The sequence below is a fragment of the Aquiflexum sp. TKW24L genome, from assembly GCF_023502205.1.
Classification (GTDB): Bacteria; Bacteroidota; Bacteroidia; order Cytophagales; family Cyclobacteriaceae; genus Cognataquiflexum.
On the sequence record NZ_JAMFLG010000033.1, the window covers coordinates 1 to 50,059 of the forward strand.

Consider the following 50,059-nt stretch of genomic DNA (forward strand, 5'->3'; position numbering starts at 1 on the left):
TGGGTCAATAACTTTACCTAAATTTTCTCAATAATTCATGAAGCCATGATCCAATCATGGCTTTTATTTTTAACTATATCTAAAAAAAAATGCGATTACGTTAACCCTCCAAGGGTTTCAATCCGCAAATTGCAACCTCACTAGATTAGCATAAAACCCATCTTCCTGCAATGCCAATTGTTCATGAGTTCCTTCCTCGACAATTTCACCTTCCTTGAGTACATAAATCCTGTCCACCTTGCGGATCGTCGATAGCCGGTGGGCGATGATGATGGTCGTCCTATTTTTCATAAGTTCATCCAGAGCCTCCTGAACCAAAGACTCAGATTCAGCATCCAAAGAGGATGTCGCTTCGTCCAAAATCAAAATAGCAGGATCTTTCAGGATTGCCCGGGCGATAGCAACACGCTGACGCTGTCCACCGGAAAGCTTGATCCCGCGCTCACCGACTTTGGTTTCCATTCCTTCTGGAAATTTGCTGATAAACTGCCAGGCATTTGCTTTTTTGGCGGCTTCTATGATTTCTTCTTCTGAAGCATCAGGTTTGGCATAGGCAATATTTTCTTTGATACTTCCGCCAAATAAAAGCACTTCCTGCGGGACGATTCCGATGTTGGAACGGAGTTGCTTCAGATTCCAGGTGTCGATCGATTTGCCGTCAATCAAAATCTGACCTTTGTCAATTGGGTAAAACTTCAGTAAAAGCTGGATAATGGTGGATTTTCCGGCTCCGCTTTGACCTGCCAAAGCTACTTTTTCTCCGGCAGGGATTTCAAAGTCAATGCTTTTCAGCACTTCCATTTCGGGACGGGTAGGATAAGAAAACCGTACACCTCGGAAGCTTACTTTTCCTTCCATCGGGACTTTTTGGAAATCTGCTGTGGAGACTTCCGGTGTTTCGCCCAAGATCTCCAAAACCCGCTCAGACGAACCTATGGCTTTTTGGAGTTGGCCATAGATGTCTCCCAAGCCGGCAATCGAACCTCCGATAAATGTGGTATAGAGTACAAAAGAAACCAAATCACCCACGCTCATATCTCCGGAAGCCACCAAAGTCGCTCCGTACCACATCACCGCCACGATACCGCCAAACAAAGCAAAAATGATAAATGAGATAAAAGCGCCTCTGAATCCCGCTGCTTTCAGGGCTACTGCCACGACTTTATTCAATCCTTTTCTATACCTGTTGGATTCGTATTCCTCACCTGCAAATGATTTGACAGTCATGATGGACTGCAACGTTTCCTCCACTATCACATTGGCAGCGGCAAGTTCATCTTGAGTTTCTTTGGAGAGTTTGCGGATAAACTTTCCAAAGACCATCGCAATGATCACCAAAACCGGGAATGTCGCCAACATAAAAAGCGTCAATTTAGGCGTGGTCATCATCAGGAAAATCACACCTGCTACCAAAGTGATGATCTGCCTCAGGAGCTCAGCTAAAGTCGTCGAGAAGGTATCTTGTAACATGCTGACATCGGCTGTAATCCTGCTGATCAATTCACCTGTTCTTCTTTTGTCAAAAAAGGTCATTGGCAACTGCACCAATTGGCTGTACAATGAAATCCTGATGTCTCGCATACTGCGCTCGGATACTTTGGCAAAAAGCCAAACCCTAAAAAAAGAAAAAATGCTTTGTACCAATAATATTCCTAAAAGGATAAAGGCGATTCCATTGATGTCATCTACAAGCCATGATTTACCGGAAGCGGTATCGATGAGTTTTCCCGCTACATAGGGGAAAGTCAAAAGTGTTAGACTTGAAAATATGAGGAAAAGCATCCCCAAGAAAAAATTCAGCTTGTAGGGTAAGATAAACCTAAAAATTCCTCCAAGCTTTCCCAGATTTTTTTTATTCAGCTTGCGCTTTTCGTGCTCTTCAAGGGCGTTGCCTCTCTTTTTTGCCATGGATACTTTTAATTCTGAATTCCTAACCTGCAAATCTAAACAATATGCCCGTAGACCGAAGATAAAAGATCAGATTTTCAAGTAGAGAAGACTTTTCGGCTGATATTTATATTGGATATAGACTGGCAGCCCAGTTCCAAGTTGTGTATTTTTATGAAAAACAAATCGATATCAATTGAATTTTAACTCCTAACCGATCCAATACAGCGCAGCATTTTGAACTCCTAACTTATGAAAATAGCATACTTTTGCCCGCTTTGGGGCTCGGAAGCCATCCCTTTTGAAGATTTCTTAAACCGTGTTTTGGAGGCAGGATACGATGGTGTGGAAATGAGTTTTCCTTTGGATGAAAAGGAAAGAGATCAAAAAGCGAATGTGATTAATTCCTATGAATTAAAATTGATTGCCCAACATTGGGAAACTGTCGATGCTGATTTTTTGGTCCACAGCGAAAATTTTGAAAGCAGACTGCGAAATTTGGCTGCGACCAATCCCCTTTTTATCAATTCCCAGACAGGCAAGGATTACTATTCCTTCGACCAAAACAAAGCCTTATTTGACTTGGCAACCAAAATATCAATTGAAACAGGAATTCCTGTTCTTCATGAAACCCATCGGGGCAAATGGAGTTTTGCAGCCCATATTACCAAAGATTATCTTGATCGCCTTCCTGACCTGAAAATCGCCTTAGATATTTCCCATTGGTGTGTGACTGCAGAATCCTTTTTGGAAGACCAAGAGGAAGCCGTTCAGAAGGCTATAAGTGCGACGGCGCACCTTCATGCGAGAGTAGGATATACAGAAGGGCCTCAGGTACCTGATCCAAGAGTTCTTGAATGGAAATCCGCTGTAGATAGGCATTTTTCTTGGTGGGATCAGGTAATAGAAAAAGCTGCCAAAGAAGGAAAACCGGACTTCACGGTGACCCCGGAATTTGGTGCGCCGCCCTACATGGTCCTGCATCCCCAGACCGGTCAACCCATCGTCAATCAATGGGAAGTAAATGCGTGGATGATGGAAGCTTTCAAAAAAAGGTATCTTTAATCAAAAATGTAATTCCTGCAGATTGCGTAGATTTTCGCCGATAAATCCTCGGAAATTTAACATCAACATGGTGATTATAAAATTCTACGGCTTTCTTAGATATCTGTGGGATATTTTCAAAATGATAAATATACAATAAACCTAAAATACCAATAAATGAACAAATTCTTATTTGCAACACTGATAGTAAGCCTGCTTTTGGTAGGAGGAAATAGTGAAGCTCAATCCCAAAAAGCACTGTTTCCTGACACACCAGGGATGGTTTCTTATACTTACCGCGACAGTTTTCAAAAGGATGTAGCGGCCACTTTGGACACTTTGCAGGCTATGGGCATCAAGGACATGGAGTTTTCCAATCTCTTTGGAAAGACGGCAACGGACTTACGGGCAATGTTGGATGAGCGCGACATGTTCTGTTCGTCGTTTGGGGTGAGTTATTCCGATCTGATGGAAAAAACTGATCAGGTGGCAGAAAATGCCAAAACTCTTGGTGCAAAATATGTCAGGATTGCATCGATACCGTATTCTGCACCTTTTGACTTGGCAGAGGCAGAAAAAGCAATCGCTGATTTCAATGCCGTAGGGAAAGTATTGAAAGAAAAGTATGACCTGACTTTTTGCTACCATAACCATGGCTTTGAGTTTCAACCCCATGGAGACGGAACCCTTTTTGACCTGATGATTCAGAAGACTGATCCCAAGTATGTGAGTTATGAAATGGATATTTTATGGACGTTTTTTCCCGGAGCAGATCCTGTGGCTTATCTCGAAAAATATGGGGAAAGGTTTGCTTTGATGCACTTGAAAGACTTGCGAAAAGGAGTGGAAGGAAATATGTCAGGAGGAACACCTGTAGAAAATGATGTGGCCCTCGGTACCGGACAATTGGATATTCCTGCGATTCTGGTTGCCGCCAAAAAAGCCAAAGTGAAGCATTACTACATTGAGGATGAAAGTCCCGTGTACTATATTCAAGTCCCCCAAAGTATAGAGTACCTGAAGAACCTGAAAAAATGAAAATTTGAATGTCCACAGTCCACGGTCTATAATCCATAGCCACAGCAATCGACCTTCACTCCAAGTTCTAAATGGTCAGCCCCCAGAAGGGGTACCCATTCTATAAAAAGTTGGATTAAGTACAATATCAATTAATATCCAATATCCATAAATATCAGTCTGTAGAAACTAGGCCAACTCGTGTAATTAACTATTTCTTTCCAATTATCCTCCTAAAAAACTGTTTCTCCTTTTCCCAAAAGAAGGCAAACTGACCAAATACAAATCCCCACATCAGGAGAATAATCTGGTAAAGCGGCAATACCAAAAGCAAGTAGAGCACTGTTTTCCAAAATCCGCCACTTTCCATACTTACACCCAAAAAGTCAAAAATCGGCTTTTTGATAAATAAGACCGTAAAGCCAGTCAGTGCAAATACGATCAGTACCAACACAACCTGCATCAAACTATTCAGTTTCCATTTGGTCTGAAGCCTGGTCAGGAAATTCGGCTTGGGATCTTGAGGCATTTGGAATTTTTTATGGTAAAGGGAAATTCTAGAGTTTTCAGAAATGACTTTTTGGTAACTTCCTTCTGGTGAAAATGATTCAATTTTCGATCCTAAAGACAGGATAACGGTTGTGTTCTTTTTCTTTCCAGGGTGAGCGCTCGTGTACCCATCTCAGTTGTGCACCGGCATTTTTGGCAAATTCCTCGTTTTTCGCTTTTTCTTCTTCTAGCTGTTTTTTGAGTTCGGGGTTTTGCCTCAGGTATTCAGCAGCCAAGTCCTCAAAGACATACGCAGAAAAACCCTCTTTGGCTTGAAGGATGGTGTCAAAGAAATTCCAAGCAAAAAAGCTGTCTTCTCCCTGCGGTTCCAATACCTCCATGATATAGCGGTTGGTTTCCTGATTCGTTTCTATCAAAAAATCCCCTTTTCTGATAGTCAAAGCAGATTGAGATTTTTCAACTTGAATGCCGGTATGGAGATAATGTCCTTCAAAAGGACGCTGCCCGGTCTGGAAATCTTTGATATGATAAACCGTAACTTGCATCGTTGTATCGGCTTTCAGTTGTTCCGTTCTGATTCCGTTTCTTTGGAGGTTTTCAATCACCGGATACCAAGCTTGGGGAATGATATAGGCTTTTGGTTTTGTGATAACCAAGCCATCTGAATAGGTATCAAAGAATTTTACTTCTTTGGAAAATGGTTTTGCCCGGTCATAATAAAGCCTCGGAAGTCCTGAAATTTCGGAAGGTTTTTGACCCGATTCGTATCCGTTAAACGCAATCAGTGAATGTTGATTTTTGTCAAGTACGTGGTTGAAAGCAAACTCAGTTTGGGTTTTTCTCGCCATCCGATCTGCTTTTGCCATTTCAACGATTTTATCACCGTCTTTTTGGAAGATTTCAATAAAGGTTTCAAATAGCGCATAAGTGGAATTTACCCTTTGGTCATAGGGTTTGAGCATGTGGGTTTCTGGTATAAAACTCAGTGTACTGAAAAGTGCAGCGTAGCCACTACTGTACCTCCCGATGTCCTTGAATTGATTCCAACCGTCTTCGGGTTTTGAACCATAAGCATTGACATAAGGCACCATCGGAAATTCTTTGGCTTTCATTTTTTCATAAAGCATTGGATTCATTTCCTCATTGAGGTAGCTGCCCAATTTGCCACCAAGTCTATTGTGTTGGGTGGAGATCAAAGTCATCACATGCTGGTAATCGGCACCGTTGCTGACGTGGGTATCGATGAATACCTGCGGTCTCAGCCAATTGAAAATTTGCTGGAATGACTTGGCATTTTTGGTATCGGCTTTTATAAAATCCCTGTTGAGGTCAAAGTTTCTTGCATTTCCCCGGAAGCCGAATTCTTCGGGGCCGTTTTGGTTGACGCGGCTAAATGAGCCTCTGTTCAGGTGACCACCAATATTGTATACCGGAATGATGGCCATGGCGAGGTTATCAGGGACCTTGATTTTTTTGAGTAGAACATCTCGCAAAAACATCATCGAAGCGTCTATGCCATCGGGTTCACCGGGGTGAATGGCATTGTTAATGAAGAGCACGAGTCGGTTGGTATCATGCCATTCTTTTGGATCGAATGCGCCTTTTCGGTCAAATAGGACCACATGCAGCGGAAGTCCTGCATCCGTCATTCCCATTTCCACAATTTTTACTTCCTTGAAATCATCAGCCAGAATCTGAAAATAAGCGATCACATCATGGTAAAGTGGTGTTTCTTTTCCGCCGCTGGATTCGAATTGGGTCTGGTATTTTTTTTGGGCATTAGCCGAGAAACCAAGGCAAAATGCCAAAAACAGGAAGAGCGATTTTTTCATGCCCGAATTTGGATAAAATGGTCAAATAATGCTAAATGATTATCTGCAATTATATAAGGAAGGTAATTTTTTGCATTCTAGTAGCGGATTATTGTCCAAAGCTATTCAGACTATAGTCCACATATGCCTATCCTGAACTTCAAACTATGCAATGGGCAATTGTAGCGAATTGTTTACATCAATTCTGCTAAAAGTAGCTTTACTTTTGGTGAATGAATTTTTCATTTTATTACGCACAATGCGTAACGTAAAGTGCGTAACGTACTTTATGGAATTGCATTCCATAAAAATCAAATTTTGGATTGGTAAAATGCCAGTTGCGGACCGAAAGAAAAAATGCTACTTCTATTTTGTCAAATAGGAAAATGAAAAAACCCACCCGATCAAGTGATTGTGGGTGGGTTTTTCTATCGTATCGATGCCAGTTAATTGTTATTCGAATAAAAGTCATGCCAGGTGAGCAAAAGATCCGGTCCATCCGTCTTCCGACTTCGTTCCGATAGCTATCGGAATTCCTGCCCGCTTGAAGTAAAAAACCGGTCATTGGCAAAGAAGAGGATAACCATTGAAGGGGGGCTATATTACCATTCAAACAAGCCTTCATTCAGGCTTTTCAAGGCCTCATTTTTATATTTAGCCTCCAATAGTAAGGAGACATTGTGTCTGCTTCCTCCATAGGAAACCATCCTGATCGGATATTCCTTCAGGCAATTCATGATTTTGGCCATGGTGCCTTTGGACTCGGCTATCATATTCCCCACGATCGAGATGATGGTCTGATTGCTGTCCACTTCGACAGTGCCGTATATTTCAAGTTCTTTGACGATTTCTGCCAAGTGGGAAAGGTCATCAATAGTCACCGAAACCGCCACTTCAGAAGTGGTGATCATGTCAATGGAAGTTTTGTACTTCTCAAATACCTCAAAGACCTTTCGCAAAAATCCATAGGCCAACAGCATCCTGGTGGATTTGATTTTGATGGCAGTGATGCCATCTTTTGCTGCAAGAGCCTTCACTCCTGAGCCTTGCTCTTTGGCGGTGATGGTGGTACCATGGGCATCCGGTTCCATGGTATTCAGTAATTTGACTGGAATGTTATGTTGCTGTGCCGGCCAAATGGAGGCTGGATGGAGGATTTTGGCACCGAAATAGGCCAACTCTGCTGCTTCATCAAATGAAAGTTGGGCAATGGGACGGGTTTTGTCCACAATCCTCGGGTCATTGTTGTGCATCCCGTCGATATCGGTCCAGATTTCTATCACTTCAGAATTGATTGCCGCCCCGATCAGAGAAGCCGAATAATCAGAACCTCCTCTTTTGAGGTTATCGACTTCATTTCTGTGGTTTTTGCAGATATAACCCTGTGTCACAAAAATCCTGTCTTGGGGAAAGTTTGCGAGGATAGCTTTGAGTTTATCAGAAATTTTCTTGAGTTCCGGCTCGTGGTTTTCATCGATACTCATAAAATCCAACGCGGGTAAAAACACCGCACCTATCCCTAATTCCTGCAACAGTGTGAAAAACAGCTTGGTGGACAGGAGCTCTCCCTGCGCCAAAATATCCCTGTTGATGGCTTCATTGAAGGAGATTTTCAGGATGATATTCAAAAACTCAAAGTGTTCTTTGATGACTTTTTCTGCGTTCTTTTGCGCAGCATCGGATTTGAGCAGTTGCTTGTAGAAGGTAAGATAATGCTGGTGTAGGACATCTATTCTTTCTTTAGCCAAGGCTTTGTTGGCATCAGCCAAGGCTTCGCCAATAGACACGAGGGCATTGGTCGTTCCTGAAAGTGCTGAGAGGACAACGATTTTTTTATCGTTATCCCTAGTGATCAGGTCTTTGACTTGGTGCATTCTCTCGGGTTTGCCCACTGAGGTTCCCCCGAACTTCATTATTTTCATAATGGGATATGGTTTAAAAGGTTTGTTCTTTTTGATGTTGGTCAAAAACCCAACATTTTGACAGCAGTGATGGCAGCTTCATCACCTTTGTTTCCGTGTTTTCCTCCGGACCGGTCCAATGCCTGCTGAAGGGTATTGGGTGTCAAAACCCCAAAAATTACCGGTTTGTTAAATTTCAAAGCCACATTGGTAATGCCGTGGGCAACAGCATCGCAGATGAAGTCAAAGTGTCTGGTTTCTCCCTGAATCACACAACCCAAGCAAATGACAGCATCAATTTCTTCCAATTCAGCGAGCCATTGAGCCCCAAGGCTCAACTCAAAGGAACCCGGTACATTCTTTCGGAATATGTTTTCTTTTTTTGCTCCGTGCATCAACAATGTTTCTACCGCCCCTGAGAAAAGGGATTCCGTCACTTGCTCATTCCACTCAGAAACGACGATGCCGAATTTTTTGGCAGAAATATCCAGGATGTTTTTGTCAGAGTACCGGCTCAGACTTTTCAATGAAGATGACATAGAAGTTTGTTTTGGTATAAATAAAAAAGAGTAAGACCGCATGGCCTTACTCTTCCAAAATGCTTTAAATAAATCAAAGCATTACTTAGAGGCAAGGCCTTCCAAGCGCGCTTTGTGTTTTCGTGCATTAGTGTATTCAAATGACTCAAAATACTTGTCCTCGATTTCAGCATATGCTTTGATAGCGTTGTCAAGGTCGCCTGCTTCTTCATAAGCCACAGCTAATTTGCTCAGGTACCTTGGAGCAAAGAATTTGTTTTCTTTATGATCGATAGCCCTTTTGTAGGCAGCGATAGCATCTTTGGTGTTGTCCAATTCCATGTAAGCATCTCCCAATAAGGCATGAGCCCTTGCCTGAACAAAAAAGTCATCGGCAGAGAATTCTTTCAGGTGATCGACAGCTTTTTGGAATTCTCCTTGAGACAAATAGATCGAACCTACATAGAAATGCGCAAGGTTGGCTGCGTCAGTCCTACCGTAATCGTCAATGATCTTTAGGAAGCCGGCATTAGAACCGTCACCATTCAGCGCAAATCCAATGCTGTCCTGCTCAAAGTAGTATACAGCCTGAAACATTTCAGCCTGTGCTTTGATGTTCTTATTTTGGGTATCAATCTGAATATATAATATCCCTGCAATCAAAAGAATGACACCGATGAGAATGCCACCGAATATCTTAGAATTCTTTTTGATATAGGCTTCCCCTCTTTCCAATCTTCCTTTGATTTCATCTGGGTTTTCCAGAAGTTCATGCTGGTGTGCAGATTGGGATTTCTTTGTTTGTTTCGTAGCCATTCTTTAAAATTTTCCGCCGCAAATATAAGGCTTTTACTTAATTCACAAATAACAATAAAAAAAACCTGCCATGAAGATGTTTAAGTAATCTCATGGTAGGTTTTTCATTATGGATTATTTTACTCCATTACAAAAGGATAATCCTCCTGCATATACACATCTTCAAATGCCTTCTGACCATCAGGCCAAGGAGATTCTTCCGCAAATTTGACAGAATCATCAACTTGCTGCTTCACTCTTTTGTCGATTTCGGCCAACTTTTCTTCCGTCAATATTTTATTGTCTAGAATGGTTTTTTTAACCTGCTCGATCGGATCCCTCATTTTGTATTCTTCCACTTCCTCCCTTGTTCGGTATTTTTGGGGATCTGACATGGAGTGACCTTTGTATCGGTAAGTTCTGAATTCCAATAATGTCGGTCCATCACCTCTTCTTGCCCTGTCAGCTGCTTCGGCGACTGCTTCGTGGATAGCCTCCACATTCATTCCGTCAACCGGGAAGGAAGGCATATCGTAAGCTTCACCGATGGTGTATAATTCTGTGACATTGGAGGTTCTTTCTACAGAAGTACCCATAGCATAACCGTTATTTTCAATGACAAAAATCACCGGAGTTTTGTATAGCATCGCGAGGTTCAAAGCCTCATGCACGGCTCCTTGTCTTACTGCACCATCACCCATGTGGCAGATGCAAAGGTTTTTTGTTCCTCTATATTTTTCAGCAAAGCCGATTCCAAGGCCCATTGGAACCTGTGCACCCACGATTCCGTGTCCGCCCATAAATCCTCTTTCCTTGTCAAAAATGTGCATGGATCCACCTTTACCTTTTGTGGTACCGGTAGCTTTGCCATACAATTCAGCCATGACAGCTCCCGGATCAGTGCCCAATCCAAGTGGATGTGCGTGGTCACGGTAAGCAGTAATCCACTTATCGTCTTTGTCCAATGCAGTGATCGCACCGGCAGCACAAGCTTCCTGTCCGATATATAAATGACAAAAACCTCTGATTTTTTGTTGTCCGTATAATTGACCTGCTTTTTCCTCAAACTTCCTCATCAACACCATGCTCTCGTACCAGAATGCATAAGTTTCTTCGGAATATTTCGCTTTCGCTTTGGGAGCAGTACTCTTCTTTGCCATATCGTGTAATATAAAATATGCTAAATTGGGCCTCAAATATAATCAAACAGGCTGAAATTTAAGGCCAAGTGCGAAATTAGTCAAAAACCCAACAGATTCTAAGCATGCACCTCAAAAATATCCGCCTCAAGCAGTTTAAGAATTACCAAAAGGCGGAAGTGCAGTTTTCCCCCGAAATCAATTGCTTTGTCGGGATCAATGGTACCGGGAAGACCAATCTGTTGGATGCCATCCATTATCTCTGTCTGACCAAAGGGGCTATCAATGGCGTGGACCAACTCAATGTGCTTCATGACCGGGATTTTTTTACGGTTTTTGGAGACTTTGACCTTGAAGGAAAGGAAATCGAGGTAAAGTGTATTTTTGAAAGTGGGAAAAAAAAGCAGTTGCTGCAAAACGGCAAAGCCATAGATAAAATGAGTGACCACGTAGGGCTATTGCCGGTGGTCATGATTGCACCGGATGATACGATGCTGATCAAAGATGGAAGCGAAGAGAGAAGGAGATTTTTTGACAATATGCTTTGCCAAATGGACAAGCAGTACCTCGAAAAGTTGGTCAGGTACCAGCATTTTCTCAAACAAAGAAATGCCCTGATCAAGCAATTTTCCGATAGAGGAAGGTGGGAAAAAACACATGTTGAGCCTTATGACAGGGAGATCATTACGCTTTCACAATTTTTGGCAGCAGCGAGGAATGCCTTTTTGGAAGAATACCTTCCTCTGCTCCAAGAATATTATGCCATCATATCTGATAACCACGAGGCGGTGAGCATCACTTACGAAACCACGTGTCTGGATGGGAACTTCCCAAATGAATTTCTTCAGAATGCCCAAAGGGATTTCATCTTGAAGCGGACCAATATGGGAATCCATAAAGATGATTTTGTCTTTGAAATTGGAGGTTATCCTATCAAAAAATTCGGTTCGCAGGGTCAGCAGAAATCATTTGTCATCGCCCTAAAGCTGGCGCAGTTTCAGATTTTTTTGACCCATAAAAAAACAAAACCTGTCCTGTTGCTAGACGATATTTTTGACAAGCTCGACGACAATAGGATCGAAAAGCTGATGAAGTTGGTGGCTGACCATCGCTTTGGTCAGCTCTTTATCACCGATGCCCGGCCCGAAAGATCGAAAGTGATCCTAAGTGAAATTGACGCAGAAAGCAGGTTTTTCCTGATTGAAGAAGGAGAAATTACACCTTGGAATACGTAATGTTACTGATGACAAAAGAAGGGATACCTATTGGCATAAAAAACAAGGGTTGAGGTTTAAAAAGCAGTTGCTGTTGACTGTGGTCTGTGGTCAATTATACGCACGTCAGCTTTCAATCTAGGTTATTGATCCGGTTGCGGATAATTTTTTCACTTTTTGATCTGAGCGTCGACAGAATATTTCCCAGGTCCGGCAAAAAACAGGAATATGAAAATCAGGAGAAACAGCAATGGTTTTTCCTTAGATCCAAAAGGATCATCCGCATGGGCGATAAAGGCGGCGACAGACATCGTAATCATCAATGGGATCAATGAAAGTCTGGTAAGAAATCCAAAGGCCAACAAAATTGCGCAGAAAAATTCTGCAAAAATGGCAAGCTGAAGAGAAATAGCCGGACCCAAACCTATCGGATCGCTAAATTTAACAAGGTAGGTGCTGAAGTTCGCAATTTTCGGCCAACCATGCGTCAACATCATCAAAGCTGTTCCGATCCTTAAAATGGCCAATGAAAGGTCATGAAAATAAGAGGAAGTCGAGAAGATAAGTTTTTTCATTTTTTGGAATCCAAAAGTTGCAAAATGTGGTTTAATCAATCAAAGGTAACAAGAAATCTAAATCAGATTTCTAAATTGTACGCTCAATACCCCGAAGTAATCATCCAAACAATTGATATGAAATCATCTCGCAGTTTCATTTTGCAGGCTTTGTCCCTGTTTTTCGCCTTTTCGGCACACCTGACGGCATCAGCCCAAGCTCCGACGCAAGCATATTTGGACTATATGTCTGGCTTGGAAAGTTATGTCCAAAACGACCTCTATGCAAAAGTTTCGACCATCCTCTATGATGCTGAAGCTGCACCTTCTGCGGAAGAATACATCCAATTCTGTAAAGGAGTGAAAGCCGAAATCGGTCAATTTTACGAGCAAAATTCTAAAGGGCTTTTGGAACAGGAGAAAATCGGAGCTCAGACATTTTCCCATACCATGTTGCTTCAGCTTGGAGAACTGTATCTAGATAGGGTGCAGGACCTAGAATCTTCACAAAAACTGGGGTTCTTGGATAAATTTTTTGTGGGTATCGGATTGGATACCGGAATAGAGCGACTTTCAGAAGACCTGTCTAGGTCCATGATGATGACCTTACATGCTGCGATGGGGATCCCTTTTGGAATGCCAAACACGGAAGTTGAAGCTTATATCAATGGAATGGCTGAGCCTAAAAAGGAGCTTTTTCAGGCAGCCTTTATCTTGAATGACATGCTGATGCTGACAGGAGGCTACGAATCGAGCAGAAATCAAGTGGCAGATTTCAGGAATTCTTATCCCAATTCCATCTATTTGGCAGATGTAGATAAAAGTCTCTCGGCCATCGAAAAACTCAAGGAAGGGGCAGTTGTCGAAAATTTTTCTTTTGTCGATCTTGAAGGTAAGTCCGTCAGTCTGATGGATTACAAAGACAAGATTATATATCTAGACCTTTGGGCATCATGGTGTGGGCCATGCATCAATACTTTCCGGACCAAGACACCGTTTTTCGAAAAGAAGCTGGAAGGAAATCCTGACATAGTCCTGATGTATATCTCCATCGATGAGCAACCCGAACCATGGAAAAACTACCTCAGCAAAAACAAAATGGGCGGAGTACACCTCTTTGCCGGTAAAGGATTCGAAGCAGAGATAATGAAATACTTTAAAGTGTGGGGAATACCCCGCTACCTGATCATCGGCAAAGACAACAAGATCATCGATGTGAATGCACCGAGGCCAGGAGATGAGGCTTTTGAAGTATTGAAGGAAATTTCTGGGATGTGAATTACCTTGTCTATTTAGGGAAATAGAAGATTGTTAAGATTCTATTGGGATATAATTTTTGATTATTTCATCACCCTTCAATTTTTATAAACTATTTATATGGAAATCATAATGAATAATTATTATAAATTTTGATATCAAAATTTTGCAAAAAAAAATAGTTTTAAGTTTAAGCAACTTCTAGTTTGAAGCGACTTTTGGCCGAAAGTTAAACTCACATCAACAAATGCAAAGGAATATAGTTTTTGTTTTACTAGTTATTTTAATTTCTTGTCAAGGTGGTGAAGAGACAGAAAACCGTATCAAAATTGACCTAGACGAGTCCATTAATGGGAAATTTTCAGAAGTATTTGAAAGCATTGAATACATAATTTTAGAAAATCCCGATGAATCACCGCTTGTATGGCCATATACTCTAAAATACCACACTGGAAATTTTTGGTTGCGGGATATTACTACAAATAAGATTTTCAAATTTTCAGAAGAAGGAAACTTAAAAAGTGTTTTCAAGCCTTTGGGTAAGGGGCCTTTGGAATATTTTCAGGTTGATGATTTTCAGGTTTTTCAAGATTCTATAGTATTGAAAGACAGCTATCTAAAAAAATTCATTTCATTTGACCATTTTGGAACCCCAATCAAAGAACATAGATTCCCTCTTAATTCCTTGCATTTTCATAAGGGACCTGGATACACGCTTCATTTTTTGGGCTACACCTCAAGGAATGAAGGCTATTTATTTCAAAGGATTTCGGAATCAACCAACGATCAATTTGGCGTATTTCCAACAGACGGATCAAAGGAAAAACTGGGTATTATGGAAGATCCGCAAGGTTTTTTGCCTTTGCCTGATTCCGATAAATTAATTTACAAGCTTCCTTTAACAAGAGAAATTGCCATTTTTGACGGTGTCAATGGATCTCCGATTTCTATTTTAGAATTTGATTATGGTACCTATAATTTACCGGAGGAGCTTATCGGTCAGAGGATAGATAAAAATCAAGAACCAAATTCTTATGTTCAAGCCAACGGGGCATTTTTGCCTTTAAAGAACAAATTTTTTTTATTCGTCAAGCAAGGGCAGGAAAATTCCCATTATATCTTTTTGGACCATAGCTTTTCATTGTTAGCACAATATCAAAATTTAGAAAATGACATTGATGGTCTTCAAATCAAATCCTTTCCGTGGGCTTCAAATGAGCATGAGATTTTTTATTTGATAAGATCATTGACCTTTTATAATTCATACGTCGAAACCTTTGCAAATCAAAAAGTCAAAATTCTACCCAACACCGTTCACGAGTTCTTCCAACTGAACAAAGCAAAGCTTGTGGATGATAATTGGATCATTATAAGGTTGAAGCTCAAGGATTAGATACCACTTATAGCGCTTATTGATAAATTTCAATAATCATTATCTAATCCTTTTGGTACGTTTCTGTATAATCCTGCTCAATTTTTCAGGATTTCATTAATTTTAAAATATGGTTTACTGTAAAAAGCTATCAATCTTATTTTTAATAATCTTCTTAATTTCCTGTACCGGTGAATCTATAAAAGACTTATCTGAAATAGAAGTTGACTTAGATCGTTCGGAAGAAGGTAAATTATCCGATTTTGCAGAATCAATCGAATATATTCTACTTGATTACCCGGAGGAATTCCCAATGGTCTGGCCGCATAATGTGAAGTTTGATAAATACAATAATATCTATATCAGAGACCTTGAAACCAATCAGTTGTTTGTCTTTGATAGTAAAGGAAAATTCAAAAATATATTCTTACCAAAAGGGAAAGGACCAGGTGAATTTTTTCAAATTAGTGACTTTCAAATAGTGGATGGCATTGCCATTATTTTTGATACTTCGATCAATAAAATCATTGAATTTGATTCCTTGGGGAATTTTATTGAAGAATTTAGAATAGTGAATAAAAATTTAAATTTTTTCCAAGGGGATTCCTACATACTTAATTTCACAAGTTATAATCCTGAATACGACGGATTCAATTTTATAAAAATCGAAGATGGAAAGGATGGATTCACAGGATTTATACCCATTCCCAAAGAAAAAGAAAGCATCGGCAACTTTGATTCCCAAATAGGCTTTATGGAGGATTTCCATAGGGACAAGGTTTATTTTAATGTTCCAATGTCTTATGAAATTGTTTCGTTTGATAAAAAAAATGGAAACTTGGCAAAAAAGCAGACCTTAAATTTTCAAAGGTATACCATGCCCAATGAATACCTTAAGCTTCCAAGACAGGAAATGTATTCTTTACAGGAAGAGAGGAATTTGGTCCGTGATATTTCTTCATTTTTCCCTTTCAAAGGATTTTATTTTTATTCAATAAGGCAAGGTATGGGCAAAAAAAACCATGTACTGATTTTAAATGAAAAAGATGAAATCATTTATCAAAAATTCAACCATGTAAATGACATTGATGGTATGGGAATTTTAGGTTTCCCATGGTCTTTTACCAAGGATGAAGTGGTTCACTTGGTTTCTTCCGGGGATTTTTATAATGAGTATCTAAAATCTTTTAATGGTAAAAAAGTAAAAGGTTCAGCAAATAACATTCATGGTTTTTTCAAGGCAAATGAATCAAAACTTAAAGATGATTACAGAATCCTTGTGAAATATAAACTCAAGGATTTCTCATAAATTTTGCACAAAAAAGGCTGCCTAGATCACTCTAGGGAGCCTTTTTTATATTTAGAGAAACATTTACTTCCAAAGTTTCTCAGGATATTCTCCTGACTTATGCATTTTTTTAAGAGAATCGATTACGACAGGTTTGTCTTCGGTGTAGGTAACTCCAAACCAGGTTTTGCCACCTTCCAGGATTTCAAAGGCTGCTTCGCCAGCTTGAATGAGGTTGTTGGCCACAGTCGGAATATAAAATTCAGACTTGAGATTTTCTTTGTTGGCAGGCAAGAAATCATGCCACATTTTTTCGATATCAGAAAACACATTTTGGTGAAAACCCCAAAAATTCATGGATACGGGCGTTCCCTCTTCGATTTCAAGGACTTCTCCATCTCCTTTCGCTAAGATTTTATCTCCTTCCCGTGCGATGGAAGTTCTTTCGACCATGCCGATAAGTTGGTTGGCTTCATTCATGGAACATACGCCGCGGCTGACAGTGCCATGCTCGGAAAGTACATTCTGAATCGCATATCCCACCATGGCATGCAGGTCAGGTCTCACATTTTCCATGAGAAATTTACCCAAAACTTCAAAAGCTTCTTTGCCATAAAAGTCATCCGCATTGATTACGGCGAAAGGTTCTGAGATAGCGTCTTTGGCACAAAGCACCGCATGGGCCGTTCCGTAAGGTTTTACCCTTTCTGGATTTTGGAATTCAGCGGGAACAAAATGTTTGATCGACTGAAGTACAAAGTCAACTTCAATTTTACCCTCCAGTTTTGGTAAAAGTAGGTCTTTGGCAGTTTGAAGGATTTCCTCTCTGACGATCAGGACTACCTTGCCAAATCCTGCACGGATAGCATCGTAGATAGAATATTCCAAAATGGTCTCTCCATTGGGTCCAAATCCATCGATCTGTTTGTTTCCTCCGTATCTGCTGCCCATTCCGGCGGCAAGGACTAAAAGTGTCGGTTTTTTGATCATAAAATATTGCTCATGTTTTTTCAGGCCTCAAAGTTAGGTTTTTCAGCTTTCAGACAAAGATTTGGTTTAGATTATTTACGAAGGACCATTAATTCATCCATTTCATGGTCAATAAGGATCTCATGGTCTTAAAAAGAATTAAAAAATTATTTATATGATAAAAAAATAGAAACAGTAGTTAAAAAAATATGTCTAAAAGATAGATTATATGTTTTTTACAAAAATATCAATTGAAAAAATAACCAAATTATGTTTCTGCTCGATTTTTCAATTACATTAGCAATGTTTTTCCAATGAATCACCGTTAAAATTGAAGAAAATGAAAAAAATCGAAGCAATCATTAGAACATCCAAATTCGATGAGATACATCAATGCGTCGCCGGGCTTGGTGTTAAGTTCCTGACATTTTATGAAGTAAAGGGAATGGGGATGGAGCATGCAAAACTGCAGACCTACCGGGGAGTCGCTTATGAACCTACTTACATACACAGGACCAAACTGGAAATCGTCACCCAAGATGAATTGGTAGATGCTGTGGTGGACTGTATCCTGAAAATGGGTAAGACAGGTGAAGTAGGTGATGGCAAGATTTTCATTTACGATGCCATCGAAGCCTTCAGGATTAGAAACAGTGATACGGGGGAAGATGCCCTTTAATGAAAAAAAGATTCAAGAATAAGAAGATACATACATATTAACCTATCAAACCTATGACTCAAGAATTATTCACCATCAATAACCTTTGGATGATGGTAGCTACCATTTTGGTATTTATCATGCACCTAGGTTTTGCAAGTCTAGAAGCCGGCCTGACAAGAGCAAAAAACACAGTTAACATCCTATTTAAAAATACGCTCATTCCGGCAATTGGCCTACTTTCTTATGCCTTTGTAGGATTTAACCTTATGTATCCTGGAGGTGATTTTGCAGGGGGATTTATGGGATTTGCCGGTTTTGGGCTTTCTCTTCCTGAAGGATGGGACACAAGCAACTACAATGCAGGGTACACTTTTTATACTGATTTTATTTTTCAGGCAATGTTTGCAGCCACAGCAGCTACGATCGTATCAGGTGCTGTTGCTGAGCGGATGAAATTAGGCCCCTTTATTTTCTTCTCCATACTTTATGTGGGATTATGTTATCCGATCGTAGGAATGTGGAAATGGGGAGGTGGATTTTTGAATACCATGGCTACGCCGTTTTATGATTTTGCAGGATCTACGATTGTACATTCAGTGGGTGGATGGGCAGCTTTAGCCGGAGCATTTTTGCTTGGGCCAAGATTGGGAAAATATACGCCCACAGGCATGAAAGCCATTCCGGGTCATAACATCCCGATGGCGACAATCGGCGTATTTTTGCTTTGGTTTGGATGGTTTGGTTTTAACGGAGGTTCCGTATTGACAGCAGATCCCGGAACTGTTTCCTTGGTATTTGTGACTACTGCTATTGCAGGAGCAGCAGGAGCTTTTGGAGCTTTGATCGCATCCTATTTAAAATTCAAAACTTATGACATCACCATGGTGCTCAACGGGATACTTGCCGGATTGGTAGGAATTACAGCGGGAGCCGACCAAATGGGCGTAGGTGAAGCAGCGATCATTGGATTCATTGGCGGGAATTTGGTGGTATTTGCAGTGGTGTTTTTTGACAGGATCAAAATTGACGATCCCGTAGGAGCTATCTCTGTTCATTTGATCGGGGGAATCTGGGGAACTTTGGCTGTAGGCTTGTTGGGAAACCTGGCAAGTTTTCAGCAGGCAATGTCACAATTAATCGGAATCGGCATTGTCGGAGCGTTTTGTTTTGGAGCAAGCTGGCTGATCTTCTTTACGCTTAAGAAAACGGTTGGCATCAGGGTCGATGAACGAGAAGAACTCGAAGGTCTGGATATCAACGAGCATAGCATGCAGGCCTACCCTGATTTTGCTTCAAAAGACTAAGTTGATTACTTAAGAAGAATTAAAAATGCCCAAGAATTCATTTTCTTGGGCATTTTTTTTTGTATAAACTCGCTTTCTCCACAGTATGGGTTTACTTATAGAATGGTCTCGGCAGGCTCGACCACCGGAATTTATTGATATTGGAAAGGGTTGAGAGAAATGCGGCAAGGCCGCATTTCTCTCAACCCCCTGCTGATCGCTCAGTATTTGTTAAACCTATTTAAGTTTTATTCCGGGTTCAATATCCATGAATATCTTATATCAATTAATATCAATTTTTAATAAGCCTTAAGGCTGATATCCATACTTCTTACATGGTGTGTCAGTGCACCAACAGAAATATAATCAACACCACATTCGGCCACATCTTTGAGTGTTTCTTCGGTGATTCCTCCCGATGCCTCAAGGGGATATTTACCATTGACCAACCTGACTGCCATCCTCATGGTTTCATAGCCCATATTGTCAAGCATGATGTAATCAATTCCCCCAACGTCAAGCACTTCTTTGACTTCCTCCAGATTTCGTGTTTCCACTTCGATTTTGAGGTTAAGACCCTCTTTATCCAAATAGCTTTTGGCGTTTTTGATAGCCTTGGTAATCCCCCCTGCAAAATCAATATGGTTATCTTTAAGCATCACCATGTCATACAAGGCAAACCGATGGTTTACTCCTCCTCCAAGAACAACAGCCCATTTTTCGATCATCCGGAAATTTGGGGTGGTTTTGCGGGTATCCATCAGGCGGGTATTGGTATGAGCGATCATTTGGGAAAGCTGATGGGTTTTGGTGGCGATTCCACTCATGCGCTGCAGGCAGTTCAATACCAATCTTTCGGTAGTCAAAATCGAAGCTGCTGATCCCCTTACTCTTAAGCCAATATCTCCAGGATTAACGGAATCTCCATCTTCCAAAAGTAATTGTACTTCAAGACTAGGGTCGAATTGATGGAAGATCATTTCTGCAAGTGCTAGTCCTGCGATGATTCCGGATTCTTTGATGATAAGTTGTGCTTGCCCAAATTGGTCCTTGGGAATGGATCCCAAAGTAGAGTGATCTCCCGAACCGACATCTTCTATAAGTGCCAACCGGATAAATTCATGAATTTTTTCTGCTGTTAAATAAGGTAGGTTTTCCACACCCAAAATTAAAAAAAATAAAGCGGTGTGCTTTTACATTTTGGTTTTAATAATGTCAATGCTGAAAATTCTTAAAATCTCAGATTTGGAATTACCCTTAATCAATACCCTAAATTGTTCACTTTCGGTCTGATAAGAACCTACATAAAAAACTGTTGGTCCCGGTGACCCTGCCTGATGCAAAACGTTAAAATCAAGTGGCGGATATTTTAGAAAAAAATCCCTCAATATAAACTCAGCTTGATTTTTTGAATAGTCGCCATTTTTTCCATTAATGTTTAACAGAACCGTTTGATCAAAATACTTGGCGATTTCCTTACTCGAACCTGTTTTGAAATAAATGAATACATCATTTATTGTTAACTTATTTTCGAATACCGTTGCTTCGGAAAACCAAAATGTGGCAAGTAAAAAGAATATTATTAGGGGCATTTTTTTCATTGGAAAAAATAGTTCAAAAATTAAGCCAAATCAATCGGATTTTTTAGCCTTGCCAAAAAAAGTATCTCATGTCCGCAATACCAGTTTTGCTTTATGAAATAAAAGTCTTTACAAATTGGGACTTAAAAAAAATAAAGGATGGAATTTTGTCCGCTTGGCAAAGAATAGGCAACTTTACAAGCCGATTAAATTCAATTTTCAATATTCCAAATTCTCTTTCCATGAATAGTAAGAAAGTAGTATTAATGATTTTGGATGGATGGGGCATTGCGACCAATCCTGAAGTTTCTGCAATAGACAAAGCAAAAACACCTTTTATCGATGGGCTCTATACCAAATACCCTCATTCCAAACTTCAGGCTTCAGGTTTGGCGGTCGGATTGCCGGAAGGCCAAATGGGCAATTCTGAGGTAGGACATATGAATATCGGTGCAGGTCGTGTAGTATACCAGGATTTGGTCAGGATCAATCTAGCTGCCAAGGAAGGTGAACTTAACACCCACCCTGTCTTGGTGGATGCTTTTGGATATGCCAAAAAATCAAAAAAGAATGTACATTTTATCGGCCTTGTTTCTGATGGTGGAGTACATGCACATATTAATCATCTCAAAGCCCTATGTGATGCTGCCAAAGCCAATGGACTAAGCGAGGCTTATATCCATGCTTTCACAGATGGGCGGGATACTGACCCCAAGGGTGGTATCCATTATCTCAATGAACTGAAAGAACACCTTCAGCATTCTGTAGGCAGGATAGCTTCTGTCATTGGCAGGTATTATGCTATGGACAGGGACAAAAGGTGGGAAAGAGTTAAGCTTGCTTACGACGCCATGGTAAATGGCGAGGGAGAAAAATCCAAAGATATCATCTCCTCCATCACAAAATCTTACTCCAATGGTGTGACGGATGAATTTATCAGACCCATTATCCAAGTCAATGAAGCAGGAAAACCACTTGCAACGATCAAAGAAGGGGATGTGGTGATTTGCTTTAATTTCCGAACCGACCGCGGTAGAGAGATCACTGAAGTGTTGACCCAAAAGGATTTTGAGGATTTCAACATGAAAAAACTCAAATTGAATTATATCACTTTTACCAATTATGATGACACTTATAAAAATGTCAAAGTCTTATACGACAAAGACAACTTAAATAATACTTTGGGAGAAGTTTTATCTAAGCATGGAAAAAGACAGATCCGCATCGCAGAAACTGAAAAATATCCCCATGTGACTTTTTTCTTTTCAGGAGGAAGGGAGACTGAGTTTGAAGGCGAAAGCAGGATACTTTGTCCTTCCCCAAAAGTGGCCACTTATGATCTCAAGCCTGAGATGAGTGCATTCGAAATCGCAAGTAAAATCAAAACTGAGCTCAAAAGAAAAGAGGTTGACTTTGTGTGCCTCAATTTTGCCAATCCGGATATGGTGGGCCACACTGGAGTTTTTGATGCTGCCGTAAAAGCCTGTGAGACGGTAGATGAGTGCGCTAGACAAGTGATTACTGTAGGGCTTGAGAATGGGTATACTTTCATTGTCATCGCCGATCATGGAAACAGTGACATGATGATCAATGAAGATGGAACCCCCAATACTGCCCATACGACAAATTTGGTTCCATGTATATTGGTAGATGGAACAGAACAAATACCGATTCATGATGGAAAATTGGGCGATCTTGCACCTACCATCCTAACCTTGATTGGGGTGCCTATACCTTCAGAAATGACAGGAAACATTCTGATTAATTAACTAATGCATTTCCTATCAAAGAATTCATTCATGGATTTTGGATGAATTCTTTTTATACCATACTGAAAAATCAAAAAATTATGAAACACAGTTTTATTGGGGTATTGATTTTATTTATTGTGTTAGGATGTTCTGGGGAAAATAAAAGCGTCGAACAGCCTGAATCAGTTTATTTTCCTATCAAAGACTATGTTGAAGTGAAGACTTTGGAATTGGACGGAAAAGGAATCATCAAGGAACTGAATGTAAACGGAAACAAGGAGTTAATCCGGGACACCTTGAATACCGAAGAATGGTTAAAGGAACTTAATTTTTTTATCAAAGCAGATATCAGCAGACCAAGTTTGGCTGGATCTTATGAAACCCAAAGAAGTGCTGATTACTTAATTCACACTTTGAAAGAAGGTGAAAAAGGAGAGGTTCAAAAGATTGTGGTCAAATATGAAGGGGAAATCATTAAGGAAGTAACCTTTAAAATGAAAAACTCAAATCTTTTTTATGAATCCGAAACAAGGGGAGTTATTTTCAATCAAAGTTTAACCGGGAAACCTGACCATTACGCCGTAGAAACAGTCCAAAAGGTAATCTTTCTCAAACCAAATAAAATGATTGTAAATGCTTCAATCGTTTGGTAGAATTCAGCCCAGAATTTGCCTTAATTGCCATTTTTTCAGTTTATCATACAAAGGCAAAAAATACCAGCCAAATGATAAATAGAATTGGAAGCAATACTGGAAGCGAAAACCGAATGATGTATCCAAAGAAAGATGGCATTTTGATGCCGTTTTGTTCTGCGATGGATTTGACCATAAAATTGGGTCCATTGCCAATGTAAGTCATCGCTCCAAAGAATACCGAAGCAAGGGAAATGGCCATCAACTCAAAGGCTGAATCATCATAATTATTGAGTGCAAAGTTCCTGACATCCTCAATGATCCCGATCTCGGCTCCTTGGGAAGCCATAGCTGCAGCAAGGAAGTTCAGATAAGTAGGCGCATTATCCAACACTCCGGACAAAATTCCCGTACCCCAATATAGCGTATTGTGGGTGATGAGTGCTGCACCTTCAGGGGATTTGGCAAAATTGCCTACTAATTCCAAAGCGGGCATCATGGTTCCGAATATCCCAATAAAGATAAACGCTACCTCAAGAATTGGCTCAAAATTAAATTCATTTCCTTTAATGGCTTTTTGATCTGCAAATCTGAAACTCATATAGGCTACCGATAGCATGATGACTTCCCTGAGGAAGGAAAACTTTTGCCCATCATAATGGATAGCAGGAACCCAATCAATTACGTTTGGATCTAAGAAGACTGACCCAATGATTACCAATAGCCATAAAAAATTTCTAGAGCCTATCAGCGCAAATTTATTGGTGTAGGTAATTTCTCCATCAACCTCCGCATCTTCGATTGATTTGCCCAGCTTCCTATCAAGAAAATAAAATACCCCGGCCAATAAAATCAGAGCAAGAAGCCAAGCCGGCCAGTTGTATTCAATGGTCCAAAAGAACGGAACACCCTTTAGGAATCCTAAGAAAAGTGGAGGGTCTCCGATCGGTGTCAGGGAACCACCGACGTTGCTAACCATGAATATGAAAAAGATAATATGATAAGGTTGGATATTGCCCTTGTTCAATCTTATAAAAGGCCTAATGAGTAGCATAGAAGCTCCGGTGGTACCAATCAGGTTAGAGATTAAAGCTCCAACCAACAAGAGTGTCACGTTTGCCAAAGGGGTGGCTTTTTTGTCAACCTCAATCAAAATACCCCCTGAAGCGATATAAAGAGAAGATAAAAGGGCTATAAACTGTACGTATTCTGCCAATGCATGAACTGGTCCGTGAACATTATGTAGGACAAACAAGTAGTAAAAAACCACCAACATCGCCAATCCCACGGCTATTTTTGGGTAGTTATGGTGCCAAAAATGTTCATAAAATAAAGGTCCGGTCGCTATCATTAAAAGTAACGCCACAAATGGGATCACTAGCCACACAGGTGCGGAGCTATGGACCTCGTGGCCCTCTTGCTGTTCAGATCCTCCAACATGTTGGTGGTGGGAGACGTCCCCATCAGTCATTTCAGTTTGGGTCTCTGTCTGGGCTTTTGCCTCGGGGATCTGGGTTAAAAAAACCATCCCAAAAACAAGCATAAAAACGGCAAATAGGTTCTTCATTAATTTTAAAATTAAGCAGTCTTTTTCAACAGTTTTGGTTTCTGAGAACCCTGAAAATTACGTTATTCAATATACAAATTTGAATTTTATTTTCGCTAAACTACTTATTTTGAATGAAAAGGTTTGCATACTAAATAAGCTCCGAGAGGATTTAATTTAAAACTAACCCCTCTCGGCTGATGATTGGTAAAATGGTTATACCAACTGCTTTAATGCAATTTCTAAAGAGGTTTCAGCTATTTTGTTTTTTGCCATGCTTTTATCAAAGGTCAATCGCAGGGCAGCTTCAATTGTATGGCTGACATCGTTGAAAATGGCTTCGTCAGTGACTATTGCCCTATCGGACATCAGGTAGGCAAAAACCCTTGCCATCCCGCAGTTTGCGATAAAATCCGGGAGAAGAGATACTTTTTCATCAAGCCAAACTCCTATCGGACCAAAAAATATCTCAGTATCTGCAAAAGGAACATTCGCTCCGCAGCTGATTACTTCTAATCCGGTTTTGACCATCCGCTCTGCCTGATCCTTAGTCACTAACCTCGATGCTGCAGCGGGTATAAATACCTCACATCCAATATCCCATATTTTCTCATTCAACTCTGCAAAAGGTATCAAATTGTCCGCAACGAGTTTATTGCCCTCTCTTTTGATGAATAATTCCCTTATCTCATCCAATGAAAATCCCGAAGGATTGATCAGACCACCATCTCGGTCAATAATTCCGACTATTTTGACCCCATCCACTGCCAAAAAACAAGCTGCAGCAGCACCTACATTTCCCCAACCTTGGATAATGGCCCTTTTGCCTTTGATGTCACCTCCCCAGATCGAATAATAATGTCGGACAGCTTCAGCCACTCCAAAGCCCGTAATCATGTCGGCCACCTTGTATTTCTTAGATCCATTAGGCGTATAGTGCGGATCTTCCAAGACTTTGGATACTCCCTGTCTCAACCTTCCGATTTTTCTGATCTTTTCAGGTTCTGTGGCATGGAAATGGCCGTTTACAATTCCCTCTTGAGGATGCCAAAGTCCATAATTCTCTGTGATTGGGATGACTTCGTGGATTTCATCGACATTAAGGTCACCACCTGTTCCATAGTAACTTTTCAATAAGGGCATGACCGCCTTGTACCAGCGTCTTAGGACCTCTTCTTTTCTTGGGTCGTTTGGGTCGAAGTTGATTCCTGATTTTGCTCCACCGATGGCAGGACCTGAAACAGTAAATTTGACTTCCATTGTTTTGGCAAGGGATTCCACTTCCCTTCTGTCAAGTCCTTTGCGCATCCGGGTGCCCCCCCCGGCAGCACCTCCGCGTAAGGAATTGATCACAACCCATCCTTCTGCTTCAGATTCGCTGTCACTCCATTCAAAAATAATTTCGGGTTGCTGGTTCTCAAACTTTTTGAGTAGTTCTTTCATGGTAAATATTTGGGTTTATTTGGAGGCAAAAATAGAAATAATCTCCGGCCAAAAAGCTCCAAGACTTATTATCCGTAAACTAAACCTCCGCAATTGTCTCTCGAAGCCCCTGTTACCGATGCCAACGAGTTCATTTCGTCTCTTAATTTTAGAACTCCCAAAAAAGAAAACACGAGTGCTTCTTTGAAATTGATGAGTAAAGGATCTGCCTGGACCACTTCGATATCGGGACTAAGTAACGCTGCTAGTTTTTCCATAAAAAACATATTGTAAGCACCGCCACCGGTCACTAGAACTTTGGTTTTTTTCCCAAGAACAGGGATCAGAATCTTATTGATCTGCTCAGCATAATGAATTACAAGAGTGTGAAGGACGTTTTCAGGTTTGTGTTCCTCGCTCCCATCGAGGATTTTAAGGTAATCCTCAAGGTCTTCCCTTCCCAAGGATTTTGCTCCGTTGATTTGATAATAGGGGAGTTGATTAAGTTGCCTCAGTTCTTTTTTCAGCAGTGTTCCTTTTCGTGCCAATTTTCCATCTTTATCATATGGCTTTCCACAGGATTCTGCAAAATGGTTGAGCAAAAGATTAAATGGACAAATATCAAATGCTATCCTCTTACCTTCTGATTCCATGCTGATATTTGCTATACCTCCCAGATTGATACAATAATCAAAATCCGGGAAAAGCATTTTATCGCCTATGGGAACTAATGGTGCACCCTGACCGCCTAGCTGCACATCAAGCATTCTGAAATCATTGATCACTGGAATCCCACAAGCTGCATGCAATGCCCAACCGTTACCAATCTGAATACTGAGTTTTTTGGAAGGCTGATGAAATACCGTATGTCCATGCGAGGCAAGTACCTCTACTTCGAGTTGGTGCTTTTTGATAAAAATACTAACCTGTTCTCCCATCCACTGTCCAAAGTGTACGTCTAAAAGTGATAGCTTGTACCCATTCAACAGATGGGATTTCATTAGTTTTTTTCCGAGTTTTTTGGGAAAAGGAACGGTCTCACTTGCCTTGATATGATAAGTCCAAAGGTCATTTTTCTCAAATTCACAATAGGCGATATCCAGTCCATCACCTGAAGTACCAGACATCAGGCCAATGACTTTGTATGAAGATTGGGTTTTCATGGGTTAAATTTTGTTAAATAATTCTGCATAAAGTTAAATTTATTTTAATCAAAAAGTCGGGTGTCGGAATTTGACTACTTTCGCTAAGACCTGAAACCGCAAGAAAACTTGATGTCGAAACAGCTGATTGTAGATATAGGAAATACAAGAATCAAAACAGCTGTTTTTGAACAGGATAATCTTTTGGAAGAAAGGAGTTTTGAGGACTTCTCCCGGTTTTGGACTTACGCTCAAAAGCAGGAATTCAGGAATGCCATCATCAGTTCAGTAACTTACACTGAAGACCAGCTTAACGGTTTATTGGACTTTCCGTTTTTGTTTCTCAATTCAAAAACGCCTTTGCCATTCCAAAACCTATATGCCACTCCAGACACATTGGGGGTGGACCGAAAGGCCGCTGTGATTGGCGCTAGGACAGTTTTTCAAAATTGTCCTGTACTTGCCATCGATTTGGGGAGTTGTATAACCTATGATTTTATGGATGAATCTGACAGGTATTTTGGAGGGGCTATTTCCCCTGGATTAAAGATGAGATTCAATGCCATGAATCAGCTGACGGCAAGGTTACCCTTGGCCGAATTGGAGAAGGGACAGGAGCCAAAATTTATGGGAGACAGCACTGTTTCGGGTTTGAGGTCAGGGGTTTATTATGGTATCAAATTTGAAATGCGGGGATTCATTGTGTCATATCAGACCCAACATCCGGATTTGAAGGTCATTATTTGTGGAGGTGACTCAAAAATCTTTGAAAGCTTAACAAAAGACCACATATTTGTAATCCCAAATTTAGTCCTTCGAGGATTGAATAGAATATTAAGCTACAATGTCAATTACCAATAGTATTAGATTTCTGGGTGTTTTAGGCACCTTTTTCATTTTCACACAAGCCTTTCCACAGTCAAGTGCATCTACTTACAGTGCACTTGGTCTTGGCGAATTCAACTATTCCGGAGTTACTCAAAATCAAGGCATGGCTGGATTAGGAATCAGTTTTGGAACAGGATGGGGGGTAAATTATATGAACCCTGCCCTGTCTACCAGAAACACTATTTTTAATTTTCAGGCAGCACTTAACTATAAGAGAATCAATGTCACCAGCGGAACAGATAATGCCACCATCGATGGGGGTGGACTCTCCTATGTAGGTTTGTCTTTTCCGGTCAAATCCGGTAAAAGGACACTTGGAATGGGCGTGGGGCAGATTTCTAGTGTGAATTACAGTATTCTTGTCAAGGGAGAAGTCAATAATTCAGATTTCAATTCTATCAATAGAGTTGAGGGCGAAGGGGGAATTTCAGAAGCCTATTTGTCCTACGGTATAGTTGTCGCAAAAAACCTGAGTTTGGGAATCCATGGTTCTTATCTGTTCGGATCTACTATACGTACCAATCAATTGGTCTTATTGAATCCGGATGATGCAGAATTTGGTTTTCAGACAGAATATTATGAAAGATTGACCGTCAGCGACGCCACTTTTAAAGCAGGTGCACATTATTATTTCAAAACAGGTGCTAAAAGCAACATTCACATTGGTGCCACCTATCATGCATTTGGAAATATTAATGGAAAAGAATTTGCGAAGATAGCCGATTTTGGGCAAGCTAGCAGGCCCGATTCTGATGGTGATGTCTTGAGGAATAATGAAAAAGGAACAGTATTTATCCCAAGTAACCTTGGTTATGGAATATCTTACGAAAAAATAAATAAATTTGTGATTGGTCTAGAAGCCCAAATGCAGAATTTTAGCCAATACCGTTCTTTCTCAGGAGTCCAAGGCGAACTAGGTGATACTTACAGGGTTGCCCTTGGAGGTCAGCTTATTCCAAACTTCTCGACGGTAAGCAATATATTCAAAAGGTCGACAATCAGGTTTGGTATAGAATATCAACAAACACCCTTCATTTTGAACCAGACGCAGATCAATGACATTGGCATCAATTTTGGAGCTTCGGTTCCTATCAACAGTTTATCACTGATGAACTTTGCGATTAAGTTTGGTTCGAGAGGTACCCTCAACAATGGCTTGATCAAAGAAGATTACTTCGGAGTTACCTTAGGATTCTCATTAAACGATAACACCTGGTTTTACAAACGCGTATTCGAATAACACCTAAAAGATATGAAACTTAAAAACGCACTCATCGGGTTATTTACCCTTAGCCTTGCAAGCATGGCTCAAGCCCAGGAATTTAATTGGCCTGCGGATACTGAACAGGAAGCAAAAGCCCGTGAATACAACGCGGCTTATGTGGACTATATGAAGTCAGAGCAATTTGTTGAAGCTACCAAACCTCTAAATTGGTTGCTTGTCAATGTTCCAAAATTGAATGAATCCATCTATATCAACGGGGTAACCATTTTTAATGGCGCTGCCGTTGCCACGACCGACCCAGCCAAGAAAAGGATGTATCAGGATTCGGTTATGAAAGTGTATGACCTGAGAAAGGCAAATTTTGATAATGAAACAAAATGGATTGAAAACAAGGCTTATTATGGATATCAATTTTACAGAGACGATAAAACCAAATTGGCTGAAGCTATTAGTTACTATGACAGGGCCTATGAGGTAAATGGCACGATCAATCCTGCCTATACTGCTGCTTATTTTGATTTGGTGAGAAGGCATTATTTGTTGAATAAAGCTTACACGCCAGTTCAAGTATTAGAAATTCATGATAAGTTAACCAAACTTCTAGATGCAGCAGAAGCTGAGGGAAAGGATGTAACTACACCTAAATCCAACGTTGAATCTTTACTGGTAGCCATGGAATTGATCAATTGTGATTTTATAGAAAACACATTGGGTCCAAAGCTAAAAGCAGATCCTGCAAACATGGTATTGGCCCAACAGATATTCAATTATTCGGTAAAATACAAGTGTTTTAGTTCCGCTTCATTCCTTTCTGCATTGGAAATCATTGATAACCAAAACCCTACTTATGCTACCTCACAAGTACGAGCTATGAGGTATATGCAGAATAGAGAATATGACAAAGCACAGCCTGTTTTGGAAAAGGCTTTGACTTTGGCAGAAAACGATGTCCAAAAGGCTGAAATCCATTACGACTTAGCCAAGGTACACGCTCAGGCAGGAAGAAAAAATGCAGCAAGATCCGCAGCATTAGAGGCTGCCAAATTGGATGCTGAGAAAGCAAAAGATGCATGGCTTCTAATTGCCCAGATGTATATGAGTTCTTCTGCAGATTGTAGAAGAGGTGTAAGTAGAGTCGATGACCAAGCCATATACATAGCTGCTTATAATGCTTACTCAAGAGCCGGTGACAGCCAAGGAATGGCTGAGGCAAGGGCAAGGTTCCCATCTAAAGAGGAACTGTTTACCGAAAGCAGGAAGGTTGGAGAAACCATCACTGTAGGATGTTGGGTTGGAGAGACTGTTACGCTTGCGTCTAGAGATTAATCCCCTGATTAAATGAAATATAAAAGGCAGTCAAACATGACTGCCTTTTTTTGTGGACTCGTTCATTCACCAATCTTTTCTATCTTTGCAGGTATGAATATGATTGACAGAATTAAGATTCCTGTTATCGGCCTATTGATTTGTTTGTTTTCCTGTGGAGAGGAAGTTGACAGCAGTATTTTGGAGACATATAAGGGGCCAGTTGGATTGGCGCTTGACGTAGAACTTTACCATAGTGATTCCACCATTATCAGGACGCAGGTCAAAGCCAAAAAGCAAATGGAGTTTGGGACCGGGGATTTGGAATTTCCCGAAGGGATAGAAATTTTCTTTTTTGATGTAGAAGGCAATACAACCTCCACAATGCGGGCTAATAAAGGTTTCTTTGATAAGACAAAAAACCTATACCGTGGGGAAGGTGACGTACAGGTACACAATCTTGAAAAAGACCAGAAGCTCTCTTCGGAGGAGTTGTTTTGGGATCCTAATTCAGAGAAAATATACACCGATAAGTTTGTGACTATCCAGGAAAAAGAAACGATTTTCAATGGAACAGGCATGGAGGCGGATCAGAAGTTTAGTGAATACAAATTGTTTAAAGTAACCAACAGCAGGACGATTCTCCCCGGAGAAGGACAATAAAAAAATGAAATTACCTGACTTCCTACTCTTGTCTCTTTCGGCAGCTTTGGTCATCATTGGGACTCACCTGACGATTTCCTCCGGTTTGATCAGTTCTTACCCTGTTTTCATGTTTGCTGTTGCTTTACTTTTTTGGTACCGATATCGGAAAAATGAAGTTGCCCATAAATCCGAAGAAGCCAAGATAAATCCAGTCAAAAAAGTAAAAAGCCGGAAATCAAAATGATAGAATCCCATTACTTAATATATGTTGGCATCACCCTGCTTTTTTCTGCATTTTTTTCAGGAATGGAAATGGCGTTTGTTTCAGCAAATAGGCTGCAGATAGAGCTTCAAAACAAACAAGGATCTGTCTCAGGAAAGATCCTTTCCGGGTTTGTCAAAAAACCGGGGCAGTTTATCGGCACCACATTGATAGGCAATACCATTGCATTGGTTCTTTACGGTATTTTTATGGCCTACCTGCTTGATCCGATAATTGTCTCATGGCTGCCGCAAAACTTCAATAACCAGGCAAATGTGGTCATCATCCAGACTATTCTGTCTACCATTATTGTGTTGATTACCGGGGAGTTTCTTCCCAAAAGTATTTTTATGCTCAATCCAAACAGTTTGCTTTCCTTTTTTTCCCTTCCATTTCAGCTTATTTACTTTTTGATGTACCCATTGGTTTGGTTGATCGTGGGGATGTCAAGGTTGTTTATCACTAATGTACTCCGATTGGAATACAATGAAGATAAGCCTGTTTTTAAAGTAACCGACTTGAACAGTTTTATCAAAAACAGCCTCCACCATAGTGGGCACGATGTGAAAGTGGACTTGGACGCTAAGATTTTTGACAATGCAGTGGAATTCAAAACCATCCGTGTCCGGGAATGCATGGTTCCGAGGACGGATATTGTAGCTGTGGACAAAGAGGATACAATGGAAGACCTTAAGCAGGTTTTTGCTGAGAGCGGTCATTCCAAGATCATCGTATTCAATGAGTCTATAGATGACGTGATTGGTTATTGCCATCAATTGGAGATGTTCAAAAAGCCTAAGAAAATATCCGATATCCTTACTCCAATTATCATCACGCCTGAATCAGCATTGGCCAACGAACTTTTGATCCAGTTTATCAAAGAAAGAAAAAGCCTTGCTTTGGTGGTGGATGAATTTGGTGGTACGAGTGGAATTGTCAGTATGGAAGATATTATAGAAGAAATCTTTGGTGAGATCCAGGATGAATATGATCAGGACGACCTGATCGAGCAAAAACTCTCCGATCATGAGTATTTATTGAGCGCGAGACATGAAATAGATTATTTAAATGAAAAATATGGATGGAATTTACCTTATGGTGATTTTGAAACTTTAGCAGGTTTTATTCTCTCTCTTAATGAGGATATTCCCCAAAAAGGTGAGTCCATTACCTTTGAATCATATACTTTTATCATAGTTTCAAAACTAGACCATAGGATAGAAACAGTTAAAATTAAGATACATTTGGGGGCTGAATCCAATAAGTAATTTATTGACAGTGATAATATTTTGAATTTACAGGTAGATTGAATTATTTTGCGGCACTTCAAAAAACAGGAGAATGGCTTTAATTAAAAAAATCAGACAAAGAACAGGTCTTGCAATCGGTGTTATAGCAGTTGGATTGATATTTTTCCTCGTTGGAGGGGATCTATTGGGCCCTAATTCTACCCTTTTGGGTAGTAGCGCAAACAATGTGGGAGAAATTGCAGGTGAAGACGTTTCCTATGAGGAATACATCCGAAAGATCGAAGAGATCAAAATTTCTTTCCAACAAAATTCAGGTCGGACCCCTTCCGAAAATGAAATGACAACTTTGCGAGAGCAGGCTTGGCAGGCATTGATCGTTGACAAAGTTTTTGCCGAGCAATATGAGGCTTTAGGTCTGACTATCTCCGATGCCGAATTGGTGGATATGGTTCAAGGCAAAAACATCATTGCGGAGTTGAGGCAACAATTGACTAATCCCCAGACCGGGGAGTTTGACAGGTCACAGCTGATCAGCTTTTTGCAATCTCTAGAGACTGCAGGTCCTGAGCAATTGGCATTTTGGGAACAACAGGAAAAGCTTTTTGCCAAAGGCAGATTAAGGGTGAAGTATGACAACCTATTGTCAACCTCAGAATATGCTAACTCTAAAGAAGGCAGATTGGAGCACAGAATGGCAAACAGCATTGCAGATGTGGACCACTTGTTCATTCCTTTTTATGCTGTTTCAGATTCTGCAGTAAAAGTTTCTGACACTGAATTGAAAGCCTACATTTCCAAGTATCCTGAAAAATTCAAGGTAAAGAATGCGGCTGATCTGGAATATGTAAGCTTCGACCTGACGCCTAGTGCTGAAGATTCAGCAGCTGTGATCTCAGAAATGAAAAGGTTGACTGAAGAACTCAGAAATTCTGATGCTGATTCAGCTTTCGTTGTACGTAATTCTGATGGACAGAGTCCATTTGCTGTTGTCGCTCCGGGAGAAGAATTGCCAAATACATTGACTTCTAATGTTGATGATATTCAGGTAGGTGAAACTTATGGGCCATTCTTGACCAACAGGTCGTCATACGTCACACACAAAGTGACTTCAAAATTTGATGGAACTCCAAGAATGAGAGCTTCCCATATTTTGTTTTCCGCCCAAGACTTGTCAGAAGATGCCAAAGCAGAGGTAAAACTTAATGCAGAAAATGTACTGACAGAAATAAAGGGAGGGCTTGATTTTGCAACTGCCGCTGCCCAATATGGTCAGGACGGTACTGCCCAAAGAGGAGGCGATCTAGGTTGGTTTGCAAAAGCCGATTTTGTTGATGCTTTTGCGGATGTTTCCTTCGCAGCCAAATCTACCGGTTTGATCAACAACCTTGTTGAAACTGAATTTGGATACCATATTATCTCAATCACAGAATTGCCGAAAGCAACTTCCTATAAAATAGCTACTATAGAGTTGGAATTAGGTCCAAGTGATGTAACGAGAAACGATGTATTCAGAAAAGCCGATTCTTTTGCTTCTACTGCAGGAAACACAGCTGAATTTACCGCAAATGCTGAAAAAGATGGATACAGAATCATTCAAGCCAATAATGTAGATGCTTTTGCAAGAACATTGAATAACCTTCAAAATGCGAGAGAAGTCGTGAGATGGGCATTCAATGATGCTTCAGAAGGAGCGGTTTCTACTGTATTTGAACTTGACAATGCCTACATCGTAGCCAATCTCAAAAAGAAATACGAAGAAGGAACTGCTACATTGGATCAAGTGAGACAGCAGGTTTTGGTACAAGTGAGAAATGACAAGAAAGCAGAAATCATCAAAGGAAAGCTTGAAGGAAAAACCACCTTGGAAGAGATGCAGTCAGTATTTCCAAACGAGGCTTCTCTAGACAAATCACCTGACCTTAGGATGAACGCATCGGTTCTTCCCGGAGTTGGTTATGCGCCAAAGGCAATCGGTGCTGCATTTGGATTGAAAAATCCGGGTGACATTAGCAAGCCAATCCATGAGGATGTGGGTATTATTGTGATCAAATTAAATAATCAGACCGCTGCTTCTGATATTGCAAGCTACAATTCTTATCAGAGCCAATTGACTTTGAATGCTTCTCAAAGAACTGCTTACATGATCATGATGGCATTGGAAGACCTTGCAGATGTGAAAGATTACAGATATAAATTTTTCTGATCAATAAATCAGAGATTAAAAAAAACCCGTGGGATTTCCTCACGGGTTTTTTTGTGCTCAAGGATTTTATTTTTATTCTATGGTGTTTATCCCTTAAATTCGTAAAAGATGAAAGACACATTTGACCGGCAGGCTTTCAAAGAAAAGTTGGAAGCGCAGACTCCCTTCCCTACCTTGTATATGTTCAAATTTATTGTCCCCAATGGCAAGGAGGATCAAGTGGCAGCATTATTGCCCAACAATAAAATGACTTTAAAACATTCCTCCAAAGGAACCTATGTCTCTGCTACCATCAAAGCAATGATGCCCAACAGCGATGCGATTTTGGATATTTATGAAAAAGCTTCGAAGATCGAAGGCGTGATTTCACTTTAAAAAAAATAGATTATGTGGACTGAAAAAAACAACTGTCTGACCAAAACCTTTAAATTCAAGGATTTTCAGGAAGCATTTGCTTTTATGACAAGAGTGGCTTTTATAGCTGAAGCGCAAAACCACCATCCCAATTGGAGTAATGTCTACAATACTGTTATCATTAATCTAAACACCCACGATGCCGGGGATATTGTCACTGAAAAAGACCACAAACTCGCCAAAGCCATAGATAACATTTGACATGTCGGAAGATAAGACGATTAGCCTTTTTTTGGTTCCTACGCCTATCGGCAACCTCAAAGATATTACACTCCGGGCAATTGAAGTCCTGAAATCAGTGGATGTGATTTTGGCTGAAGATACCCGGACTACCGGCAAGTTATTGAAACACCTTGAAATCAACCGTCCGCTACAGAGCTATCATATTTTCAATGAACACAAGGCAGTAGAAAAGTTGGTCGACAGGATGAGACGGGGTGAAGTATTGGCTTTGGTCAGTGATGCAGGTACACCCGGAATCTCAGATCCCGGATTCCTGCTTGTCAGGGCTGCTAAGGATATCGGACTAGAAGTCAACTGTCTTCCCGGAGCTACCGCATTCGTGCCTGCCTTGGTCAACTCAGGGCTTCCTAACGACAGGTTTACTTTTGAGGGCTTTCTCCCGCACAAAAAAGGAAGAAAAACACGGATTGAATCATTATTGGAAGAATCCCGTACCATGATTTTCTACGAATCACCGCATAGGCTGATGAAGACCTTGGAGCAGTTTGCAGAGGCATTCGGACCTGACAGGATGGCAAGCGTATCGAGGGAACTCACCAAAATCTATGAGGAAAATGTGAGAGGAACCCTTCAGGAGCTTGTCGCCTACTACAAAGAGCATCCGATTAAAGGTGAGATTGTACTTGTGGTGCAAGGGAAGTGAAGATTGATAAATTTCAAAAAAATAGTTGTCAGCGTATCTCCATTTTCTGACTTTTAACAAGATTGTTTTTGCTATGTATTTGTAGCGCCTCATTTGCTTGGTTTAACTTCTTTCCGCATCCGGCTATTTTATTAAATCTAATCCAACCTTTAAATCTCCCTAAAATGATTGACCTATTAGCCATACTCGAACAAACAGAAAAAGTCTCCCGCGAAGCTGGGGCATTTATCCGAAATGAAAGGTTATCCTTTGACTTGAATAAAGTCGAAACAAAAGGACTGAACGACTTGGTCTCCTATGTGGACAAAGAGGCCGAGAAGCTGATAGTAGAAAAGTTAAGCCTTATCCTTCCTGAAGCGGATTTTATCACTGAAGAAGGAACGGGTGAAACATCCGGAAAAGAGTACACCTGGATCATCGATCCCTTGGATGGAACCACAAATTTTATCCATGGGCTTCCGATTTTCTCCGTCAGTATCGGATTAAAGTATAAAAAGGAAATTGTGCTTGGCGTCGTCTATGAAATCAATTTTGATGAGTGCTTCTCTGCGTCTAAAGGAAACGGAGCCTTTTGTAATGGAAAGCAAATCAGTGTCAGTACTGCAAAAACATTAGGAGAGAGCTTAATTGGAACTGGATTTCCTTATAGCGCCTTTGGACAAATAGATAATTACCTGGCGGTACTGAGGTTATTGATGGAAAAATGCCATGGATTAAGGCGAATGGGTAGCGCGGCTGCTGACTTGTGCTATGTTGCTTGTGGCAGGCAGGACGGTTTTTTCGAATACGACCTCAAACCTTATGATGTGGCGGCTGGCATCATCATCATTCAGGAAGCTGGAGGACGGGTTACTGATTTTGAAATGGGAGATGATTTTCTTTTTGGTAAGAAAATTGTTGCCACCAATGGGCTAATCCACGACGAACTTGGTCAGGATATCAAAAAGGTGTGGCAAAAATAGCCTGATTGGTTTCTTTCAAATGGAATCCAAATTCTCATTTCATCGTTATTTAAGTTCCAAATATCATTTCATAATATGAAAAAGACATTGCTTATTTTCCTCGGAATTTTCATTTTTTTACTTGTATCACTGATTGCCTTACCCTTTATATTTAAAGGCAAAATCATCGAAAGAATCGATAAAGAAATCGCAGCATCCGTCAATGCAAAAGTTTACTATGACATCGATAATGTCAGCCTGAGCATTTTTAAAAGATTTCCGCATATTTCTGCTACAGTGGAGCAATTCGGAATTGTAGGAAACGAGCCTTTCCAAACAGACACTTTGGTGCACATGGATAAGGTCCAAATCGACTTCAACCTTAGATCTATCTTATTTGGTGACGTACCGACTCTTACCGGAATCCATTTGGACGGTGGAAGCCTTTATGTAAAGGTTTTACAAGACGGTACTGCCAATTATGACATCACCTATCCTTCTGAGGAAGATACGGTTACAGAAAGTAATTTTCAGATTGCTGTCGATTTGATTGAAGTGAAGGATTTTGACCTGATCTATGATGACAGATCCCTTCAATATTTCATGGCACTAGGAAATATCAACCTCGAGGGAAGCGGTGATTTCACAGCTGATGTCTATGATTTGCCGATTAAAATGGAAGCTTTGATCGCGGACATTGCCTATGAGGGTACCGATTACCTGACCAATAAGCAGTTCAAAGGAGAAACCACCATGAATATCGACATGGCTAATATGAAGTTTGCCTTTGGCGAAGGGGAATTTGCACTCAATGACTTTCTTTTTGACATGAAGGGATTCATTGCCATGCCTGCTGACGACATCGACATTGACCTTGCATTTGCAGGAAAGGATAATACTTTTAAGAGTATTCTGTCTTTGGTTCCCGGGATTTATACAGAGAGTTTTACAGGACTCAAAACTTCAGGTACGATGGATTTCCAAGGTTTTGTAAAGGGTATTTATAATGAGACTAGCTTTCCAACCTTTGATATTGTATTGAATGTGGCTGACGGGATGTTTCAGTATCCAGATCTGCCTAGCCCGGTCAGCAATGTCAATATTGATTTTCAGGCTAAAAATGAGACGAATAACCTAGACAATACCATTATCAACATCCCTACATTCAACCTTGATTTTGGAAGCAATCCTATTTCAGGCCGATTCTTTTTGGCCAATCTAAAGAGCTATGACATGGATGGGGTACTGAAAGGAAAGCTTAACCTAGAGGAAATGACATCCATATTTCCGATTGAAGGGATGGAACTCAAAGGGATCCTGGATATCAATGCACAAGCCAAAGGCAGGTATGACTCAGCAGCCAAAATCATCCCCAACCTGGACATCAAGATGTTGCTCAGCAACGGCTACATCAAGAGTGCTGACTATCCGGCACCAATTGACAAACTCAATGTCAATGCCTCAGTCATCAACACATCCGGTAACATGAATGACTTTTTGGTCGACCTGAACCAGTTTGGATTTGAATTGGAAGATGAAGCCATTAACGGTAAGTTGAAAATCAATGACTTTACCCTGCTCAATTGGGACGGCGCCATCAATGGGACAGTGGACTTGGGCAAGATATTGGCCATTTTCCCGATGGAGGACATGAATATGGCAGGAAAAATCCAAGCAGATATTCAGACCAAAGGTTCCTATAAAGACGTGGAGGAGGGACGATACGACAAATTGAATACCCGTGGTAATTTAGGAGTAAGCCAATTTTCCTTTACCTCCACCGATATTCCGCAAGGTATTAAGATCAATCAGGCCAATGCAGATTTTTCTCCGGACCGAATCACGTTGAGCAAATTTGATTCCCAAGTGGGTCAAAGTCCGCTTCAAGCTACAGGATTCCTTTCCAACTACATGAATTATTTCCTGAAGGAGGGCGAGACTTTGAAAGGTCAACTGAGTCTGAATTCCAACAAGTTCAATGTCAATGAGTGGATGACAGAATCGACGACAACCGATACCGCTGCTTTGACGGTAATAGAATTGCCAAAAAACATAGACTTCTCCATGTCAGTCGCTGCTGCAGAAGTAGTCTACGATAACCTTACCTTGAAAGAAGTCAAAGGAAATATGCTTTTGAGAGGGGGCGTTCTGAGTTTTTCCGATGCATCTATGCAGACATTGGGTGGACAAATGATCCTTAATGGTTCGTACGACCCAACTGATCTGGCACAACCCAAGTTTGATTTCAATCTAAACCTTGCGAATCTCAGCATTCCACTTGCATTCCAATCCTTCAATACAGTCAGGGCCTTTGCTCCGATTGCGCAACACCTGACCGGGAATTTCAACTCCACTTTGGCGTTTTCCGGAAAATTGGGACAGGATATGATGCCAATACTCTCTTCTTTGGATGGAAGAGGATTGCTCAAAATCGCTGAAGCGGCATTGAAAGACAGTCCGATCATCCAAGGGATAACAAGCCTTACCAAGCTGAATGATACCAATACCATCCAATTCAAAAACCTTTCTATTCCAATTGATATCAATAACGGCGTCTTGGATGTGAAGCCGTTTGATGTGAAGTTGTGGGATTACCAAGCCAATATCCAAGGCAGCACTGGATTTGATGGAACGATAAAATACCTGATCAATATGCAGGTTCCTGCCGGAAAATTTGGTGCCCAAGCCAATACCCTTCTTGCTGCCATTTCAGGAAATGAAGTCAGCGAATCCACGATTATTCCTGTAGCCATCAGTCTTGGTGGCACTTACAACGCGCCTAAGGTAGGTTTGGCCGGTGGCAACAGCATTGAAAACCTGTTGGCCACAGCACTCAAATCAAGGGTAAGTAATGAGACCGCAATTATCCAACAGGAAGTCACAGAGCAGTTCAAAGCGGCAGAGGACAGTCTAAAAAGAGAACTGAAACTCAAAGCAGACATACTCCAAGACAGTGTGAAGAAAGAGGCCGATAAAAAAATAGAAGAAACCAAAACCAAAGCTGCAGACGAGGCCAAAAAAGTCCTGAGGGGATTGTTGAAACCAAAACCAGCCAAGCCGGATACTACGAAGATTAATTGATTGGTAATTGGTTAGAGGTTAAAAGGTTATTTGGTTATTTGGTTATTGGTTATTGGTTATTTGGTTATTTGGTTAATTGATTTCAATAGCGGGCTGGTTAAGGATAATTTAGTATTTGGTTAATTGAATAAAGGTTAATTGGTTAACTCTACTTAGTCAAATAGGAAAGGATTTAAAATTTTATTTTCTATTCAATAATCCTATTGATTGAAGCAAAGTAATACTTGGTATTTTTAGGAAATATCGTACTGTCCCTTTAGGGACAAAATATTGGTAGAAAAAATTTCAGTGAATTTCCGTGCCTTTAGGTACGGAATATGATGTACCCGCCTTTAGGTGGGCAATTCTGAAACCTACCAAAGCAGCATTAAACGTTATTTGATTAATCATGAGCTACTAAGACAATATAAAATACCAGATAGCCAAAGTGAAAAAAGAAAGCGGAATTCCGATGCCGACGAGCAGGGAAGCGAGTTTTGGTTCGAGGTCGTGGGTGATGGCAATGATCGAGCCCGTAATCATCGGGGCCATGGCAGCCTCCATGACGGATACCTGCAGGATCAAACCTTCCAAACGAAACACAAACTTGAATAGAAGCAAAATCACCAAGGGAATTAGGATAAGTTTGTAGGAAAGTCCATACCAGAGAAACTTTGACTTCAAGGCGGCAAAGTCCATTTTTACCTGCAAACCTACAGAAGTCAATGCCACAGGAGTCAAAGTAGCTGTTATGACCTGCAATAATGCATCAAATCTTCCTCCGATCTCAAGACCATAAAAATTAAGCCCAAAGGCGATCAAAAAGAACAAAAAGGGTGGGAATGTGAGGATTTTCCGGGTGATGTCTCTCTTTCTTTTTTTGCCTACACTGTAAATCGATGCTACGATGACTGCCACGCTGCTCACAATAATGAATGACCCCGCCTGATCTATCAGCAATGCAATTTTGACACCTTCCTCCCCATAAAGAGCCTGTATAATCGGGATTCCGACAAACGAGGTATTGGCCAAGCCTGCTGTAATCACCAGACACCCTGTAATAGATTTTCCCCAATTGTACTTTTTGCCGAGCAATCCAAAAATCAACCAAGAAAGCCCAAAGCCAATCCATGCCGCGGCTACCGGCAACAATAACTCTGTCCGCAATTCGATTTTGGGTAAATACCGCAATGCCAAAGCCGGCAAGACTACGTAAATCAGGTAACTGTTCAGGTACTTGGAGGTATTTGCGGGAATAAATTTGAACCGCTGCAAAAAAAAGCCCAAAACCAAAAAAACAACAATGAGGAAGATGTTTATCATGCACTAAGTGGAATAAAAGCTAATAAACAGGATGACTAATTGAAATCAAAATAGAAGTAAATTCTAAAGTTAACATAATCGTAATTTACAATTAACCGCTTCTAAAATCTATTCCTTTTTATTTGTAGAGTATTAACTGAGCAATGATGAAATTGATCCCATTAGTCATCGAAGGAAAAAGAATCGTCCAACTCTCCCAACTGACCATCGATCAGGCCAATGACCTGAGAAGTTGGCTGCCTTCCAACAGCATCAAAAAAGTAAATTTTCAGGGAATGGAGATCAGTGACTGTATTTCTTTTGAGACGTATGAATATTGGTTCAGAACCTACCATTCACTCACAAGAGCTTACGAGACGATTTTGGATTTTTAAATCTAAGTTCGACTTTTTCATATTATTTAAAGAATACCTGTAAACTCAAAAACGGATTCTACTACCTTCACATCCGATACAAAGAAGGCCTGATCCGCAGGCAGATCCGGGTGGAAAGGTAGGCTTGGAATATCCCTCCAAGGGGTTCCAAACCCTTGGAGGGTTTCGAAAAATAGAAATCACCCTTTATCCCTATTTTTCAACGCACCGGCAAGAATTCGGGGATGATTTTTAAGGGTTTTTGTCCTGAAAAATCAAATTTTTAAATCTCCTAAAAATCAATGAAATGGCTTAGTTTCTACAATATTAATTTACCTAAGGTCTGTTTTTTAAGTTTTTCTTATTTTTATTGTAGCGTTCTAAGTTTTGCGGCCGTATGGTTAAATATACTAACACCAAAAACTGATTATCATGAAGAAAATACCCAGCTTCTTGTTAAGGGCACTAAACGCAATCAGTCGGTTTGACCATTTGCTAAACCAAAAAAGCAAATTCATAAAAATAATAGCTTTTCTGATATTGCCTATCGGTCTTTTTGCATTTAGTTGCGAAGACCAAGATTTAAAGTTAGACTGTATTCGAGGAAAATATATCGGTAACTATTGCGAAGGTGCCGTTATTCAAATCCTAGACGATCATAAAATCGCTAGAGATTGGAAGAGTATGTTTAGTGATGAAGTTTATACAAATTCCGTTGTAGCAAGTATTGATACTTTAATAGCAAAGGGGTTAGACCCTGATTTTTTTTCCACAGACGCTGTATTTTATTTTAAATACAGGGAAGGTGGATATGGAAGAAAGCAATTTAGCATATGTGAACCTTCGGCATTTGTAACCATTACGTACATTTCAAAAAACCCCTGCGTGAATGAAAACTAGAAATAGCCTTAACAATAGAAAATGCCAAAGGGAGTAAATTAGCATACAGGCTTTTCAGGTTTTTGTGCCTGCAAAAATCAATTTCCAAATCTCCTAAAATTCAAAGGATTGACTTAGACTCTATGGCATTTCTTTACCTAACTCTTGTTTTTTATAATTATTTTTGATTTAATTGTAGCGTTTTGCCAATTGATTAAGTCTTGGGAATGTGTTGTATTCAGAATCTTCGAGAGTGATAATGATAAAATGGCAATTATTACCAATGTATTTTAATTATTCAAAAGCAAGTTTTAACAAAACAAGATTACAATGGGAACTTTAGTGATTTTCAAACCCAAGTGGATTTACATGGCAGGAATGGTTTTGCTCTTTCCGTTTTTTGGAGGTTGTCAGGAAAGAGAAGATCCGGATGGTGAGTTGAAGTGTCAGGTGGATGCAGTAACCGGCCCAGAGGATGATGTGGTAGGAAAATGGAAAATGGTATGGGAAAGGGGAGCTTTTTTTAACCGTGATACAATTGACTATTCCTGTAACAATATCATATATCATTTCAGACCCGATGGCTTCTTGGAGGTGAGGAGTGATGTTGAGGAAGCCGGACTTCCGCAAGGAGATTATAATTATGAACTGACCATGTCTCCACTCTATGAACATATGGGTGGTTATACGCTAAGAATATCTAATACTAGTTGGATATGCTATATCAAGAAAACGAGCATGACCTTGGATATTAGACCCCTTGATGGCCCAGTGACGCATTTTATCCGGAAAGAGTAACCATTTAGCTAAAACATAATCTTTATGAAAAAACGGTTTTACTATTTTACCTTTGCTGTTTTCATTTTGTTCTCTTTAAAAGTCTGAATCCCTTGGAGGGTTTTGATTTTTAGTCCAAGCCAAAACCCTTCCTTTTTTCAGAAAAATATTCTTTAAGATCAGGATAATACTTGCTCTCTACTTCAGGGATTCCCAGCATTGTCAGTCCCATTTTTCCCTGTGCAAGGTCCCAATCCGTTTCCATAGTTTCAATCATAAAAATCACTTCCTGGGTGGACAAAGGTTCGTGGCTTTTGGAGGGACTCAGGTTGATGTCATTGCCATAAAAATCCACTGCTTCATAGTGAATCATGCCTTCTAGCAGGTTAGCATAAATGCTGATCATCTCACCCCACTGGCTTTCGGGAAAGTCCAGCCTGATCAAAAGTACCGAAGTGAGCTCGGCTTCAAAATAGCTTTCGGGTCTGTATCTGAAATCTACCATATCTGAAATCTACTGAAATTCTGCCAAATGGGTATTTTTTTGACTTGTCAAACAAACCTATATGACTTGGAATAAAATTATGAATGGTAAATTTAGATTAACTTTGTTATCTATATTTGCGTTATCTGTTTGAATTATTGAAATAAGTGAAAAAATTCCGCAACATAGTTCCATTCCTCAGTCATTTCAGCTTGGCCCTGATGCTCAGCATACTGACTAATGGTGTGTTGTTTTTTCACTCGCATGAACTGAACGGAAAGATCATTACCCATGCCCATCCGATTTTATCTATTGAGCAGGAATCCCAACCTGACCACGGGCATACAGAAGAGGAACTGATCATTCTGGATCTGCTCGCACATGCTGATTATATTGTTTATCAGTTTGAAGTTCCTGTTCCTGAATCGATTGTTTTTGACCAAAGTTTTGAATCCTCTTTTACCTCTATTGAGTTTTTTACCCAAGTCCAATTGGGATTTGACCACCGGGGCCCCCCTGCTATTGCCTGATTTTTCTTTCCTGAAAGGTTGCCTTTAACCTTTCCAACAGTCCTTTTTACCCATTTCTAATTAATAGCAATTCAAGCAATGCGACTACTATTCGTTATTGCCCTTACTCTGATTTCCGTCGGGGTATTGGCAGCACAAGACCTTACCATCACAGGACGAGTCCTTGATAAAAATACCAATTCCCCTTTGCCGGGTGTTTCCGTTTTCGTTCCCGAACTCAACCGAGGGGTGGTAACTGACCTCGAAGGAAATTTTAAAATTACCTCCCTACCGACAAAAAACATCACCTTCCAGATTTCCTTTATCGGCTATGCCACCCAAGTGCAAACCGTAAGGCCAAACAATGCCGGGAAAGCTGTTGTGATCCAATTAGAGGAATCGATGACCAATATTGACGAGGTTGTGATTTCGGGTGCTTATATCATGAGCAAAGAAAGCTCCCCTATCAGCATCGAAAAAGTAGACATTACGGATATCCTTAAAATGCCATCACCAAGTTTGATGACAGCACTGACGAGAACACCCGGGGTAAATGAAATCTCTTTGGGACCAGGTATCAGCAAACCTGTCATCCGGGGACTTTCCTTCAGCAGGGTATTGTCCGTGTACCAAGGAGGAAGATTTGAAAACCAGCAATGGGGTGCCGACCATGGACTGGGATTGGCCGAGACCGGGATTGGCAATGTAGAACTGATCAAAGGTCCCGCTTCCCTGATTTATGGATCGGGTGCAATGGCAGGTGTGGTCAACCTGATTGAGGAAAAAGATGCCGCAAAAGGTGACGTCGATGGCTATGTCAACCTGCGCGGATACAGCAATAACCTTGGTCTGAGATCTGAAGTGGGAGTCAAAGGTGCTGCTGAGAATGGCTTTGTATGGTCCCTGAACGGTGCCTTGGAATCCCATGCCGACTACATTGACGGGGATGGCAGGACCATGGGCAATACCAGGTTCAATACCCAAAACCTCAAAGGAGGAGTGGGACTTCAAAAGAAATGGGGAGATACCAGACTCCGGTACACTTACATGAAGCAAAAGCTTGGTATTCTTGATGAAGATGCCATAGATGAGCTTGCAACTTACAGAGGTGATCGTAAAACCCAAGTGCCCTTCCAAAATGTTACTGACCACTTCATTTCCTCAGAGACCAATGTCTTTTTGGGTGAGGACAAGTTCAAAGCTACCTTTGGCTTGCATAAGAACCTCAGGGAAGAATTGGAATCCGGGCCTGAAAGTGTTGATTTGGGATTGAACCAAACCAATATTATGTATGACCTCAAGTATTATAAGTCATTGAATCCACATTTGGAAGCGATTTTTGGAGTACAAGGCTTTGTGCTCAATACGATCAATTATGACGACGCATTGGAATTCCTTATCCCTGACGCAAGAAAAGACGACAGATCTGTCTATGGACTTTTGAATTACAACAAAGACAAGTGGGTCATCCAAGGTGGCCTACGATATGATTACAGAAAAGTGAATGTAGATGCAAGTGCGCCACATTTCATTGATTTCGGATTTATCTTACCTGGCGAACCTGAGGACAGAAAGCTAGAAAGGACATTCGATGGTGTGACCACAAGTGGAGGGGCGACTTTCAGACCGGATAATAAATGGAGATTCAGGCTGAACATCGCTCAGGGTTTCAGGGCTCCGGATTTGGCTGAGTTATTTTCCAACGGTGTACATCCCGGAACAAGAAGATTTGAAAAAGGAAATGCCTCTTTTGAAAGAGAACAAAACATCCAAACCGACTTTGGCATCCGTTACAGCGGCAAGGGGTTTGCGCTTTCAGGTGAAGTTTTCTACAATAACATCAACAATTATATCTTCTTTGCTCCCACAGGAGAAGTTCAGCAGGATTTGGATATTTGGTCATTTGAGCAGGCAGACGCCAGACTTTATGGAGGCGAAATCGAATTGGACATCCAACCTACTTCGGTCAAATGGATCAGCGGTTCAACATCCTATGCGATGGTCATCGGTCAGAGAACAAGTGACCTTAGCTACCTTCCTTACATCCCCGCATTCCGATGGAATCAAAATGTAGATTTCAGAATGAATAGTATTGGAATCCTACAAAATCCTTATATCAGTGTGTTGGGATCTTTGGTTTTTGACCAGGAAAGAGCGGCACCTCTGGAAGAAGCGACACCGGGTTATTTCCTTTTGGGGATGAATATCGGTGGAAATCTGAAAATGGGGAACAATACGGTGGATGTCTATGTCAGCGGCACCAACTTGCTGAACAGAGCCTATCTCGATCACTTATCGCTTTTCAGACCTTTTGAAGTCAATCAAATGGGAAGGAATATTGCGTTGAATGTGAGAATACCGTTTTAAGTTAAGTGGTTATCCGCTTCTTTGTCAGTAGGCTATATTCATCTGCGGGCAGGACGGAAGACCGATGTACCGGGCATTTCAGTCTCATACCAAGAATTAAGTTGAAATTCAATATTACTATCATATTTCAAACATAAATTTTAAATTAACATAAACCCCTTAATTAAGCCCTCTTGATTTGCAATCAGAGGGTTTTTGGTTTCTTCAAATCAAGGCCTTATTGCAGATTTGAGGAGATATTCATTTTATATTCAATTGGATAATCCATCGAATAAAACTAATTTTGGCCGACCTATTAAAATACCCCCATGAAAAGAGATCAGGCTATTTTTGACCTAATTGCCAAAGAGGAAAACCGTCAAAAAACCGGAATTGAATTGATTGCTTCTGAAAACTTCACCAGCAAGCAGGTGATGGAAGCAGCAGGAACTGTATTGACCAACAAATATGCGGAAGGCCTTCCCGGCAAACGCTATTATGGTGGTTGTGAGATCGTAGATCAGATCGAGCAGTTGGCGATCGACAGGGCAAAAGCGCTATTTGGTGCTACCTGGGCGAATGTTCAGCCGCATTCTGGGGCACAAGCAAATGCTGCTGTTTTCTTGGCAGTGCTCAATGCCGGTGATCCAATTTTGGGTTTCGACCTTTCACATGGAGGGCATTTGACCCATGGTTCCCCAGTTAATTTTTCGGGGAAATTATACAAGCCGCATTTTTATGGCGTAGAGGAAGAAACCGGAGTCATCGATTACGACAAAGTGGAAGCCAAGGCATTGGAAGTAAAACCAAAATTGTTGATCTGTGGCGCTTCGGCCTATAGCCGTGATTGGGATTATGAGATATTGAGGGATATTGCAGACCAAGTCGGCGCCTTGTTATTGGCGGACATTTCCCACCCTTCCGGATTGATTGCAAGAGGTCTTTTAAATGATCCATTAGAATTCTGTCATATCGTAACGACCACCACCCACAAAACCCTTCGTGGCCCAAGAGGTGGATTGATTTTGATGCGCGACGATTTTGATAACCCTTTTGGATTGAAAACACCAAAAGGTGAATTGAGAAAAATGTCTTCCTTGTTGGATTCAGGTGTATTCCCCGGAACACAAGGCGGTCCATTGGAGCATATCATTGCAGCAAAAGCCATTGCATTTGAAGAAGCACTTTCTGATGAGTATATGGAATATGTCCTGCAGGTCAAAAAGAATGCAGCTGTCATGGCCGAAACCTTTGTGGGCTTGGGATACCAAATCATCTCAGGCGGAACTGATAACCACATGATGCTAATCGACCTTCGCAATAAAGACCTTACTGGTAAATTGGCTGAAGAGACTTTGGGCAAAGTAGATATCACGATCAATAAAAACATGGTTCCCTTTGATACCAGATCGCCATTCGTCACCTCAGGCATGAGAGTGGGTTCGGCGGCGGTCACAACCCGTGGGTTGAAGGAAGAAGACATGCGCAAGATTGTTTCCCTGATCGACAGGGCACTGACAAATCACAGTGATGAGGCTGAATTGGCCAAAATCAAATCCGAAGTCAATGACTGGATGGTTCAATTTCCATTGTATTAATTTTCCTAAAACAGCGTGGCCTTAGACCAGTATAAAGAAGAAGAGGAAGAAGAGGGCATGTCCTTTTTGGATCATTTGGAGCAGTTGAGGTGGCACCTGCTGCGCTCTGCCGCTGCCATTTTGATATTTACCGTTGCAGCTTTTCTTGCCAAAAGCATTGTGTTTGGCATCGTCATCCTTGGACCTTCGAAGGTTGATTTCATTACCTATAGGGTGCTATGTCAGGTTTCTGATTACCTGTCGATTGCTCCCCTGTGTATCGACACGCTGCCTTTTACCATCCAAAGCAGGCAGATGACGGGGCAGTTTTCGATGCACTTGACCTCGAGTATGGTGGTGGGATTGATCGTATCCTTTCCATATCTTTTTTGGGAAGTTTGGAAATTTATCAGCCCGGGACTTCACTTGCAGGAAAGGCAAGCTGCACGTGGTGCGGTATTCTTCGTCAGCCTGTTGTTTTTCTTGGGTACGGCTTTTGGATATTTTATCCTTGCGCCACTGTCTATTAATTTCTTGGCCAATTACCAGTTGGATCCAAGCATCCTCAACGAATTTGACATCACTTCTTATATCGGAACTTTGACCATGCTAGTGTTGGCTTCTGCCATCATGTTCCAGCTTCCGGTGGTGATTTACTTCCTTTCCATGTCTGGATTGGTCACCGCGGCCATGCTGAAAGCATATAGAAGGCATTCCATTGTGGTGATTCTAATCGTATCCGCTTTGATCACTCCTCCCGATGTCATCAGTCAGGTGCTGATATCCATGCCGATACTTGTACTCTATGAAGCGGGCATACAGGTCGCTAAAAGACTGGAGAGAAAGAGAGCCAAAAAAGAATTGGAAGACAACTTGAAATACAAAGACAATGAGTAAAATCATAGCCATTGGAGGCGATCATGCAGGTTTTGAATATAAGACCGAACTTATTGAAGTGTTGAAAGCGAAAGGATACGAAGTGAAGGATTTTGGTCCATACACAGGCGCTTCGGCAGATTATCCGGATTTTGTCCATCCGCTCTGCAGTGCCATCGAAGCCGGTGAGTTTGCGCAGGGAATCCTCATTTGTGGCAGCGGCAATGGCGTTGCCATCACTGCCAACAAGCATCAGGGAATCCGGGCAGCGCTTTGCTGGACTGAGGACTTGGCAGCTTTGGCAAGACAACACAACGATGCCAATGTCTTGGCTTTGCCGGCAAGGTTTATACCCTTTGACTTGGCAGTTAAGCTTGCGGATATATTTCTGACAACAGACTTTGAAGGTGGCAGACATGCCACCCGGGTGAATAAAATCGCCTGTAAATAAAAACTCCTCCTCATGAAAATGGGGAGGAGTTTTTTATGGGACAACCGACCACGGTCGACAGTCCACTGCCACCTGATTTCTAGTTTTGATCGTTAAATCTTAGAAACTTTTT

At 40.8% G+C, this 50,059-nt stretch carries 46 protein-coding genes; 30 read left to right on the top strand and 16 right to left on the bottom strand.

What is annotated here, in order from left to right; translation table 11 throughout:
- Positions 1-117: 117 nt before the first annotated feature.
- Positions 118-1,908: an ABC transporter ATP-binding protein gene (locus M3O96_RS17340; protein ID WP_249722616.1), complete on the bottom strand. Its 1,791-nt coding sequence runs from the start codon at positions 1,906-1,908 to the stop codon at positions 118-120.
- 231 nt (positions 1,909-2,139) lie between these two features.
- Between M3O96_RS17340 and M3O96_RS17345 the strand changes: the two genes are divergently transcribed.
- Both M3O96_RS17345 and M3O96_RS17350 read left to right on the top strand, forming a co-directional pair.
- Positions 2,140-2,952: a sugar phosphate isomerase/epimerase family protein gene (locus tag M3O96_RS17345; protein ID WP_249722618.1), complete on the top strand. Its 813-nt coding sequence runs from the start codon at positions 2,140-2,142 to the stop codon at positions 2,950-2,952.
- 156 nt (positions 2,953-3,108) lie between these two features.
- Positions 3,109-3,969 (top strand): sugar phosphate isomerase/epimerase family protein, encoded by an 861-nt coding sequence (locus tag M3O96_RS17350; protein WP_249722620.1) that lies wholly within the window; start codon positions 3,109-3,111, stop codon positions 3,967-3,969.
- A gap of 190 nt (positions 3,970-4,159) precedes the next feature.
- Here M3O96_RS17350 and M3O96_RS17355 read toward each other — a convergent pair whose 3' ends face one another.
- The 6 genes from M3O96_RS17355 to pdhA form a co-directional block, all read right to left on the bottom strand.
- Positions 4,160-4,477 (bottom strand): DUF6787 family protein, encoded by a 318-nt coding sequence (locus tag M3O96_RS17355; protein ID WP_249722622.1) that lies wholly within the window; start codon positions 4,475-4,477, stop codon positions 4,160-4,162.
- Positions 4,478-4,556: 79 nt separating this feature from the next.
- A complete protein-coding gene (locus M3O96_RS17360) occupies positions 4,557-6,290 on the bottom strand; it encodes a M14 family metallopeptidase (protein WP_249722624.1) in 1,734 nt (577 codons plus the stop codon).
- 581 nt (positions 6,291-6,871) lie between these two features.
- On the bottom strand, positions 6,872-8,191 hold the full coding sequence (locus M3O96_RS17365) for an aspartate kinase (RefSeq protein WP_249722626.1): 1,320 nt from the start codon (positions 8,189-8,191) through the stop codon (positions 6,872-6,874).
- Positions 8,192-8,232: 41 nt separating this feature from the next.
- Complete coding sequence (gene ribH, locus M3O96_RS17370) at positions 8,233-8,709, bottom strand: 6,7-dimethyl-8-ribityllumazine synthase (RefSeq protein WP_249722628.1); 477 nt, start codon at positions 8,707-8,709, stop codon at positions 8,233-8,235.
- Between the two features lie 81 nt (positions 8,710-8,790).
- The gene (locus M3O96_RS17375) at positions 8,791-9,504 is read right to left on the bottom strand and encodes a tetratricopeptide repeat protein (RefSeq protein ID WP_249722630.1); all 714 of its coding nucleotides are present in this window, start codon (positions 9,502-9,504) and stop codon (positions 8,791-8,793) included.
- Between the two features lie 119 nt (positions 9,505-9,623).
- Positions 9,624-10,643: a pyruvate dehydrogenase (acetyl-transferring) E1 component subunit alpha gene (gene pdhA, locus M3O96_RS17380; protein WP_249722632.1), complete on the bottom strand. Its 1,020-nt coding sequence runs from the start codon at positions 10,641-10,643 to the stop codon at positions 9,624-9,626.
- Between the two features lie 104 nt (positions 10,644-10,747).
- On the opposite strand from pdhA, the gene recF reads away from it, so the two are divergent.
- A complete protein-coding gene (recF, locus tag M3O96_RS17385) occupies positions 10,748-11,857 on the top strand; it encodes a DNA replication/repair protein RecF (RefSeq protein ID WP_249722633.1) in 1,110 nt (369 codons plus the stop codon).
- 149 nt (positions 11,858-12,006) lie between these two features.
- On the opposite strand, the gene M3O96_RS17390 is transcribed toward recF, so the two are convergent.
- Positions 12,007-12,411, bottom strand: a complete 405-nt coding sequence (locus M3O96_RS17390) for a DoxX family protein (protein WP_249722635.1) — start codon at positions 12,409-12,411, stop codon at positions 12,007-12,009.
- Positions 12,412-12,528: 117 nt separating this feature from the next.
- On the opposite strand from M3O96_RS17390, the gene M3O96_RS17395 reads away from it, so the two are divergent.
- The 3 genes from M3O96_RS17395 to M3O96_RS17405 all read left to right on the top strand — a co-directional run bounded on the left by M3O96_RS17395 (position 12,529) and on the right by M3O96_RS17405 (position 16,328).
- Positions 12,529-13,668, top strand: coding sequence for a TlpA family protein disulfide reductase (locus tag M3O96_RS17395; protein ID WP_249722637.1), 1,140 nt, complete (start codon positions 12,529-12,531; stop codon positions 13,666-13,668).
- A 226-nt stretch (positions 13,669-13,894) separates the two neighbouring features.
- Complete coding sequence (locus M3O96_RS17400; protein WP_249722639.1) at positions 13,895-15,040, top strand: 6-bladed beta-propeller; 1,146 nt, start codon at positions 13,895-13,897, stop codon at positions 15,038-15,040.
- A gap of 109 nt (positions 15,041-15,149) precedes the next feature.
- Complete coding sequence (locus M3O96_RS17405; RefSeq protein WP_249722641.1) at positions 15,150-16,328, top strand: 6-bladed beta-propeller; 1,179 nt, start codon at positions 15,150-15,152, stop codon at positions 16,326-16,328.
- A gap of 63 nt (positions 16,329-16,391) precedes the next feature.
- Here the strand turns inward: M3O96_RS17405 and M3O96_RS17410 are convergent, their stop codons facing one another.
- Positions 16,392-17,297, bottom strand: coding sequence for a nucleotidyltransferase family protein (locus M3O96_RS17410; RefSeq protein ID WP_249722643.1), 906 nt, complete (start codon positions 17,295-17,297; stop codon positions 16,392-16,394).
- Between the two features lie 319 nt (positions 17,298-17,616).
- Between M3O96_RS17410 and M3O96_RS17415 the strand changes: the two genes are divergently transcribed.
- On the top strand, positions 17,617-17,955 hold the full coding sequence (locus tag M3O96_RS17415; RefSeq protein ID WP_249722644.1) for a P-II family nitrogen regulator: 339 nt from the start codon (positions 17,617-17,619) through the stop codon (positions 17,953-17,955).
- A 53-nt stretch (positions 17,956-18,008) separates the two neighbouring features.
- Positions 18,009-19,241, top strand: coding sequence for an ammonium transporter (locus M3O96_RS17420; protein WP_249722646.1), 1,233 nt, complete (start codon positions 18,009-18,011; stop codon positions 19,239-19,241).
- A gap of 278 nt (positions 19,242-19,519) precedes the next feature.
- Here the strand turns inward: M3O96_RS17420 and nadC are convergent, their stop codons facing one another.
- Together nadC and M3O96_RS17430 are read right to left on the bottom strand one after the other, a co-directional pair.
- On the bottom strand, positions 19,520-20,380 hold the full coding sequence (gene nadC, locus M3O96_RS17425; protein WP_249722648.1) for a carboxylating nicotinate-nucleotide diphosphorylase: 861 nt from the start codon (positions 20,378-20,380) through the stop codon (positions 19,520-19,522).
- Between the two features lie 33 nt (positions 20,381-20,413).
- A complete protein-coding gene (locus tag M3O96_RS17430) occupies positions 20,414-20,812 on the bottom strand; it encodes a DUF4783 domain-containing protein (RefSeq protein WP_249722650.1) in 399 nt (132 codons plus the stop codon).
- A 230-nt stretch (positions 20,813-21,042) separates the two neighbouring features.
- Here M3O96_RS17430 and gpmI point away from each other — a divergent pair, with 230 nt between their 5' ends.
- Positions 21,043-22,569, top strand: coding sequence for a 2,3-bisphosphoglycerate-independent phosphoglycerate mutase (gpmI, locus tag M3O96_RS17435; RefSeq protein WP_249722652.1), 1,527 nt, complete (start codon positions 21,043-21,045; stop codon positions 22,567-22,569).
- 80 nt (positions 22,570-22,649) lie between these two features.
- Positions 22,650-23,204: a hypothetical protein gene (locus M3O96_RS17440; RefSeq protein WP_249722654.1), complete on the top strand. Its 555-nt coding sequence runs from the start codon at positions 22,650-22,652 to the stop codon at positions 23,202-23,204.
- A 43-nt stretch (positions 23,205-23,247) separates the two neighbouring features.
- Here the strand turns inward: M3O96_RS17440 and M3O96_RS17445 are convergent, their stop codons facing one another.
- The 3 genes from M3O96_RS17445 to M3O96_RS17455 form a co-directional block, all read right to left on the bottom strand.
- Complete coding sequence (locus M3O96_RS17445) at positions 23,248-24,750, bottom strand: sodium:proton antiporter (RefSeq protein WP_249722655.1); 1,503 nt, start codon at positions 24,748-24,750, stop codon at positions 23,248-23,250.
- A 195-nt stretch (positions 24,751-24,945) separates the two neighbouring features.
- Complete coding sequence (locus tag M3O96_RS17450; protein ID WP_249722657.1) at positions 24,946-26,172, bottom strand: Glu/Leu/Phe/Val dehydrogenase dimerization domain-containing protein; 1,227 nt, start codon at positions 26,170-26,172, stop codon at positions 24,946-24,948.
- A 68-nt stretch (positions 26,173-26,240) separates the two neighbouring features.
- Positions 26,241-27,314 (bottom strand): anhydro-N-acetylmuramic acid kinase, encoded by a 1,074-nt coding sequence (locus tag M3O96_RS17455; RefSeq protein ID WP_249722659.1) that lies wholly within the window; start codon positions 27,312-27,314, stop codon positions 26,241-26,243.
- Positions 27,315-27,425: 111 nt separating this feature from the next.
- Between M3O96_RS17455 and M3O96_RS17460 the strand changes: the two genes are divergently transcribed.
- The 12 genes from M3O96_RS17460 to M3O96_RS17515 all read left to right on the top strand — a co-directional run bounded on the left by M3O96_RS17460 (position 27,426) and on the right by M3O96_RS17515 (position 40,393).
- The gene (locus M3O96_RS17460) at positions 27,426-28,154 is read left to right on the top strand and encodes a type III pantothenate kinase (RefSeq protein WP_249722661.1); all 729 of its coding nucleotides are present in this window, start codon (positions 27,426-27,428) and stop codon (positions 28,152-28,154) included.
- The gene (gene bamG / locus M3O96_RS17465; protein ID WP_249722663.1) at positions 28,138-29,421 is read left to right on the top strand and encodes a BamG family beta-barrel-assembly machinery protein; all 1,284 of its coding nucleotides are present in this window, start codon (positions 28,138-28,140) and stop codon (positions 29,419-29,421) included. The genes M3O96_RS17460 and bamG overlap by 17 nt, the downstream gene beginning before the upstream one ends.
- Before the next feature lie 12 nt (positions 29,422-29,433).
- Complete coding sequence (locus M3O96_RS17470) at positions 29,434-30,732, top strand: hypothetical protein (RefSeq protein WP_249722665.1); 1,299 nt, start codon at positions 29,434-29,436, stop codon at positions 30,730-30,732.
- A 12-nt stretch (positions 30,733-30,744) separates the two neighbouring features.
- A complete protein-coding gene (gene lptC / locus M3O96_RS17475; RefSeq protein ID WP_349630856.1) occupies positions 30,745-31,374 on the top strand; it encodes an LPS export ABC transporter periplasmic protein LptC in 630 nt (209 codons plus the stop codon).
- 4 nt (positions 31,375-31,378) lie between these two features.
- Complete coding sequence (locus M3O96_RS17480; RefSeq protein ID WP_249722667.1) at positions 31,379-31,600, top strand: hypothetical protein; 222 nt, start codon at positions 31,379-31,381, stop codon at positions 31,598-31,600.
- Complete coding sequence (locus tag M3O96_RS17485; RefSeq protein WP_249722692.1) at positions 31,600-32,886, top strand: hemolysin family protein; 1,287 nt, start codon at positions 31,600-31,602, stop codon at positions 32,884-32,886. The genes M3O96_RS17480 and M3O96_RS17485 overlap by 1 nt, the downstream gene beginning before the upstream one ends.
- 73 nt (positions 32,887-32,959) lie before the next feature.
- A complete protein-coding gene (locus M3O96_RS17490) occupies positions 32,960-35,071 on the top strand; it encodes a peptidylprolyl isomerase (RefSeq protein WP_249722669.1) in 2,112 nt (703 codons plus the stop codon).
- Between the two features lie 108 nt (positions 35,072-35,179).
- Complete coding sequence (locus M3O96_RS17495) at positions 35,180-35,446, top strand: DUF493 family protein (protein ID WP_249722670.1); 267 nt, start codon at positions 35,180-35,182, stop codon at positions 35,444-35,446.
- Between the two features lie 12 nt (positions 35,447-35,458).
- On the top strand, positions 35,459-35,686 hold the full coding sequence (locus M3O96_RS17500) for a 4a-hydroxytetrahydrobiopterin dehydratase (RefSeq protein ID WP_249722672.1): 228 nt from the start codon (positions 35,459-35,461) through the stop codon (positions 35,684-35,686).
- A gap of 1 nt (position 35,687) precedes the next feature.
- Positions 35,688-36,371 carry a 16S rRNA (cytidine(1402)-2'-O)-methyltransferase gene (rsmI, locus tag M3O96_RS17505; RefSeq protein WP_249722674.1) on the top strand — a complete coding sequence of 228 codons (684 nt, stop codon included), beginning with the start codon at positions 35,688-35,690 and terminating at the stop codon, positions 36,369-36,371.
- A gap of 164 nt (positions 36,372-36,535) precedes the next feature.
- Positions 36,536-37,333, top strand: a complete 798-nt coding sequence (locus M3O96_RS17510; RefSeq protein ID WP_249722676.1) for an inositol monophosphatase family protein — start codon at positions 36,536-36,538, stop codon at positions 37,331-37,333.
- 75 nt (positions 37,334-37,408) lie between these two features.
- Positions 37,409-40,393: an AsmA-like C-terminal region-containing protein gene (locus M3O96_RS17515; protein ID WP_249722678.1), complete on the top strand. Its 2,985-nt coding sequence runs from the start codon at positions 37,409-37,411 to the stop codon at positions 40,391-40,393.
- 396 nt (positions 40,394-40,789) lie between these two features.
- Here the strand turns inward: M3O96_RS17515 and M3O96_RS17520 are convergent, their stop codons facing one another.
- Positions 40,790-41,695, bottom strand: a complete 906-nt coding sequence (locus M3O96_RS17520; protein WP_249722680.1) for an AEC family transporter — start codon at positions 41,693-41,695, stop codon at positions 40,790-40,792.
- A 143-nt stretch (positions 41,696-41,838) separates the two neighbouring features.
- On the opposite strand from M3O96_RS17520, the gene M3O96_RS17525 reads away from it, so the two are divergent.
- The 3 genes from M3O96_RS17525 (at position 41,839) to M3O96_RS17535 (ending at position 43,725) form a co-directional block, all read left to right on the top strand.
- Positions 41,839-42,069, top strand: coding sequence for a hypothetical protein (locus M3O96_RS17525; protein ID WP_241143458.1), 231 nt, complete (start codon positions 41,839-41,841; stop codon positions 42,067-42,069).
- 411 nt (positions 42,070-42,480) lie between these two features.
- The gene (locus M3O96_RS17530) at positions 42,481-42,948 is read left to right on the top strand and encodes a hypothetical protein (RefSeq protein ID WP_249722681.1); all 468 of its coding nucleotides are present in this window, start codon (positions 42,481-42,483) and stop codon (positions 42,946-42,948) included.
- 309 nt (positions 42,949-43,257) lie between these two features.
- Entirely contained in the window at positions 43,258-43,725 is a 468-nt protein-coding gene (locus M3O96_RS17535; RefSeq protein WP_249722682.1) for a hypothetical protein, read from the top strand.
- Positions 43,726-43,834: 109 nt separating this feature from the next.
- Here M3O96_RS17535 and M3O96_RS17540 read toward each other — a convergent pair whose 3' ends face one another.
- Positions 43,835-44,209: a UDP-glucuronosyltransferase gene (locus M3O96_RS17540; protein WP_249722683.1), complete on the bottom strand. Its 375-nt coding sequence runs from the start codon at positions 44,207-44,209 to the stop codon at positions 43,835-43,837.
- Between the two features lie 146 nt (positions 44,210-44,355).
- Here M3O96_RS17540 and M3O96_RS17545 point away from each other — a divergent pair, with 146 nt between their 5' ends.
- From M3O96_RS17545 to rpiB, 5 genes are all read left to right on the top strand, one after another.
- Complete coding sequence (locus tag M3O96_RS17545) at positions 44,356-44,718, top strand: DUF8478 family putative metalloprotein (protein WP_249722684.1); 363 nt, start codon at positions 44,356-44,358, stop codon at positions 44,716-44,718.
- 78 nt (positions 44,719-44,796) lie between these two features.
- Positions 44,797-47,064, top strand: a complete 2,268-nt coding sequence (locus M3O96_RS17550; protein WP_249722685.1) for a TonB-dependent receptor — start codon at positions 44,797-44,799, stop codon at positions 47,062-47,064.
- Between the two features lie 308 nt (positions 47,065-47,372).
- Complete coding sequence (glyA, locus tag M3O96_RS17555) at positions 47,373-48,641, top strand: serine hydroxymethyltransferase (RefSeq protein WP_249722686.1); 1,269 nt, start codon at positions 47,373-47,375, stop codon at positions 48,639-48,641.
- Between the two features lie 15 nt (positions 48,642-48,656).
- On the top strand, positions 48,657-49,517 hold the full coding sequence (gene tatC / locus M3O96_RS17560) for a twin-arginine translocase subunit TatC (RefSeq protein WP_249722687.1): 861 nt from the start codon (positions 48,657-48,659) through the stop codon (positions 49,515-49,517).
- Positions 49,510-49,947 carry a ribose 5-phosphate isomerase B gene (gene rpiB, locus M3O96_RS17565; RefSeq protein WP_249722688.1) on the top strand — a complete coding sequence of 146 codons (438 nt, stop codon included), beginning with the start codon at positions 49,510-49,512 and terminating at the stop codon, positions 49,945-49,947. Before tatC ends, rpiB begins: the two co-directional genes overlap by 8 nt.
- Positions 49,948-50,059 lie beyond the last annotated feature (112 nt).

Bases quoted from the DNA above. Each gene is read 5' to 3' on its own strand.
- M3O96_RS17340 (WP_249722616.1), bottom strand. From the start codon at position 1,908: ATGGCAAAAAAGAGAGGCAACGCCCTTGAAGAGCACGAAAAGCGCAAG.
- M3O96_RS17345 (WP_249722618.1), top strand. From the start codon at position 2,140: ATGAAAATAGCATACTTTTGCCCGCTTTGGGGCTCGGAAGCCATCCCT.
- M3O96_RS17350 (WP_249722620.1), top strand. From the start codon at position 3,109: ATGAACAAATTCTTATTTGCAACACTGATAGTAAGCCTGCTTTTGGTA.
- M3O96_RS17355 (WP_249722622.1), bottom strand. From the start codon at position 4,477: ATGCCTCAAGATCCCAAGCCGAATTTCCTGACCAGGCTTCAGACCAAA.
- M3O96_RS17360 (WP_249722624.1), bottom strand. From the start codon at position 6,290: ATGAAAAAATCGCTCTTCCTGTTTTTGGCATTTTGCCTTGGTTTCTCG.
- M3O96_RS17365 (WP_249722626.1), bottom strand. From the start codon at position 8,191: ATGAAAATAATGAAGTTCGGGGGAACCTCAGTGGGCAAACCCGAGAGA.
- ribH (WP_249722628.1), bottom strand. From the start codon at position 8,709: ATGTCATCTTCATTGAAAAGTCTGAGCCGGTACTCTGACAAAAACATC.
- M3O96_RS17375 (WP_249722630.1), bottom strand. From the start codon at position 9,504: ATGGCTACGAAACAAACAAAGAAATCCCAATCTGCACACCAGCATGAA.
- pdhA (WP_249722632.1), bottom strand. From the start codon at position 10,643: ATGGCAAAGAAGAGTACTGCTCCCAAAGCGAAAGCGAAATATTCCGAA.
- recF (WP_249722633.1), top strand. From the start codon at position 10,748: ATGCACCTCAAAAATATCCGCCTCAAGCAGTTTAAGAATTACCAAAAG.
- M3O96_RS17390 (WP_249722635.1), bottom strand. From the start codon at position 12,411: ATGAAAAAACTTATCTTCTCGACTTCCTCTTATTTTCATGACCTTTCA.
- M3O96_RS17395 (WP_249722637.1), top strand. From the start codon at position 12,529: ATGAAATCATCTCGCAGTTTCATTTTGCAGGCTTTGTCCCTGTTTTTC.
- M3O96_RS17400 (WP_249722639.1), top strand. From the start codon at position 13,895: ATGCAAAGGAATATAGTTTTTGTTTTACTAGTTATTTTAATTTCTTGT.
- M3O96_RS17405 (WP_249722641.1), top strand. From the start codon at position 15,150: ATGGTTTACTGTAAAAAGCTATCAATCTTATTTTTAATAATCTTCTTA.
- M3O96_RS17410 (WP_249722643.1), bottom strand. From the start codon at position 17,297: ATGATCAAAAAACCGACACTTTTAGTCCTTGCCGCCGGAATGGGCAGC.
- M3O96_RS17415 (WP_249722644.1), top strand. From the start codon at position 17,617: ATGAAAAAAATCGAAGCAATCATTAGAACATCCAAATTCGATGAGATA.
- M3O96_RS17420 (WP_249722646.1), top strand. From the start codon at position 18,009: ATGACTCAAGAATTATTCACCATCAATAACCTTTGGATGATGGTAGCT.
- M3O96_RS17430 (WP_249722650.1), bottom strand. From the start codon at position 20,812: ATGCCCCTAATAATATTCTTTTTACTTGCCACATTTTGGTTTTCCGAA.
- gpmI (WP_249722652.1), top strand. From the start codon at position 21,043: ATGAATAGTAAGAAAGTAGTATTAATGATTTTGGATGGATGGGGCATT.
- M3O96_RS17440 (WP_249722654.1), top strand. From the start codon at position 22,650: ATGAAACACAGTTTTATTGGGGTATTGATTTTATTTATTGTGTTAGGA.
- M3O96_RS17445 (WP_249722655.1), bottom strand. From the start codon at position 24,750: ATGAAGAACCTATTTGCCGTTTTTATGCTTGTTTTTGGGATGGTTTTT.
- M3O96_RS17450 (WP_249722657.1), bottom strand. From the start codon at position 26,172: ATGAAAGAACTACTCAAAAAGTTTGAGAACCAGCAACCCGAAATTATT.
- M3O96_RS17455 (WP_249722659.1), bottom strand. From the start codon at position 27,314: ATGAAAACCCAATCTTCATACAAAGTCATTGGCCTGATGTCTGGTACT.
- M3O96_RS17460 (WP_249722661.1), top strand. From the start codon at position 27,426: ATGTCGAAACAGCTGATTGTAGATATAGGAAATACAAGAATCAAAACA.
- bamG (WP_249722663.1), top strand. From the start codon at position 28,138: ATGTCAATTACCAATAGTATTAGATTTCTGGGTGTTTTAGGCACCTTT.
- M3O96_RS17470 (WP_249722665.1), top strand. From the start codon at position 29,434: ATGAAACTTAAAAACGCACTCATCGGGTTATTTACCCTTAGCCTTGCA.
- lptC (WP_349630856.1), top strand. From the start codon at position 30,745: ATGAAATATAAAAGGCAGTCAAACATGACTGCCTTTTTTTGTGGACTC.
- M3O96_RS17480 (WP_249722667.1), top strand. From the start codon at position 31,379: ATGAAATTACCTGACTTCCTACTCTTGTCTCTTTCGGCAGCTTTGGTC.
- M3O96_RS17490 (WP_249722669.1), top strand. From the start codon at position 32,960: ATGGCTTTAATTAAAAAAATCAGACAAAGAACAGGTCTTGCAATCGGT.
- M3O96_RS17495 (WP_249722670.1), top strand. From the start codon at position 35,180: ATGAAAGACACATTTGACCGGCAGGCTTTCAAAGAAAAGTTGGAAGCG.
- M3O96_RS17500 (WP_249722672.1), top strand. From the start codon at position 35,459: ATGTGGACTGAAAAAAACAACTGTCTGACCAAAACCTTTAAATTCAAG.
- rsmI (WP_249722674.1), top strand. From the start codon at position 35,688: ATGTCGGAAGATAAGACGATTAGCCTTTTTTTGGTTCCTACGCCTATC.
- M3O96_RS17510 (WP_249722676.1), top strand. From the start codon at position 36,536: ATGATTGACCTATTAGCCATACTCGAACAAACAGAAAAAGTCTCCCGC.
- M3O96_RS17515 (WP_249722678.1), top strand. From the start codon at position 37,409: ATGAAAAAGACATTGCTTATTTTCCTCGGAATTTTCATTTTTTTACTT.
- M3O96_RS17520 (WP_249722680.1), bottom strand. From the start codon at position 41,695: ATGATAAACATCTTCCTCATTGTTGTTTTTTTGGTTTTGGGCTTTTTT.
- M3O96_RS17525 (WP_241143458.1), top strand. From the start codon at position 41,839: ATGATGAAATTGATCCCATTAGTCATCGAAGGAAAAAGAATCGTCCAA.
- M3O96_RS17530 (WP_249722681.1), top strand. From the start codon at position 42,481: ATGAAGAAAATACCCAGCTTCTTGTTAAGGGCACTAAACGCAATCAGT.
- M3O96_RS17535 (WP_249722682.1), top strand. From the start codon at position 43,258: ATGGGAACTTTAGTGATTTTCAAACCCAAGTGGATTTACATGGCAGGA.
- M3O96_RS17540 (WP_249722683.1), bottom strand. From the start codon at position 44,209: ATGGTAGATTTCAGATACAGACCCGAAAGCTATTTTGAAGCCGAGCTC.
- M3O96_RS17550 (WP_249722685.1), top strand. From the start codon at position 44,797: ATGCGACTACTATTCGTTATTGCCCTTACTCTGATTTCCGTCGGGGTA.
- glyA (WP_249722686.1), top strand. From the start codon at position 47,373: ATGAAAAGAGATCAGGCTATTTTTGACCTAATTGCCAAAGAGGAAAAC.
- rpiB (WP_249722688.1), top strand. From the start codon at position 49,510: ATGAGTAAAATCATAGCCATTGGAGGCGATCATGCAGGTTTTGAATAT.